We start from the raw sequence: 56,295 nt of genomic DNA on the forward strand, positions 1-56,295 counted from the left end.
CGAGATGCCCCTCGAGCGTGCGCTGCGCCGAGGGGCATCTCGACTTCGCTCGATGCGAACGGCTTATGAGCGCGACTTTTGGTCGCTAGCCGTCCCTAGAGCTCGCCGCCGAGCGCCCCATATTTCGCTTCGAAGCCGGCCTTGTCGCTGCGGGCGAGATAGCCGGCCTGGTCGACGATATTGTCGCGCGCGATGCGGCCCTGGAAGGTGCCGAGCTGCGGATCGATGCGCGCGATGTCGGCGTCGGTCCAGTCGGCGATTTGCTGGAAGCTGGTGACGCCGAGGCCGTTCAGCAGCACGACGAGCTTGGGGCCGACGCCCTTCAGCAATTGCAGATTGTCGGCGCCGGTTTTGGGCGCCGCCGGGGCGGGCTTTGCGGCGGGCGGGGGCGGAACGGTCGGCTCTTCGGGAATGGCGGACGCCGCCTTTGCGGGCGCCGGCTTGGTGGCCTTTTTGGCGGCGGGCTTGGCCGCCGCTTTTGTTGGGGGCTTTGCGGCTGGTTTTGCGACCGGTTCCTTCGCCGCGGTCTTCTTCGCGGCAGGTTTTGCAGCGGCCTTCGGCTTCGCAGCAGGTTTGGGTGCCGGGGGCGCGGCTTCGGCCGCCGACTTGGCGGTGGGCTTGGGCTCTGGAGCGGGTGCGGGCTCAGGGGGCGGCGGAGCGGCCTTGGCCACCGGTTCGGGCGCGGGCGGCGGGGTTGCGGGTGCGACGGGCTGTGGCTTCGGCTCGATCGGCTTGAAGCGTGCCGGTTCGGCGGCGATGATTTCGGGCTTTACCGGTTCGAGCGGCTTCGCGGGTTTCGTCGGTTCGACGGTCGGGCGCGCGATGTCTTCAGGCTTCGAGCGTCCGAACAGCCACCGAAGCAGCACGACGGCAACGACGAGACCGACGACCGCGATAATCCAGTTTTCCTGAAGCCAAATCATGATCTTCTCCGCTTGTGATTTTCGGTCAGCCTATGCGGGCTTGTGTGCCGGGTCTACCTTAACGAACGGGCCACCATGAATTTCCCCGTCATTCCCGCGTTCCCGGGAATGACGGGATAGGGGCGTTACTCGGCTTCGCGTGCGACTTCGCGCCAGCCGATGTCGCGGCGGCAGAAGCCGCTAGGAAAATCGAGCTTGTCGACCGCGGCGTAGGCGCGCGCCTGTGCCTCGGTGACGGTGCGTCCGGTCGCGGTGACGTTGAGGACGCGGCCACCCGCGGCGACGATCTGGCCGCCCCCGCGCACGGTGCCGGCGTGGAAAACGCGCACCCCGCCGGTTTCGGCGTCGGCGATGCCGTGGATCGCGCCGCCCTTTTCGGGGGTGGCGGGATAGCCGTTCGCTGCCATCACCACCGTCAGCGCATAGTCGCTGGCAAAGGCCGGTGGGGTGGCGTCCGCAAGCGCGCCGGTCGACGCGGCGTGGAGCAGCGCGGCGAGGTCGCCGGCATAGCGCATCATCAGCACCTGGCATTCGGGATCGCCGAAGCGGGCGTTATATTCGATCAGCTTCGGCCCGGCATCGGTGAGCATGAGGCCCGCGAACAGCACGCCGACATAGGGGGTGCCCTCGGCCGCGAGCGTCGCAACCGTCGGGCGGATGATGCGGTCCATCACGGCGGCTTCGAGATCGGCGGTGAGGACGGGGGCGGGGCTGTACGCGCCCATGCCGCCGGTGTTCGGCCCGACGTCGCCGTCGCCGACGCGCTTGTGATCCTGTGCGCTGCCGAACGCCATCACGCCGGTGCCGTCGGAGAGCGCGAAGAAGCTCGCCTCTTCGCCGGTCATAAACTCCTCGATCACCACCTCGGCGCCCGCGCCGCCGAACGCGCCGTCGAACATATCGTCGATCGCCGCTTCGGCCTCGGCCTGCGTTTCGGCGATGATCACGCCCTTGCCGGCGGCGAGGCCGTCGGCCTTGATCACGACGGGGATCGAAAAGCCTTCGAGGACGGCGAGCGCTTCGTCGGCGCTGGTGCAGCGAACATAAGCGGCCGTGGGAATGCCGGCGCGCGCGCACAAATCCTTGGTAAAGCCCTTTGACCCTTCGAGCCGCGCCGCAGCAGCGCCGGGGCCGAAGACCGCAACGCCAAGGCCGCGCAGCCGGTCGCCGAGTCCCGCGACGAGCGGGGCTTCGGGGCCGACGACGACAAAATCGATCGCATGCGCCTTCACGAACGCGATCAGGCCGTCGATGTCATCGGCGGCAATCGCGACACATTCGGCATGCGCCTCGATCCCCGGGTTGCCCGGTGCGGCATAGAGCTTGGCGCAGCTTGGCGATTGTGCCAACTGCCAGCTGAGCGCATGTTCGCGGCCCCCCGATCCGACCAGCAGGATATTCATGGCAGTCCCTTTTCCCGATACGGCGTCCGACGATGGCACCGAAGCGCGGCTGTTAGCCGAGGCGGCGCCCGGCGACAATGTGCCGCCGCTGTCGGTCAGCCAATTGTCGGCGGCGATCAAGCGGACGGTCGAGGACGGCTTCGCGCGCGTGCGCGTGCGGGGTGAATTGTCGGGGACGAAACGCGCGGCGTCGGGGCATTTTTATGCGGCGCTGAAGGACGATAATGCGCTGATCGACATGGTGATGTGGAAGGGGCAGGCGGGACGGCTGGCGTTCCGGCCCGAGGACGGGATCGAGGTGATCGCGACCGGCAAGCTCACCACCTATCCGGGGCGGTCGAAGTACCAGCTCGTTGTCGATACGCTCGAGGTGGCGGGCGAAGGCGCGCTGATGCTGCTCTTCGAAAAGCTCAAGGCGCGCCTCGGCGCCGAGGGACTGTTCGACCGCGAGCGGAAATATGAGCGGCTCCCCTATCTGCCGCGCACGATCGGCGTGGTAACCTCGCCGACCGGGGCGGTGATCCGCGATATTCTCCACCGGTTGGCCGACCGCTGCCCGACGCATGTGATCGTCTGGCCGGTGCTGGTGCAGGGCGACGGCGCGGCGGCGCAGGTCGCCAATGCGATCCGCGGCTTCGACGCCATCGAACCCGGCGGACCCGTGCCGCGTCCCGACCTGGTGATTGTCGCGCGCGGTGGCGGGTCGATCGAGGATCTGTGGGCGTTCAACGAGGAGGTGGTCGTGCGGGCGATCGCCGATTGCCGCATCCCGACGATCAGCGCGGTAGGGCACGAGACCGACGTGACATTGGCCGACTATGCCGCCGACGTCCGCGCGCCGACGCCGACCGCGGCGGCCGAGATGGCGGTGCCGGTGCGCGCCGAACTGCAGGCGCAGCTCGCGACCTGGAACGGCCGCATCATCGGCGCCGCGAACCGGCATCAGTCGCTGGCGAGCGAGCGGCTGACCGCACTCGCGCGGCACCTGCCCAAGCGTGATGCGCTCTATGCGCCGCAGCGCCAGCGGCTCGACGATGCGCAAGGGCGGCTCGACCGCAGCCAGCGCCACCGATTGACGGTGATTTCGGAGCGGCTCGCGACGCGCGGTGCGGCGCTGCGTCCCGCGCTGCTCGCGCGGCGCTGGGACCGCGATCGGGCGCTGCTTGAAGGGTTGGGGCGATTGCTCGACAGCCTCGACCCGCGCGCGCTGTTGTCGCGCGGCTATGCGATGGTGCGCGATGCCGGCGGCGCGATCGTCACGACCGCCGCCAAGGCGCAGGATGCCGGCCATCTCCGGCTGCAATTCGCCGACGGCGACGTTCCGGTGCAGGTCGGCGGGAGCGAAACGCCGCCGCCCACAGCAGCTAAGCCCGCGCGCAAGGCGGCACCGGCGGAGCCCAAACGGGGGCAGGGCGAGCTCTTCTGAGACCGGCAGGGGTGGCCGCGCGGCGCGATGCTGGTATAGTTGCGGCCTGACTTGTCGCCGAATGGATAGAGAATCATGTTGATCGCCAGCCGCAACCGTCTTGCCCGCCTCCAGTACGGACCGAACGGATTTCGCGTCCTCGCGCCCGGCGATCATGTGTTGTGCGCGGTGAGCGGCGCGCCGATTGGGCTCGACGAGCTGCGCTATTGGTCGGTCGCGCGGCAGGAACCCTATGCCTCCGCCGCGATTTCGGTGCAGGCCGAACAGGATCACGCGCGCGGCGCATGAGGTTCGGCAAGAACTGGCCGCGGCATGGCGCGGCGCTGACGCTGTTGATCGTCGCTGCCGGTTGTGTGCCCCCGGCCGAGACCGAAGCCAGACCTGCACCGCCGCCTGCCGCGCAGCCGATTCCCGCACCCGCGCCCGCGCCGCCGCGCGCGCCGGCGCGTAGCGATTTCATCCTGACCGGGGTTCCCGAACAGGGTGCGGCGATGATCGGGCAGGCGCCCAGCGACACGCGCATGCTGACCCTCGACGGCAAGGCCATCCCGCTCGCCGCCGACGGACGCTTCCTGATCGCATTCGACCGCGATGCCGGGTCAAGCGCGCGGCTGGTCGCGACGCTCGCCGATGGGCGCTCTGTGGAACGCATCATCGCCGTCGCCGCCGGCAGCTGGCGGCTCGAACATATCAACGCGCCCTATCGCGGCAGCGCGGCGAGCGACGCCGATTTCGAACGCCGCCGCCCCGCCGAACTCGCGCAGATCGCCGCGGCGCGAAATATGCAGGTCGTCTCCGATGGATGGCGGCAGACATTCCGCTGGCCGGTGACGGGGCGCCTGTCGGGCTTCTTCGGGTCGCAGCGCGTCTATCAGGGCAAGCCCGGCACCTATCACAGCGGCACCGATGTCGCGGTCCCGGCCGGAACGCCCTTCGTCGCACCCGCCGACGGCGTCGTCGTGCTTGCGGCAGCCACGCCCTTCACGCTCGAAGGCAATCTGCTGATCGTCGATCATGGCATGGGTCTCAGCAGCGCCTTCCTCCATTGCCAGCGGCTCGACGTGAAGGTCGGCGACCGGGTCGTGCAGGGGCAGGTGCTCGGAACGGTTGGGCGGACCGGCCGCGCGACGGGGCCGCATATGCACTGGGGGATGAAATGGCGCGACGCACGCCTCGACCCCGGCAAGCTCGCGGGCTCGATCGGCGGTTGAGCTTCGGCTCGTCGCATCTGCGAATTCGTAACCATTGAAACAAAATGTCGTAAATGACGCGATGCAGCATATTGTATTTCGCCGATTCCCGCGTTTGTTGCAAATACGTCACAATGCCCTTTGAAACCGCCGATTGCGCCGGGAATTCCCTTTACTCGCCATGAACGAAAGGTCATCCCGCACGCTATCGGGGCATTTGCGTGCCGGCTTTGCGTCGGCGCGTCGGGGGCCCAGGTAATTCAATCCACCAGTAGCAAGGGACTGCACTGTGAAGAAAACCCAATATTCCAAGCTGAGGCTAGGCGCTGCGCCGCTCGTATTGAGCGTCGCCCTGGTTTCGGCTCCCGCCTTTGCGCAGGATTCCGCCGAAGAAGGCGCCGCAGCCAACTCGGAAATCGTCGTGACCGGCACGCTGGTCCGCAACCCCAATCTGGCATCGTCCAGCCCGGTTAACGTGACCTCTGCCGATGAAATCTCGCTTCGCCAGTCGAACGTTGCCGAAGATATTCTGCGCGACGTTCCCGGTGTGGCCGCCAACGTCGGCTCGTCGGTCAACAACGGCAATGGCGGCGCTTCGTTCGTCGATCTTCGCGGCCTTGGCCCGAACCGCAACATCGTGCTGCTCGACAGCCAGCGGATCGTCCCTGCCGACCTTGGCGGTAATGTCGATCTTAACAACATCCCGCTTGCCCTCGTCGAGCGCGTGGACGTGCTGACCGGTGGTGCGAGCACCACATACGGCGCCGACGCTGTTTCGGGCGTCGTCAACTTTATCACCAAGCGTGATTTTGCCGGTGTCGACCTGACGGTCGGTCAGCAGCTCACCGAGCGCGGCGATGGCAATATTTTCCGTGCCGACCTTACAATCGGTGCGAATTTCGATGATGGCCGCGGTAATGCGGTTCTCAGCATCGGCTATCAGCAAGCCGATCCGGTGTACTTCGGCGGCGAGCGCCCGCTTTCGGATCTGACCGTCGATTCGTTCGACGGTACGGGCGCGGGTGCGTCGGGCACCGCGTCGCCATCGCGATTCTCGATCAATGGCGTCGGCAACCGGCAGATCGACCCTGCTACGGGCAATTTGGTGCCGCAATTCGCGCTGTTCAACTTCAACCCTTTCAACATCTTCCAGACGCCGTTCGAACGTTACAACATGTTCACGTCGGCGCGCTACGAGGTCAGCGATTCGGTTGAAGTGTTCGCGCGCGGTCTGTTCTCGCAGAACACCGTCAAGACCATTATCGCACCGTCGGGTGCGTTCAGCAGCCCGGTCTTCATTCCGCTCAGCAACCCGTATATGACGGCCGGCGCGCGCAGCACGTTCTGCGCCAACAACGACTTCGACCGGAACACGGCGGGCGTCCAGACGTTGTCGGTCGCGCAGTGTAACGCGGCGGCAACCGCGACCGACCCCAATGATCCGAACTATCAGGAAGTTTCGACGAACCTGGGCCGTCGCCTGGTCGAAGCCGGTGGTCGTATCAGCAGCTACAAGACGCAGATCTTCGACTTCATGGCTGGTGTGCGCGGTGGGATTACCGATACGCTGCGTTATGAAGTGTCGGGCAACTATGGTCAGAGCGAGAACACGCAAACCATTCTCAACTATGTCTCGATCCCGCGCCTTCAGCAGGCGCTGCGCTCGACCAACACGACGACTTGCCAGGACACGTCGGGCGGCTGCGTTCCGGTGAATGTGTTCGGCCCCAGCGGCAGCATTTCTCCTGACCAGGTGGGCTTCCTGCTCGTTCCCGCCACGTCGGGCAACCGCGCGTCGCTGGCACAGGTTCGCGGCCTGATTTCAGGTGAATTATTCTCCGTGTCGGAAGACGCCGAGCCGGTGTCCTTTGCTGTTGGCACCGAGTATCGGAAATATACCGCAGAGGTCTTTGCCGACCAGCTCGCGCAGGATCCCGGCGCGCTGGGTGGCGCCGGCGGTGCAACCGTTCCAGTCAAGGGCGGCTACGACGTTCGCGAAGTGTTCGGTGAAGTGGTTGCCCCGCTTTTCGCGGGTCTGACGCTTGAGGCTGGCGCACGCTATTCCGACTATAAGGTCGATGCGGCAGACAAGCAGAAGTACAGCACCTGGACCTATAAAGCTGGTCTGACCTGGGAGATCGACAGCCTCAAGCTGCGCGGTAACTATCAGCGCGCGGTGCGAGCCCCGAACATCGGCGAATTGTTCACGCCGAACTCGGTCGGTCTCGTCAATTTGAAGCGTGACCCTTGCCAGAGCAATGGTGCCACGATCCTCGCCACCTCGAATCTCGGTCGGGTTTGCGCGGGGCAGGGCGCTCCGGTCAACGGTGCCGGCTTCATCTCCGCATTCGACCCGCCTTCGGCTGGTCAGATCAACGCATCGTTCGACTATTCGGCCAATCTCAAGCCGGAAAAGGCCGATACATTCACGGTTGGCGCAGTATTCCAGCCTGACTTTGTTCCGAACCTGACGCTGTCGGTCGATTACTACAACATCATCATCAACGACGCGTTGTCGTTCCCCGGGGTCGGCGATGTTCTCGGAGATTGCTTCGCCAATCTGAGCGCAACGAGCGCCACGTCGGCGGCCTGCACGACGATCCGCCGTGATCCGGCAACGGGTGGCCTCGATGGCGACGCCAGCAGCACTCCGGGTGTTCCCTTGGCGCTGACCAATAGCGGTCGCCTGGCGACGGACGGCATCGACGTGTCGGCGAGCTGGAAGACCGACTTGAGCGACGACATCTCGCTGTCGCTGAACTTTGCTGGTAACTACACCCTCAATTCGAAGTTCCGCTCCAAACCGGGCGGTCTGAATCGTGAATGCACGGGCTATTACAGCATCAACTGTACGCCGACCGGTTCTGACCTCTCGGGCGGTTCGATCCTGCCTAAATTCTCGTTCAACCAGCGCACCACGGTGTCGTTCGGCGACGTGGACGTCTCGCTCCTGTGGCGCCACATCTCGGGAACCAAGCAGGAACCCTTCGATGCCGACGAGACGCAGTTCGGCACCAATGGACCTGCTTTCCCGGCGTTCCGCAAGATCAAGGCCTATAACTGGTTCGATCTGACGACCCGCGCCAGCGTCACCGACAATTTCGAATTGACGCTGTCGGTCATCAACCTGCTCGACAAGGATCCGCCGACGGTTGGTTCGAACATTGGTTCGACCACCTTCAACAGCGGTAACACCTATCCGTCGACGTACGACGCGATCGGTCGTCGCTACGCGGTTGGTGCTCGTCTGAAGTTCTAATCGATTTTTTAAGAAAAAGGGAAAGGCGGGCCTTGTGCCCGCCTTTTTTTTTGCCTCATCGTCGGGTGTCGGTTATCGCCGCGACATGAGCAATTCGGACATAGCGAGCCTTCTCAGCGCGGCGGCGCAAGCGCGGCGCGGAGGCGATATTCGGCGGGCCGCCGATCACCTGCAGGCGGCGCTCTCGCGCGCACCGGACAATCCGGCGGTACTCAACAGCATCGGAATGATGAGGTTGGACGAGGGGAAATTCCTGGAAGCCGGCGATTATTTCGAACGAGCAATCAAAGCCGATGCATCGGCCCCGGACCTGTGGATGAACCTTGCCACGGCGCAGCGGTTCGCGAGTGACGAAGGGAAGGAAGCCGCGAGTCTCGATCAGGCGCTGGCGATCGATCAACGCCACTTCATGGCGAATGTTCGTCGTGCCGAGCTTCATGAGAAGCGCGGTGAGGTGGCCGGTGCGATGCACCGCTGGTCGGGGGTCATCGCACTTGCAGAGGCGAGCGGGCAGGCCAATGCGTCGCTTGACCAGATGCTGGCGCACGCACGCCGATATATCGCCAAGGTCGCCGAGGGCTTCGAAGAAAGCTTTTCACCGCGTTTGACGACGTTTCGCAATAGCGAAACCAGCCCCCTTGCTCTGCGGCGCTTCGAGGCATGCGTCGGGGGGGTGCTCGGTCGGCGGCGCGTTTACACCAATGAATGCCATGGCTTGCATTACCCCTTTCTCCCCGCCGATGAATTTTTCGATCGCAGCCATTTTCCATGGATCGAACGGCTGGAGGAGCAGACTGATATCATTCGCGGCGAGTTGCTGGCGCTACTCGGCGCCAGGAGCGAAGGACTGGAGCCCTACGTTCGCCAGGAGCCAGGGACCGCACCCAACAAATGGACCGGACTGGACAATTCGCTCGATTGGAGCGCCTATTTTCTTTGGAAACATGGAGTGCGTCAGAAAGATGCCTGTGCGCGTTGTCCGCAGACCGCTGCATTGCTGCAGACATTGCCCATGTCCGATATTCCAGGGCGTTCGCCGAGCGTTTTCTTTTCGCTGCTTCGCCCGGGCGCCCATATTCCGCCTCACACCGGCGTGACCAATGTACGCAGTGTCGTTCATTTGCCGCTCGTCGTGCCGCAGGGGTGCGGTTTTCGCGTCGGCGGTGAAACGCGTCGGTGGGAAGAGGGGCGTGCTTTTGTTTTCGATGACACGATCGAGCATGAAGCCTGGAATAAAAGCGATGCGCTACGCGCGGTACTCATCTTCGACGTCTGGAATCCGCACCTCTGCAACTCGGAACGTGATATGTTGCGCGGGATGTTTCAGGAAATGATCGATTTTGGTCTTGATGGCGGCGGCGGCATCGATGATTGACGGACGAGATCGCGTCGTTATTATAATTCTGATGGCACCAACAAAGAGTTGACCGATGTCCCACCTCATTATTGCGCTTCTTGTTCTTGGTTCCGGCACGGAAGCTCCGCTGCCCGCGGCTGCGCCGGCCGCCGATCCTGTAATCTGCAAGCGCTTTGACGAAACGGGGTCGCTTGCCCGCAAGCGCAAGGTTTGTAAAACCAAGGCGGAATGGAGCAAGTCGACGTCTGAACTGCAGGACACGATGAATCGCTTTGTCGAGGACCGCCGGGGCCGCCCACCAAGCGGCAACTGAATACACGGGCGGCTGCGCCCGCCCCTCCCTTCTGGCGGGGCGTCGCATCGGCGCCTTCGCTATCCGTGGCCCTCTCTCTGTGCCCTTGCTGTCGCGGCGATATTCTTCCGGAAGTCGGCCGACCGTTACGCGGAGGTCAGTTTCAGCGCCCCGTCGCCTTCGTCGACCTTGATCGTCGATCCGTCCTTCACCTCACCCTTCAGGATCAGGTCGGCGAGCGGGTCCTGCAGATATTTCTGCACCGCGCGCTTCAGCGGCCTTGCGCCATAGACCGGATCATAACCGACCCGGCCCAGCCACGCACGCGCGGCATCGGTGAGGTCGAGGGTGACCTTGCGGTCGGTAAGCAGCTTCTGGACACGGGCGACCTGGATGTCGACGATGCCGCCCATATGCTGCTGCGCGAGGCGATTGAAGAGTATGATCTCGTCGAGCCGGTTGAGGAATTCGGGGCGGAAATGCCCGCGCACAACCTCCATCACCGCGGGTTCGGCCTGCTCGACCGGCGCGTCGTCGGGCAGTGCGGCGATCGCCTGGCTGCCGAGGTTCGAGGTCAGGATGATCAGCGTGTTGGTGAAATCGACCGTGCGGCCCTGTCCATCGGTCAGCCGCCCGTCGTCGAGCACCTGAAGCAGGATGTTGAAGACGTCGGGATGCGCTTTCTCGACCTCGTCGAACAACACGACCTGATACGGCCGGCGCCGCACCGCTTCGGTGAGCGTGCCGCCCTCTTCATAGCCGACATAGCCCGGCGGTGCGCCGACGAGCCGCGCGACGCTGTGCTTTTCCATGAATTCGGACATGTCGATGCGGACCATCGCATTGTCGTCGTCGAACAGGAAACGCGCGAGCGCCTTGGTGAGTTCGGTCTTGCCGACGCCCGTCGGGCCGAGGAAAAGGAACGACCCCAGCGGACGGTTCGGATCCTGCAGCCCGGCGCGCGCGCGGCGGACGGCGGTCGAGACCGCACGGACGGCCTCCTCCTGCCCGATCACGCGCTGCGTCAGCGTGCCTTCCATGCCGAGCAATTTCTCGCGCTCGCCTTCCATCATCCGGTCGACAGGGATGCCGGTCCATTTGCTGACCACCGCGGCGATGTCGTCGGCGGTGACTTCCTCGCGCAACATCGCATTGCCCGCCGCGGCTTCGGCGTCGGCGAGCTGTTTTTCGAGCCCGGGGATTGTGCCGTAGCTGAGTTCACCCGCCTTCGCGAGGTCGCCGGCGCGCTGCGCCTGGTCGAGCGCCGAGCGTGCGGCGTCGAGTTCTTCCTTGATCTTGGCTTCGGCGTGGATCTTGTCCTTTTCGGCCTTCCACTTTTGGGTGAGGCCCGCCGATTGCTGCTCCTGATTGGCGAGTTCGGCCCGCAAGGCCCTGAGCCGGTCCTTCGACGCGGCGTCGGTCTCTTTCGACAGCGCCGATTCCTCGATCTTCATCTGGATGATGCGGCGGTCGAGCGTCTCGATCTCTTCGGGCTTCGATTCGACTTCCATGCGGATGCGGCTCGCGGCCTCGTCCATCAGGTCGATCGCCTTGTCGGGCAGGAAGCGGTCGGAGATATAGCGGTTCGACAGCGTCGCGGCGGCGACGATCGCGCCGTCGGTGATCCGCACGCCGTGGTGCAGCTCGTATTTCTCCTTGAGCCCGCGCAGGATCGAGATCGAATCCTCGACCGTCGGTTCGCCGACGAACACCGGCTGGAAGCGCCGCTGGAGCGCGGGGTCTTTTTCGACATGCTTGCGATATTCGTCGAGCGTCGTCGCGCCGATACAATGGAGTTCGCCGCGCGCGAGCGCGGGCTTGAGCAGGTTCGACGCGTCCATCGCGCCCTCGCCCTTGCCCGCGCCGACGAGCGTATGCATCTCGTCGATGAACAGGATGATCTCGCCCTCGGCCGCCTTCACATCGTCGAGCACGCCCTTGAGGCGCTCTTCGAATTCGCCGCGATATTTGGCGCCCGCGATCAGCGAACCCATGTCGAGCGACAGCAGGCGGCGGTCCTTCAAACTGTCGGGGACGTCGCCATTGACGATGCGCAGCGCGAGACCCTCGGCGATCGCGGTCTTGCCGACGCCGGGCTCGCCGATCAGCACGGGGTTGTTCTTGGTCCGGCGCGCGAGAATCTGGATCGTGCGGCGGATTTCCTCGTCGCGGCCGATCACGGGATCGAGCTTGCCTTCGCGCGCGACTTCGGTGAGGTCGCGGGCGAATTTCTTCAGCGCTTCATAGCGGTCTTCGCTGCTCGCGGTGTCGGCGCTGCGGCCGCCACGCAGGTCGTTGATCGCGGCGTTGAGCGCATCGGCCTTCACGCCGGCGTCGGCGAACGCCTTGCCCACCGGCGTAGCGGCCGAAAGCACCATCGCAAGCAGCAAGCGTTCGACGGTGACATAGCCGTCGCCCGCCTTGGTCGCGACCTGTTCGGCCTGGTCGAGCAGGCGCACCGCGTCATTGTCGAGGCCGGGGGTTGCCTGCGCGCCCGAACCCGACACGGCGGGAACCTTGGCGAGCAGCGCGTCTATGCCCGCGACCGCGCGCGCGGCGTCGCCGCCGCTCTTCGCGATCAGGCCAGCGGCCATGCCTCCATTATCTTCGAGCAGCGCCTTGGCGATATGCTCGGGCGAAATCCGCTGGTGGTTCATGCGGATTGCGATCGTCTGCGCCGCCTGCAGGAAGCCCTTGGCGCGGTCGGTAAATTTCTCGAGGTTCATTCTGGATAAGCCCCTTTCTTGCCGAGCAAGATAGTGTTGCCATTGTGCAACACAAGGGGCGTTCCAGGGTTCCGCAAAACTCTATTCGCTCCGCGCGAGCTGGTCGAGCAGCCGCACGCCGAAGCCCGTCATCCCCTTGGGGACGAGCGAGGTGGCCTTCTCGGAGCGGTTGACCCCGGCGATGTCGAGATGCGCCCACGGCGTAGCCTCGTCGACAAAGAAGCCGATGAAATGCGCGCCGAGGCTCGCGCCTGGTCCCTGCCCCGTCGCGGAGTTGCGGATGTCGGCGATGTCCGACTTCATCCGCTCGGCATAATCCTTGTGGAGCGGCAGGCGCCACAATTCCTCGCCGCTCGTAGTGCCGGCGGCGATCAGGCGCGCGGCCAGCGCCTCGTCGCGCGCGAAGAGGCCCGCATAGCTGTTGTCGAGCGCGCCGACGACCGCGCCGGTCAGCGTCGCGATGTTGACGATCGCCTTGGGCCGATAGGCTTTGGCGACATATTCATTGGCATCGGCGAGGACGAGGCGGCCTTCGGCATCGGCGTTGACCATCTCGATCGTCTTGCCCGACATGGTGCGGGTGACGTCGCCGGGACGCTGGGCGTTGCCGTCGGGCATATTCTCGGCAAGCGCGGCGACGCCGACGACATGCACCGGCGCACGCGATTTGGCGAGCGAGACGACCGCGCCCATCACCGATGCGGCGCCCGACATATCGCCCTTCATATTGCCCATTCCGGCGCCGGGTTTCAGCGACAGGCCGCCCGAATCGAAGGTGATGCCCTTGCCGACGAACGCCGTCGGCGCGTCGGGCGAGCCGACGCCGCGATAGCGGATGAGCAGCAGCCGCGACCCGCGCGGGCTGCCCTGGCCAACGCCGACGAGCGTCCCCATGCCGAGCTTGCGCATCGCCGCTTCGTCGAGCACCTCGATGCTCACGCCCGGCGTGCCGACCAGCGTTTCGCGCACGCGCGCGACGAAGCTTTCGGGATAGATGACGTTCGCGGGCTCGTTGGCGAGATCGCGCGACAGGCGCACACCTTCGACGAGTGGCTTCCAGCGGCCCGTAAAGGCGGCTTCGGCGCCTGACGGATTGGCGCCGACAAAAGTCACCGCGCCCGTTGGCGCCGCCCTTTTTGTCGACGGTCTTGTAGCGGTCGAAGCGATACTGGCCGAGCGCGAAGCCATAGGCGACATCGGCGGCCGAGACGTCGCCGAACGCACCCGCGATCGCCACCGGCTGCGCTTCGCTCTTGAGTTCCTGTGCGGCCTTGCCGCCCGCTTCGGCGAGCGCGAGCGAAGAGGGCGTCGCGCCGGCGCCGACGAGCAGGATGCGCGGGTACGCGCCGATTCCGCGCAGCGACAATGTCGAGCCGGTCTTGCCATCGAAGCTCGCCGCAGCGATGGCGGCGGTGACCGCAGTGCGCTCGGCAGCGCCCAGCGCGACGCCGTCGAGTGGCGGCAAGCTTGCGTCGGTCATCACGACGACGAGCGCGGCGCCTGCGGGCGCATTTGCCGAAAAGCCGATGGCCCGCTCGGCGCTGTTTGCAGCGGTCGCGGGCACGACGCCCGAACCCGTGACAGACTGCGCCATCGCGGCGGGCGCGAGGGTGAGCGACAGGCAAGCGGAAAGGAGCAGGCTTTTCATGCGCATGGTTCGATATTCCCCGTTGTTCAATGACCTGCACCTTGCATAGCCGCGTGCCGCGTGCCCGCAAATCCGCCTCGACGAACGACAGTCGCTTGCCATCGGACGACATGGCCGCCACAGATGCGCCGGACCAAGTGCGAAATGAGGACCAACGATGCTGCGACGGATTTTGCTGGGGTTCCTGCTGCTGCTGGTGCTCACCGCCGCATCGCTCGCGCTCTGGGAGCCGCTGACCGCCGAAGCGCCGAATGCCCCGGCTTTCAAGCCCACCGACGTCCGCATCGCGCGCGACAAGTTCGGCGTCCCGCATATCTTCGGCAAGACCGACGCCGACGTTGCTTATGGTGTTGCCTATGCCCACGCCGAAGATGATTTTTCGACACTGCAGGAAGTGCTGGCAATGACGCGCGGCCGGGCGGGGGCGATGCTGGGCGAGGATGGCGCGAAGATCGACTATGCCGAGGCGTTACTCGGCGTCCGCGCGACCACCGCGCGCGACTGGCCGCGGCTGCCCGCCGATGTCAGGGCGCTGTTCACCGCCTATGCCGCGGGGCTCAACCATTATGCCGAAAAGCATCCGGGCGAAGTACGCCTGTCGGGGCTGTTCCCCGCGACCGGCGAGGATGTCGTCGCGGGTTTCGTGCTGCGTTCGCCCTTTTTCTTCGGGCTCGATTCGGTGCTCGGCTCTCTGGTCGAGGACAAGCCGATCGGCCGCGAAGGTGGCCCGGCGCTCGACCGGGCGGGCAAGCTGGTCCCGCGCGAGCTGACCCCGGTCGGGACCGATCCCGCCGACAATGGATCGAACGGCATCGCGGTCGCGCCGGCGCGCTCGACCGACGGCGCGACGCGGCTCGTGTCGAACTCGCATCAGCCGTGGACCGGCGGCGTCGCCTGGTACGAACTGGTCGTCCATTCGGAAGAGGGCTGGGATTTCGCCGGTGCGAACTTCCCCGGCTCGCCCTATCCCTTCCTCGGGCACAATAAATATCTCGGCTGGACCAACACGGTGAACCGGCCCGATCTGATCGACGTCTACCAGCTGGTGCTCGACGACAGCGGCGAGAACTACCGCTTCGACGGCCAGTGGCGGCCGCTCGAAAAGAAGCGCATCTGGCTGAAGGTCAAGGTCGGGCCGTTCGTGCTGCCCGTTCCGCGCACCATCTATCGCTCGGTCCACGGGCCGGTGGTGAAGAATGGAAAGGGCGCGTTCGCGATCCGCTACGCGGGCATCGACCAGGCGAATATGGTCACCCAATATTATAGGCTGAACAAGGCGAAGAGCTTCGCCGAATGGCGCGCCGCGATGGCGGGGCAGGGCGTGCCCGCGACCAATTTCATCTATGCCGATGGCAAGGGTAATATCGGGCTCTTCTATAACGCGATGTTCCCCGACCGGCAGCCGGGGTTCAACTGGCGCGGGGTGCTACCCGGCGACACGTCGGCGGATTTGTGGACGCAGACGCTGCCGTTCGACCGCGTGCCGGCGCTCGTCAACCCGCGCTCGGGTTATGTGATGAACGCGAACAACACGCCGTGGATCGCGGCGGGGCCGGGCGACGAGCTCGATGCCGCGGCCTTTTCGCCGCTGCTCGGCATCGAGGACGATATGACCAATCGCGGGGTGCGGCTGATCGAATTGTTCGAGGCGTCGGGGCAGATCGACGCGGCGCGGCTGAAGGCGATCAAATATGACACCGCCTATGCGAAGACGGGCTATGCGAAGGCGTGGATGAACCGTTTGCTCGCGCTCGACACGAAGGGCGATCCGGCACTGGCGCAGGCGCAAAAGCTGCTGCGCGAATGGGACTGGAACCTCGACGGTAAGGGGAAGGGCGATGCGCTGGCGCTGATGCTACTCCGCCCCGCGAACGGAAGCCATTACCAGCGTCGCGCCGCGCCCGATCCGCGCACTGTGCTGAAAGAGACGGTCGCGCATCTTCAGGAGCATTTCAACGGGCTCGATCCCAAGCTCGGGACCGTATTGCGATTGCGGCATGGTGAGGGAGCGAACCGCGTCGACCTGCCGCTCGATGGTGGCAACGACACGGTACGCGCCTCGACTTTGTGGGACGCCGAACCCGACGGGCGGCTGAAAGTGCGCCACGGCGACAGCTTCATCATGTTCGTGACGTGGGATGCGCAGGGACGGGTCCGGTCCGAATCGATCCAGCCCTTCGGATCGGCGACGACGCGGCCGGGCAGCCCGCATTATAATGATCAGGCGCCGCTGTTCGTGGCGCACAAGCTCAAACCCGTGCTGTTCGATCCCGCGGCGCTGAAGGCGAGCGGGGCGCGCTTCTATCGGCCTTGAAAGCCGGGAAGCGCTGTCATAAACCATTGATACAGTGCCGTCCGGCACCCGGTCGCAAGCAGGCGGATCAAGCCTGCCTCCGTACAAGAGGATTTTCATGCCCCGTTTTCATCGTTTCGCCCTTGCTCTGGCGGTCACCACGTCGCTTGTCGCCGTGGGTCCCGTGCTCGCCAAGGCGAAGTCCGCCAACCCCGCGCCGATCGCGGACCTCGTGAAGGCGGTCGATATTCCCTACGAGGCATTCATGCTCGACAATGGCCTGCGCGTGATCGTGCACGAGGACCGCAAGGCGCCCGTCGTCGCGGTATCGGTGTGGTATCGTGTCGGGTCGAAGCATGAGCCCAAGGGCAAGACCGGTTTTGCGCATCTCTTCGAACATCTGATGTTCAACGGGTCCGAAAATTCGCCGGGCGATTTCTTCGAGCCGCTGCAACAGGTCGGCGCGACCGACAGCAACGGCACGACCAACGTCGACCGCACCAATTATTTCGAAACGGTGCCGACCGGCGCGCTCGACCGTGCGCTGTTCCTCGAAAGCGACCGCATGGGGCATCTGCTCGGCGCGGTGACGCAGGAAAAGCTCGATAACCAGCGCGACGTCGTCCAGAACGAAAAGCGCCAGGGCGACAACAATCCCTATGGCCTGCTGCGCTACGAGATTTTCGAGAATCTCTTTCCGACGGGGCACCCCTATCACCACAGCACCATCGGTTCGATGGGCGATCTCGATGCGGCAAGCCTCGGCGACGTGAAGAAGTGGTTCAGCGACAATTACGGCCCGAACAATGCGGTGCTGGTGCTCGCGGGCGACGTGAATGTCGCCACTGCGAAAGCCAAGGTGCAGGATTGGTTCGGCGACATCCCCCGCGGCCCCGAAGTGAAGGCCCCGGCGACGTCGATCCCGTCGCTGCCCGCGACGCTGGCGAAAGAGGTCAAGGACCTGGTCCCGACGACGCGCATCTATCGCATGTGGGCGATCCCCGGCCTCAACGATCCCGAGGCGGTGCCGTTGCAGATGGCGATGGGCGTGCTCGGCGGCCTGTCGTCGTCGCGCCTCGACAATGCGCTGGTGCGCAAGGATCCGGTCGCGGTGGGCGTTTCGGCGGTCGCGCAGCCGTTCGAGGATGCCGGTATCCTGCTGGTGCAGGCCGATGTAAAGCCGGGTGTCGACGCGAAGCTCGTCGCATCGCGGCTCGACGCGGAAATCGCGAGCTTCCTCGCCAGCGGACCGACCGCGGACGAGTTGCAGCGCACCGCCGCCAGCTATCTGGCGGGCACGATCTCCGGGCTCGAATCGGTCGGCGGTTTCGGCGGCAAGGCGGTGACGCTGGCCGAGGGCGCGCTCTATTCGAACAATCCGGCCTATTATAAGGTCGAGCTCGACCGCATGGCGAAGGCGACCCCCGCGCAGGTCAAGGCGGTCGCGCAAAAGTGGCTGTCGCGCCCGGCCTTCTCGCTGACCTATACCCCCGGCGAGCGCACCGAAGGCGGCGAAAATCGCGGCGGCGCGGTGACCGACGGCAAGGTGACCGCACCGGTCCAGCCCGACCGCTACTGGAATGAAGCACTCGGCGATGTCGGTCCCGATATGGGCGGCGCATCGTCGTTCGCCGACCGTTCGCAGCTGCCGGCGGTTGCCGACCTCAAGGCGCTCGACTTTCCGGCGATCGAACGCACCAAGCTCAAAAACGGTGTCGAGGTCGTTTTCGCGCGGCGCACGACGGTGCCAACGGTCAATGTCGCGGTCAGCTTCGATGCGGGCTATGCCGCCGATCCGCACAGCGCGCTGGGCACCCAGTCGCTGATGCTCAGCCTGATGGATGAAGGCACGACGAGCCTCGATTCAATCGCCTTTGCCGAAGCGAAGGAGCGGCTCGGCGCGCAGATCGACGCGACCGCCAATGCCGACGAAACGGTGTTCAGCCTGTTCGCGCTGAAACCGAACCTCGGCGCTTCGCTGAGCTTGCTTGCCGACTATATCCGCAACCCGGCGTTCGATGCCAAGGAGCTCGATCGCGTTCGCGCGCAGCAGCTGAACCGGCTCAAGGCCGAACTCAACAACCCGAACGCGATCGCTTCGCGTATATTGACGCCGGTGCTGTACGGCGCCGATCATCCCTATGGCATCCCGCCGTCGGGCCTGGGCAATGCGAAATCGGTGGCGGCGGTGACGCGTGACCAGCTTGCGGCTTTCCATTCGGCGTGGATCCGTCCCGACAATGCGCGCGTCTTCGTCGTCGGCGATACGACGCTGGCCGAGGTGAAGAGCCAGCTCGATGCGACGCTGGGGCAGTGGAAGGCGCCGGCGAGCGCGAAGCCGGTCAAGCATTTCGACATCGCGATCCCGGCGCCGAAGCCGCGCATCCTGTTGTTCGACCGCCCCAAATCGCCGCAGTCGGTGATCCTCGCGGGCAAGGTCCTCGATGCCAAGGGCGGCGACGAACTCGAAGTGCTGCGGTCGGCGAACGATATTTTCGGCGGCAATTTCCTGTCGCGCTTCAACACCAATCTGCGCGAGACCAAGGGCTGGTCCTATGGCGTGCGCAGCCGTATCTCGGGCGACCAGGACCGGCTGACCTGGGTTGCCGCGGCGCCGGTGCAGGCCGACCGCACGGGCGATTCGATCAAGGAACTGCAGAGCGACCTCAAGAGCTTCCTCGGCGACAAGGGCGTGACGAAGGAAGAACTGGAGCGCACGATCAACGGTAGCGTCCGCGAACTGCCCGGCAGCTTCGAAACCTCGGGCGACGTGCTCGAGGGAATCCGGCAGATCGTCAAGTTCGCCCGTCCCGACAATTATTACGAGACGCTGCCCGCGACCTATGAAGCGATGACCGCGGCCGCAATCGATGCGGCGGCGCGAAAGGCGCTCAGCGCCGACGGTCTGGTCTATGTTGTCGTCGGCGATGCCGCGATGGTTAAACCGCAGCTTGACGGATTGGGTTTGCCGGTGGAAACGGTGTCCCTCGATAACTAACATCAGTTTCAGTAAGGAGAGCCCATATGTCCCAAGTCGATGGCAGCTATGATTGCGTAACCAAGTCGCCGATGGGCGACCAGAAGTCGGTTTTCACCGTCAGCAGCGACGGCGGCAGCTTCACCGGCCAGAATGCCGGCGCGATGGGTTCGCTCGATGTCGAAAATGGCAAGGTCGACGGCAACAAGCTGACGTGGACCATGAACATGAAGGTGCCGATGCCGATGACGCTCGAATGCGAAGCGACGATCGACGGCGACGCGCTGACCGGCACGATCAAGGCCGGTGCGTTCGGATCGATGGCGATGACCGGCACCCGCCAGGGCTGAGCCACGCCTCACCACAAGCGAAGGGCCGTCTCGCCGAGGCGGCCTTTTTGCTTTGCATAGCAATGCCCTTTGGGTTTGCGGCCATTCGGGGACTATCCAAAGCGTCGGCATGGGCGCATAGGCTGCCGCCATGCACAAGCTGGCCCAATCCCCCCAGCGGAGCCTGCCGGGCGACCGCGAAATGGTGGTCATGATGGCGATGGTCATGGCGCTCAACGCGCTCGCCATCGATTCGATGCTGCCCGCGCTGCCGACGATCGGCGAGGCGCTGGGCGTCACGGTCGCCAATGACCGCCAGCATATCATCTCGATCTATCTGCTAGGCATCGGCTTTGGTTCGCTGCTCTATGGACCGCTGTCGGACCGCTTCGGGCGCAAGGGTGTGCTCGTCCCCGCGCTGTTTGCCTATCTCGCGCTCGCGATCGGATGCGGGCTGGCGACGAGTTTCGCCATGCTGCTCGTGCTGCGTTTCATCCACGGGCTGGTCAGCGCCGCGTTGGGGGTGATCGTCGTCGCGGTGATCCGCGATCTTTTTTCCGGAGATGCGATGGCGAAGCGGCTGTCGCTGATCTTCCTTGTCTTCATGATCGTGCCGATCATCGCACCGACGATCGGTGCAGGGATCGCTGCGGTCGCGGGCTGGCGCGCGATCTTCGTCGTGCTGGCGGTGATGTCGATCGTCATGCTCTTCTGGCTTCGCCGGCTTCCCGAGACGCTCGACCCCGCCGATGTTCGCCCGCTCGACCTGCGCACAATGATCGCGGGCTGGGCGACGGTGACGCGGCATCGCCGCGCCGCGGGCTATATGATCGCCTCGGGGATGATGCAGGGCGCGCTCTACGGCTATCTCAACAGTAGCGAGCAGATCATTGGAGAAGTGTTCGGCGCCCGGCCCCTGTTCCCGCTGATTTTCGCCTGTGTCGCTGTCGGCATCGCGATCGCCAACTTCTCGAACGCCGCGATCGTCGAGCGGTTCGGCGCGCGCCGCGTGTCGCAGTCGGCGGTCTTTGCCTTTATGGCGACGTCGATCCTGCAGATCGTCGCGGCGCTGAGCGGGGTCGAGACGCTTTGGATGTTCACCGCGCTGATGATGGTCAACGTCGGCCTCGTGGGCTTTATCGGCAGCAATTTCGGGTCGATCGCGATGGAGGATTTCGGCCATATGGCCGGCGTCGCGTCGTCGTATCAGAGCTTTGCCAAGACGCTGCTTGCGGCGACCGTCGGCGCGACGATCGGACAGCAATATGACGGCACCACGCTGCCGCTGGCCTATGCCTTTCTGATCAGTGCGGTGGTCGGCCTTGCGCTTGTCTTCTGGGCCGAGCGCGGCAAGCTGTTCACCCGGCCGGGAACTGCGCCGAAAAGCCCCTATTAATTGCGCTGTCGGCTCGCGGCCTGAAAGGCTGTTTCGGGGTGGGAAGCGGACGTTCCTTTCCGTCATCCCGGGCTTGACCCGGGACCCGCCTTTTTGTTCAAGACAGGCAGGCCCCGGGTCAAGCCCGGGGTGACGTCGTTTGGGTTGGCAACGTCCGCAATCGGTCGATTGCTGCGGCGAGCCCATTTGATGCGCCGGCCAAGAGAAAGGGGGCCGAAGCCCCCTTTCTCTTGATAGCTCGAACCGTCAGTTGAAGGACGGTGCCGGCGGGACCGGCGGCGGCGGTGCGTCCGCGTCGTCCTCGTGCACCTCGATATGTCCCTGACCCACATGGCTGCGCGAGCGGCTGTAGGCGAAGTAGACGACGAGGCCGATACCCGCCCAGATCAGGAAGAGGTTGATGCTCTTCTGATCGAGGTTGAAGAAGAGGTAGAGGCAGCCAAGGATCGCGATCGGCGCCGTGATATAGATCAGCGGCGTCTTGAACGGACGGTGGCGGCTAGGGTCGGTCTTGCGGATCACCATCACCGCGATCGACACCGCGGCAAAGGCAAAGAGCGTGCCCGAGTTCGAGATGTTCGCCAGCTGCCCGACGGGGAAGAAGGCGGCGAACAGCGCGACCGCGATGCCCGTGATGATCGTAATCACGTGCGGCGTGTTGAACTTCGGGTGGATCTTCGAGAAGGCTTTCGGAAGCAGGCCGTCGCGGCTCATGACAAAGAAGATGCGGGTCTGACCGAACATCATCATCAGGATGACCGAAGGCAGTGCGAGGCCAGCGGCGAGGCCGATCAGATTGCCGACCTGCGGCCAGCCGATTTCACGCATCGTCCAGGCTAGGGCTTCCTTCGAGCAGACCACAGCCTGATCGCCGATCGCGCCGCACGCGGCGGCGAGTTCGCGGCTGCCGGGTTCGAGCGCATGCTTGGCAGCGGCATCGATGCCGACCGGCTGCGCGCCAACCGAGCCGATGACGCCAGCGGCGACGAGAAGGTAGAAGATGGTGCAGATGGCAAGGCTGCCGATGAGGCCGATCGGCATGTTGCGCTGTGGATTTTTGGTTTCCTCAGCCGCGGTCGAGACCGCGTCGAAGCCGACATAGGCGAAGAAGATCGACGCCGCGGCCGCACCGATTCCTGCAAAGCCGAGCGGCGCAAACGGCTCGAAATTCTCCATGTTCATCACTGGAACGGCGAGGACGATGAAGAGCGTGAGCGCGGCGACCTTGATGACGACGAGAAAGGCATTGATCGTCGCGGATTCGCGTGTGCCGATCACGAGGAGCATGGTGACCAGTCCGGCGATGAACATCGCGGGCAGGTTGATCAAGCCGCCGTCGAACGGCCCGAGTACGAATTTGGCAGGTATGTCTATGCCGAAACTATGCTCAATTAAACCAACGACATAGCCCGACCAGCCGACCGAGACGGCGCCCGCCGCAACGGCATATTCGAGGATCAGCGCCCAACCGACCATCCAGGCGATCAGCTCGCCCATCACGGCATAGCTATAGGTGTAAGCCGAGCCCGATACGGGGACCATTGAGGCCATTTCGGCGTAGCAAAGCGCGGCAAAGGCGCAGACGAAGCCGGCGATGATGAAGCTGATCATCATGCCGGGGCCGGCCTTTTGTGCGGCTTCGGCGGTCAGCACGAAAATTCCGGTCCCGATCACGGCGCCGATCCCCAGCATGGTGAGCTGGAAAGCGCCGAGCGTGCGCGTAAGCGACTTTTTTTCCGCTGTCGCCAAAATGGCATCCAACGACTTTACGCGGTCAAATAGCATAATCTTCCCCTTGGGAGCGGCTGAACTGCCGCCCGTCTCATGGCGGCGCAGACTAGCCGCTCCGCGCGTCAGCGCAACTTAATTTCATGGGGCCGAGGGCAGGTTTGGGTGGAGACCAACGTCGCTTACCGTACGGTAAAGCGCACGCGATCAATCATTCGGTCGCCTGGATCAACAAGCGTGAGCATGTGGACGCCAGGTCGGGGCAATATCTGTTGCCCCGCATCGGCGTCGCCAAGCGGCTTTTTGTCGAGGATCAGGCGGTATCCCGCCACGGAACCACTGACGATGACCGCCAGCCGTTGGCGATCGATCGGGATGTCGGGATCGAGCGCATAGACGCTGCCGCTGACCGGGCTGGTGATGCGCGGGCGGCGCGCGGCTTGCGGCGCGGCCGCCATTTCACTTTGCGCGGTGCCGCGCAGGAAATATTCGCGGCGGGGCGGTTCACGGGTGCCCGGCAGCGCGATCTGACGTGCCTCGACGCCGACGGGCATCGCGGGCGGCTTGCCGGGGCTGCCGGCGTGGAGCGCGAGCATCACGTCGCGCCAGACGGGCGCGGCGCCCGAGGTGCCCGAGACGGCGCGCATCGAATCTCCCTCGAGATTGCCGACCCACACGGCGACGGTGAAGCGGTCGGACCAGCCGATGCACCAATTGTCGCGCATGCCTTTCGAGGTGCCCGTCTTGGCGGCCGCCCAGAAGGGCAGGCGGAGCGCGCTATCGGCGCCGAAGGCGTCGGTGCGCGCCGAGGCGTCGGCGAGGATGTCGCCGACGATGAAGGCGGCGGCGGGGTTGACAATCTGGCGCGCGCCTTCGGGTTTTGCGCCGCGCATGAAATGGACGGGGGCGTAGCGCCCCTGATTGGCGAAGGTGCGGAAGGCGTTCGCCTGTTCGACGAGCGACACTTCAGCCGAGCCGAGCGCGAGGCTGAAGCCGTAATATTCGCCGTCTTCGACAAGGCCGTGGTAGCCGAGCGCCCAGAGGCGGTCGCGGAATTGCTGGACGTCGTCGATAACGAGCGCGCGGACGGCGGGGACGTTGAGCGAGCTGGCGAGCGCGTGGCGGACGCTGACCGGGCCTTTGAAGCTGTGGTCGTAATTCTTGGGGACATAGAGGCCCGAGGCGGTGTCGAGCTGGACGGGGCTGTCGTCGAGGATCGACGCGGCGGTGAGCCAGCCATGTTCGATCACCTGCGCATAGAGATGCGGTTTCAGCGTCGAACCCGCCTGCCGCCGCGCGTTGGCGCCGTCAACCGCGGCGGCAGTCGATTTGAGGCCGACGCCGCCGACATATGCGAGCACCTCACCGCTCGCATTGTCGAGCACGACGACCGCGCCGTCGCGGACGCGGTCCGAACCGAGGCCGGCGAGCTGGCGGCGCAGCGCGACGATCGCGGCGGTCTGGATGCGGCGGTCGATGGTGGTGGTGACGCGCTTGCCGGGCTTGTCGAGCAGGCGCACCGCGAGGTGGGGGGCGAGCGCGGGGTCGAAGCGCGCGGCGTGCTCGCCAGAGACGAGCGTCGCGGCGGCGGCACGGATCGCGGTGCAATCCTTTGCCTGTGCAACACGGCACGCGCGCGTGCCGAGGGCTTTGGCGCCCGCGGCAGGGTTGGGGAGGAGACCGGCGAAGAGCGCGGCATCGGTGCGGTTCAGTTCGGCGGGTTTTTTGCCGAACAGGCTTTGCGCGCCCGCGCCGATGCCCTGCGCCTCGCCGCGCAGCGGCACGAGGTTGAAATAGGCATCGAGCATTTGCTCGTGCGACCAGTCTGCCGCGAGCGCCTGTCCGGCGCGCATCTGGCGAAGCTTGGTGCGCCAGTCGCGTTTGCCCGGCTGGGCGAGGCTGGGGTCGAGAAAGGCGGCAAGCTGCATCGGCAGCGTCGAGGCGCCGCGCGAGCGATCGCCGGTCCGCCCCATCGTCAGGCGCGCGCGGACCGCGCTGGCGATGGCGAGCCAGTCGACCCCGCCGTGCGACCAGAAACGCCGGTCCTCGCTTTGCACCACAGCATCGCGGACCGCCGGGCTGATCTCTTTGAGCGGCACCCACGCGAGGCGGCGGCGTTCGAAATTGACGCGCTCGCTGTCGAGCAATTGCCCGTCGCGATCATAGAGCCACGCTTCGCTCGGCTGCCATTTGGCGCGGACGCTTTCATAGTCCGGCATTGCGGGCGGACGCGTCAGGAGATGAGCGGCTGTGACGAGGATGAGCAGGGCGAGGGCGGCCCATGCGAGACTGTCGCGCCAGCGGGATTTGCGAGGGATTTCCATCTTTTGGTCGGGCTTCGGATTAATGCTCGTCACTCACATAAACCCCTCCCCTTCAGGGGAGGGGTTGGGGTGGGGGCTATCGGCGTGGCGCAAGGGCGATGGCCCCCACCCCGCTCGACTAAAGGCCCGGCTTCGCCGGACCAAGTCTCGCTGCCCCTCCCCTGAAGGGGAGGGGTTAGACGTCTATCACTGTCCGACGCTCGCCACCGTCAACGGAGCGTTCGGCCACTGGCCGCGGATCGCGGGCGAATACATCGCCTCGACGCGCGTCGGTGGCAGGGTGAAGCGGCCCGAGCCGTTGAGGCGCACGACATATTCGACTGCGTGGGTGCCCGCGGGCATCCAGCCGAAATAGCCGCGCCAGCTGTCCTTGCCGCGCTCGACATCGCTCGGCTGCGCGCCCGACCCGCCCGCCTGATCGGCGAGCATTTCGGACTGGCCGCCGAGGTTGCCGACGATCGTCGCGCCGGGCGCGATCGGATCGTTGATCACGACCCAGGTCCGGCCCGCGGCCGCGACGACCTCGATCCGCACCTTGATCACGTCGCCGCGTGTCAGCCGGTCCTTGTTCGCCGCCTTGACGATGCTGACCGAGCGCTTGATCCGATAGCCCGCGTTGAGCGGCTCCTTGAGCGGGACCGCGGCTTTGACGCTGACCGTGGCCCACGGCGCGCCGGTGCCCTCATGCTTCAGGCTCATCGTGGCCGCGGCCAGCGCGACGCGGAGCGGCGATACGGGTTCGGCGGGGAGCGGCCAGCTTTGCGAGGCGGTGCCGCCCGCAAGGCCGATGTTGGTGACGCCGGTGATCGCGCTCGCCGGATACAGCTCGGCGAAGCGGCGGACGGTGACCGCGCCCCAGGCGTTGGCGGGGGTGGTGTCCCAATGGCCTTTGCGCTGGCGCTGCGCGACGCCGACCATCAGCTTGCCCGCGTCATCCTCCCAGCCCTTGCGGCCGAGCACGGCTTCAAGCGCCTTGATCGCCATCTCGTCGCCGCTGGTCATCATCCACCATGGCGCTTTCGCGTCGTCGACGAGGTCGAGGCGCGTGCCTTCATAGACGAGACGCTTGCGGAGCTCCGCCTCGGCTGCGGTGCGCAGCCCTGCGGCATTGCGCACACTCGGCGTGCGCTCGATCGCGACGAGCCAGTCGGCGAGCGTGCCGGTTGCCATGTCGGTCGGCGCGACATCGATCGCGGCGACGAGTTGCGGGCTCGACGCATTGTTGCGTGCGAGCGCCGCAAGCGCCGCGATGCGGACGGGGCGGATGTCGTAGGGGCCATAACCCTTGCGCGTGAGGCGCCCGTCGACGACCGCCTGCAGCGCCTTGACCATCTTGGCCTTCGGCGCCTCGGGGATCGCGAAGCCGTTCGCGGCGGTCACGCTCAGCACATAGGCGGTGAGCTCGATCGAGCCTTCCATGCGCTCGTTGGGCCAGTAACGCAGCAGGCCGTCGTTATCGAGATAGGTCGGCATCGCCCCGGCGAGCGCCTGCCAGCGCCCGAGATCGCCGAGCGCGATTGCGCGCGACGTCGATTGTTCGAAGCAATTGTACGGATAGGCGCTCATATAGTCGCGCACCCCCGACAGCGGCGGCGCGAGCGTGCCCGCGAGCGCGACGTCGACATAGCCGCCGGGCAGCGCGCCCGCCGGAATGGCGATCGGCAGCGTCGTATTCGGACCGACGCGGAACAGGCTGGCGGCCCAGGTTTCGACCGGGATCGCGGGTTCGACCTGCTGCTGGAAGACCAGCCGGTCGCGCTGCTTGCCGCCCTTGGCGACCGCCTCGACCGTCCATTCGATCGGGCCGGTGGCCTCGGGGGCGGTCATCGACCAGCTAATCGGCACCGCGCCGCCCGCCGGAATGGTGACGGTCAGCGGCGGCGCGGTCGCGACGGCGGGCGACAGCGTCGGGGTCGCGGTGACCTCCATTGGCTTGTCGGTGCCGTTGCGCAGCGTGAAGCGCGCATCATAGGTGTCACCGGTGCGCACCAGTTCGGGCATGCCGGCGAAGACGCCGAGATCCTGCACGGTGCGGACGGTGGTTTCGCCGGTGCCGAAATATTGCGATCCGTCGGTCGCGATCGCGACGAGGCGGAAGCCCGACAGATTGTCGGACAGCGGCACGTCGATCGTCGCGCGGCCTTTACTGTCGAGCGGGACATTGCCCTTCCACAGCAGCACCGGGCGGAAGTCCTCGCGGGTCAGGCCCGAGAGGTCGCCGCCGCCGCCGCCGCCGGGTTCGAGCGCTTTCCGGCCGTAATGTCGCTTGCCGACGACCTGCATCTGCGCGGTCGAGGTGAGCACGTCGAGCGTGCGTTCGCCCATCATCGCGTTCAGCACTTCCCAGCTTTCGTTGGGGGCGAGCTGGAGCAACGCTTCGTCGACCGCGGCGAAAGCGACGTCGGCGTTTTTCGGCGCCTTGCCGCCCGGGGTCTTGACCTCGATCGCAACCTTGGCGGTTTCGCGGACCGAATATGTCTCCTTGTCGGCCTTGACCTTGACGCCGAGCTGATGGCCTTCCCAGCCGACCTTGATGCGCGCGATGCCCATGCGATAGCTCGGCTTGGCGAGGTCGACCAAGGCGGTGGGCGGGGCGCCCTCGCTATTCTCGATCTTGAAGCCGACCGCGCGCTTCATCTTGCGGAACCAGCTCTCGCCGCCGGTGACGCGCCCGCGCACTGCCATCACCGAGACATAGACGTCGGGGGCATAAGTGGCGGGGAGCTTGACCTTCACGACGGGGTTGGTGCCCTTCAAGGGCACAACGAAGCTCGACAGCACACCTTCGCGTTCGACGGTGACGAGCGCGGTCGCTTCACGGAACGGCATGCGGACCTGGAAGCTCGCGGTGTCGCCCGCGGCATAGCGCGGCTTTTCGGCGATCACGTCCATGCGGTCGCCATTGTCGCCGCCGAACCACCAGTCGTTGTCGCCTGCGAGCCACACCGAGCGGACGGCGCGCGCTTCGTTGCCGTCGGCGTCTTGCGTTGTCGCGACCGCAGTCACCTCGCCCGAGACGCCGGGGGCCATGGCGCAGCTCGCGCGGCCGAGCTTGTCGGTCGTCGCGGTGCAATTGGCGCCGAGTTTGGTCGTGCGCATCTGGTTGTCATAGGCGTAGAAGCCGCCGATCAGGCGGCGGCGCGCGGTGATGATCTCGCGGTTGTAGAGCGCGACCGCGATGCGCTGGCCCGCAATCGGCTTGCCGTCCAAGTCGAGCGCGATGAAATTGAGCTTGAGGTCGTTGTCGCGCATCAGCCAGCCGTCGGTCTTGAGCCCGAGGCGGACGGCGGACGGGTAAAGCGTGATGCGGCGGCTCGACGTCAATGTCTCGCCATTGGCATCCTCATAATCCATTTCGACCGCCATCAGCGTTGGTTCGGTGATCGGCTGGTCGACCGCGACGCTGGTCGTGGCGCTGCCATTGGCGTCGAGCTTGAGCGGGACCGAGCGCGCGAGCGGCAGTTCGGCGGTGGGTTCGTCGCCGCTGTCGTCGAGCTGGACGGTGCCTTCCTTGACCGGCTGGCCGTCGAAATCCCAATCTCTGTAATCCTCGGGCGGCGACCAGCTCGACTGGAAATTTGTGCGCAGCTCGACGGGGATATTGGGGGCGGGGCCGCCCGACAGATAGCCGACGAAGAGCGACAGCGGCACCGCGGCCGGACGCACGAGCGCGGTCTTCGGCCCGGTGACCGTCGCCTTCATCGTCGGCAGGCGATATTCGTCGACCTTGACCGACTGGCCCGACCAGATCGTCTTGTCCTCGCCATCCTTGTCCTTGGTGACAAACACGAGCTCATAATCGCCCATCGGCGCCGAGGCGGGGACGTTCCAGATTGTCTCGCCGCTGCCGGTCGCGGGAATTGCGAAGGGCATTTCGAATTCGGTGTCCGAACCGCGGTGGACGAGGCGCAATTTGCCCGCGAGCGGCTGCGGCGTCATGAAGCCGGTGCCGACGGGGCGGCGGAGCAGATGCTTCATATGGACGGTCTCGCCCGCTTTCACGAGCGCGCGGTCGAAGACGGTGTGGAGGATGTCGTTGCGTTCCGACCAACCGTAAGGGAGGTCGAAATCATAGGGGCGGATGCCGTCGCCCCAGTCGGTGAGCGTGAAGCTGAAATCGTCGGCCGCGCGCGCAGAGACCATCAAGGCATGGCCTTCGCTGGTCGCGGGGTCGGGGGTTTCTTCGCAGCTCGAATAGGTTTCGGGCTGGGGCAAGCCGCCAGCGAAGGCGAGGCGGCCGGCCTTGTCGGCGGTGCCGCGCGCGAGCAGGCGCCCGGTGCAACTGTCCGAAACACGGATTTCGGCGCCCGCGACCGGCAGGCCGGTGTCGAGTGCGGTCACCCAGGCGAGCGAGCCTTCGCGGCCCCATTTGAAATGCACCGCCATGTTGGTGACGAGCGCGGCGGTCGCGACGTAGCGCGTCGATTTGCGGCCGAGCAACGCGGCGCCGAGTTCGGGGCTAGCGATCTCGACGACGTGGAAGCCCTTTTCGGTGAGCGGGATGCCGACGACCTCGAATTCCTTGCCGCCGCCGGGGGGCGAGAGCTGCATGTCGCGGCGTTCGCCGCCCGACGGCGCGTCCGCGAACACCGATTTGGTGCCGGTGTAGTTGACCGTGACCTCTTTGCCGGTGCGGTCCTTTTCCTCGCGATAATCGGTGTCGTCGGCGTCGTCGACGCGCTTCAGCCAGCGCGCGATCGCGGCATCATCATCGCCGACCTTGAGCGCAGTCGCGGGCATTTTGAGGTTTGCCTGGACGAGCGAGCTTTCGACCCCGCGCACGGTGACGGGAAGGATACCGCCCTCACCAGCTTCGAGGATGCCGAATTCGGCGGCGAATTTGACCAAAGGCGGGGCGCGGTCGATGTGGAATTTCAGCGGGAAGTTCGACTGGTTCTGGAGCTTGCGGCCGCTCTGGTCGGTGACGTCGGCGGGCAGGACGAGCGTCGCGTCGACATTCTGCGGCAGCGGGCCGGTGAAGCGGACGGTCGTCAGCCAGGCGTCATTCTTGTCGTCGTCGTCGATTTTCGGCGTCAGTTTCTTGCCGTCGGCGGTGTTGAGCGTCGCGGCGAGAACGCTCTCTCGCGCCACGGGCGAGGCGAAGCTGAGGACGACATCCTTGATCGGGTTGCAGCCCGCCTGCGGATTGATCCGGCTGCACGACATTTTGGCGGTGAAGGCGGGGCGGACGTCATGGTCGAAACGCTGGTCGCGCCCGGCGGTGCGGCCGGGGACGCCCGCTTGTGAAATGCGCGCGTCCCAGACGAGCGCCATCTCGCGGCCCGGCGGCAGCGGGCGGCGGCATTTGACGGGGACGATGCGGTCGAGCGCGGCCTCGCGGTCGGCGCCCGCGGCTGGGAAGCGCTGCGGCAGGCCGGCGTCGGAGGTGAAGGACTGGCGCGACCAATTATTCTCGCCGAGACCGGTGAGGATTTCGGTCGCGGTTTCGCGCGGCAGGACGTCGAGCGGGATCTTCTCGCCGATGCCGTCGACGGCGCAATAGCCGAAACGGCCGACCGAAGCGCGGTCGGCGGCGACATTGGTCGCGACGAGGAAGATCTGGTCCTCCTCGATCCCGTCGGAAATGCCGCCCGCGAGCACGGCGCGCGCCGAGGGGCCGCCGGTGTCGAGCGCGAAGCGGCTGTTGCCGACCACCGAGACGCCGCGCGCGGTCTTGAGCCCATCGCGCAGTTCGACATGACAGGCGAGCCCGCCGGGGAGCGGACGCTCGAATTCGAGCACCCAGGTGCGGGTATCGACCCAGCGGCCCGACGAAGGGAGTCTGCAGTCGTTGGTCGCGGGCGCTGCGGCACGGGGATCGCCGAGCGGGACCATGTCTTCGGAAAAGCGCAGCGTGAAGCGCGTGATCGTGCCGTCGCCGGTGCCCGAACTGCCCGGCGTCGCGAGCGTCACCTGCGGCACCGTGTCGGCGGCGGTCGCGGCCATCGCGAGGCCGAGAGGGATGATCAGCGCCAGTTTTGCCTTGCCGACCAATGCCGTAGCCAGCGCGCGCCATCCCTTGCCCATCGTCAACTCCCCGTTCGGTCCGAACATCTATCCTGCTGGAAACAGGGAACAGAGTCCACCCGTCGCCGCGTATTGCGCACGGTTAATCGTGGCTGGCGAAATTGCTGTGACGGCCGTCATAGGCGGCGCCCGAATATCAGCGCGCGAGCATCGGGCCGAGCGGCTGGCCCGCGAAGATATGGACGTGGAGGTGCGCGATCTCCTGGTGGCTGTCGAGGCCGACGTTGGCGAGCAGGCGGTAGCCGGGGGCGACGAGGCCGGCATCGCGCGCGACCTTGCCGACCGCGCGGACAAAGCCCGCGATCTCGGCGTCGCTCGCGCGTTCGGAAAAATCGTCCCAGCTGACGTACGAACCCTTGGGGATCACGAGGATGTGGAGCGGCGCTTGCGGGTTGATGTCGTGGAAGGCGAGCGCGAACTCGTCCTCATAGACGGTCTTCGACGGCAGTTCGCCGCGGAGGATGCGCGCGAAGATGTTGGTCTCGTCATAGGGAAGGGTCGCGTCGATCGGCATGGGAGCGTTCCTTATTGTCGGCTGGCTTTTTCGTCGTGGCCCGAGGTGCCGTGGCGGCGACCCAGTTCGGCGGCGATCATGTCCCACGTCAGCCCGCGCTCGGCGATCAGGATCGAGAGGTGGAAGACGAGGTCGCTGGCCTCGCCGACCAGCGCGGAATCGTCCTCGCTGACCGCCGCGATCACCGCCTCGACGGCTTCCTCGCCGAGCTTTTGTGCGATTTTGCCTCGGCCTTTTGCCGCGAGGCTCGCCACATAGGAGGCTTCTGCCTCGCCCGCCGCGAGCCGGTCGTGGATGACCGCTTCCAGCCGTCCCAACGTTTCGCCCATTGCCTTGCTCATCGCGCGATCCTTTTACCCCGACCTGTCGACAGCGTGCCTAGCCGCGCCGCGCCGTCCCGACAAGCGGGGCAGCGGGACTGCAAAAACTTACCGCCGCGTAAACCATATTGAAACGCCTTTTGGCCTAATTTCCGACGCGCCGGGGGGCGAGATCAACTTTCTAAATCGGACGAAGATTATGAAAATGGGCACCCAAGTGTTTCTGGCAACAACGGCCTCGGCGATTGCGCTCGTGGCGACTCCCGCGGCGGCGCAAAGCGGCGAGGAGATCGTCGTCACCGGCTCGCGCATTGCCAAGAGTGAGTTCACCAGCGCCGATCCGATTCAGGTCATCGACCCCGAGAATGCGAAGCTGCAGGGGCAGGTCCAGCTTGCTGATGTGCTGCAGTCGACGCCGGCGGCGCAGGGATCGATCCAGATCACCTCGGCGATTTCGAACCGCTTCGTCGCCAATGGCGGCAACGATGTTCAGACGGTTTCGCTCCGCGGGCTCGGCGCCGAGCGAACGCTCGTGCTGATCAACGGCCGGCGCGCGGGGCCGGCGGGCATCCGCGGTTCGGTCGCGCCGTTCGACCTCAACGTCCTGCCGCTGTCGGTAGTGCGCCAGGTCGAGGTGCTGAAGACCGGCGCCTCTTCGATCTATGGCTCGGACGCGGTCGCGGGGGTGGTCAACATCCTGACCCGTAACGACCTCAACGGCTTCGAGGGCGGCGGTTTCTCGTCGATTACCGAGCATGGCGGCGGCGAAAGCTATGGCGTCGATGCGAGCTTCGGCAAGACGTTCGACCGCGGCCATGTCTTTGCGACGGTCGACTATTTCCGCCAGCAGAACCTCACCCGCCGCGACCGCGGCTTCCTTTTCTGCTCCGAGGAATATCTGAAGCGCGAGGCTGACGGCAGCCGCGCCGACATCGTCGATTTCCGTACCGGACGCCCCGCGTGCAGCAGCACGCAAGGCAACCAGATCGTCTTCAGCGACTTTTCGGGGGTCGACCAAAACGGCTTCCCGACCTTTGGTCCCGGGCTGATCGCACCGAACGGGCAAGCGATCCTATCGGGTCAATATGGCAGCGAGTTTGCGGCGGTCGGCATCCCGATCAATGCGTATAACCCGATCGGGGTGTTCGGCCCCGCCAATTTCTTCGGGGTCAATTTCGACGGCCCGTCGACCGGCGCGCTCAACCAGTTCGAACCGGTCGAGCAGGATTCGGACGTGTTTTCGGGCCTGAGCCGGGTCAGCGCCTTTGTCGAGGGCGCCTATGACGTGACGGGCGGCATCACCGCCTATGGCGAGTTCCTGTTCAGCAACCGCAAGTCGCACAATGATGGCTTTCAGCGGATCGAGCTCCAGCAATTCACCGGCGCCTCGATGCTGCCTTTCTTCCTCTGCGATCCGACGGCGTATAATTGCAACCCCAACGACATGGGCGATCCGCTCAACAGCGAGTTCGGCGGCAACATCATCCTGCGTCCGCGCGTGCTGGTTAAGTCCGAAAGCGAAGCCGACGTCGATTATTACCGCGGCGTGTTGGGGCTGCGCGGCGAGATTGGCGGCGGTTGGAAGTGGGACGTCCACGGCCAGCATAGCCGTTCCGACGCGAGCTATACGCAGGACGTCATTTATCAGGACGCGCTGGCGTCGCAGACTTTGCGCACGCGCTCGTGCGTCGGCACCTCGACGGCGATCCGCGGCGTGCCGTGCATCGACATCGACTTCACCGACCCGCGCGTGCTGCGCGGCGACTTTACGCCTGCCGAGCGCGCCTTCCTGATGGGCCGCGAGACGGGCCGCACCCTGTTCAAGCAAACGTCGGCCGAGGCGTTGGTGACGGGCAAGCTGTTCAACCTGCCTGCAGGGTCGGTGGGCGCGGCGATCGGCGCGAATATCCGCCGCGACGAAATCAACGACACGCCGGGCGAGGCAACGCTTGCCAGCAATGTCGCCAATTTCACGACGTCGGGCATCACCGCGGGGCGCACCGTGTCGAAGGAGTTGTTCGGCGAGATCGAGGTGCCGCTGCTCGAAGGCGTGCCGATGATCGAGCGGCTGACGCTGTCGGGCGCGGCGCGCTATACGCATGTCGAGGCGACGCGCCTCGACGGGGTGCAGGACAAGTTCAGCGACACGACATGGAAGGTCGGCGCCGACTGGGCGGTGACCGACTGGCTGCGCTTCCGCGGCACCTGGGGCACCTCGTTCCGCGCGCCCGCGCTGTTCGAGCTCTTCCTCGAAAACCAGACGGGCTTTTTGGGCCAGCAGGCGATCGATCCGTGCATCCAGACCGCGGCACGGCTTGCGGCGGGCGCGATCAGCCAGCGCATCTTCGACAATTGCGCCGCCGACGGCGTCGGCCCCGCCTTTGCCGGCGGCATTGGTCCCGCGACAATCGTATCGGGGGGCGGCATCGGTCAGCTCAAACCCGAAACCTCGACCGCGAAGACGGTGTCGGTGATCCTGACCCCCGATGTGTCGGGCGCGCTGTGGGGCGGTCTCAAGACACGCCTTGCGGTCGATTATTTCGACATCGAGGTGAAGGACGAGATCACCCTGCTCGGCGCGGGCAATATCCTGCGCGGCTGCTATGACTCCGAGATCGCCGATGAGCCGCTGTGCGGCCTCTTTACGCGCACCGCCGCGGGCCCCGATGCACAGAGCGTCGCGATCGTCACCGACCGCTATGTCAACATAAGCCGCCAGCGGAACCGCGGTGTCGACCTGTCGCTCGCGATCGATCAGGATCTCGGCAACCTCGGCTCGCTCGCGTTTCGCGCGCAGATGACGTGGCAGGTGAAGGACAAGGTTTCGCTCTTCCCCGGCACCGAGGTCGACGACAATGGCAAGATCGGCAATCCGAAATGGGTGGGCGATTTCAACCTCGGCTGGATGAAGGACGGCTGGACGCTGTTTTACGGCCTCGATGTCACCGGGGCGGCGTCGAACGAAGAAGACCTGCTCCGCGCGCAGGGCGGCGACGCTTGCCGTACGTCGAGCTTCCGCCCGGGCGGGCGTTTCTGCCCCGACGTCAGCGTGCCCGCGACCTTTTATCATTCGCTGTCGCTGAGCCGCGACGTCGCCGAGCGGTTCCGCATCACGCTGGGGGTCGCGAACCTGTTCGACACGCCGCCGCCGCGTGTCTCGACCGTCGTCACCGCGACGCCGCCGGTCATCGGGCAGGCGCCGGCATTCGGCACGCAGTACGACTATCTCGGCCGCCGTTTCTTCCTGAGCGTGCGCGGCAGCCTGTAAGCCTCTGGACAAGCCTGCGCTGCTCTGGTGAAGCGCGGGCATGGCCGAGGTCAAACTGCATCCCGACTGGCTCGCGCGCATCGGCGGCGAGTTCGAGCAGCCCTATATGGCGGCGCTCAAGGCGTTTCTCGGTGCCGAGCGCGAGAAGGGCAAGGCGATCTATCCGCGCCCGCGCGACTGGTTCGCGGCGCTCGACGCGACGCCGCCGCAGGATGTGCGCGTCGTCATCCTCGGGCAGGATCCCTATCACGGACCGGGACAGGCGCACGGGTTGTGCTTCTCGGTCCAGCCGGGGGTGCGCACTCCGCCGAGCCTCGTCAACATCTACAAGGAAATGCAGAGCGACCTCGGCATTCCGCGCGCGTCGCACGGATACCTCAAGCATTGGGCCGAACAGGGCGTGCTGCTGCTCAACAATTGCCTGACGGTCGAGGCGGGACAGGCGGCGTCGCATCAGGGCAAGGGATGGGAAAAGTTCACCGATGCGGTCGTTGCGGCGGTTGCCGCCGATCCGGCACCGAAGGTGTTTATCCTGTGGGGCAGCCATGCGCAGAAGAAGGCGGCGAATGTCGCGGGGCTGGGGGCGGGCAGTCCGCACCTGATCCTGCGCGCGCCGCATCCCTCGCCCTTGTCGGCGCACAACGGCTTTTTCGGGTCGCGGCCGTTCAGTCAGGCGAACGCGTTTCTCGAGGCGCAGGGCCGCGGGGCGATCGACTGGCGGCTGCCCGATCAGCCGCCAGAAGTATCGGGCATCGCCGCCGAATGAGCCTGCTCGCCGATCCTCTGACGCTGCTGGTGCTCGCCATCGCGGTGATCCTGCTCGGGCTTGCCAAGGGCGGCTTGTCGGGGGTCGGGGCGCTGGCGACGCCGCTCGTGGCACTGATATTGCCGCCGACGATCGCCGCGGCGCTGCTGCTCCCCATCCTGATCGTGCAGGACGTCGTTAGCGTCTGGTCGTTCCGCAAGACGTGGGACGGCTGGGTGATTGCATGGATGCTCCCCGGCGCCGCCATCGGCATCGCCGCGGGCTATTTTTATGCCGAGCGCGTCGACGAGGCGAAGCTGATGGCGGCGCTGGGCGCGATCACGCTGGCGTTCGGTCTTTATCGCCTGTGGGTCGAGCGCGGCGGGCGCGTCGTCGCGGCGTCGACCTCGCCGGGTTGGGTCGGCAGCCTGTTCGGCGTCGCGACGGGCTTTACCAGCCAGATCGCGCATGCCGGCGGCCCGCCGTTCCAGATGTGGGTGACGCCGCGCCGGCTGCCGCACCTCGTCTTTGTCGGCACCAGTTCGATCCTGTTCGCGGCGATCAACTGGATGAAGGTGCCCGCCTATATCGCGCTCGGCGCCTTCCCGCGCGAGGTGCTTGTCGCTGCGGTGTTGCTGATGCCGCTTGCGATCGTCTCGACTTTGCTCACGGTGCGCTGGTTGAAACGGATCGACGGCGCGCGCTTCTATGTTCTTATCTATCTGCTGATGGTGCTGCTCGGCGCGAAGCTGATGTGGGACGGGCTGGCGGGATAACAGGCGACGTAGCAGGGCAAAGGGCGTAGGCTGCTTCCGGCGGGCACAGGCGTCCGCCGCGTTTCAAGGTATTGACCATGGCCAAGAGCCAGAAGAAATCGAGCCGCGAAGTTCGCAAGCCCAAGGCCGAAAAGCCCAAGAAGCAAAATGCGAGCAATCCTTCAACCAAGGTCGGCGTGGTCGCCGGGCTCGACAATATGAAGAAATAAGCCCGCCGCGCGCGGCAAGCGAGGATGACATGGTGCAGGCACGATGGAACGGCGCGGTGATCGCCGACAGCGACGACACCGTCGTCGTCGAGGGCAATCATTATTTCCCGCGCGAGGCGGTCGATGCGGCATTGTTGACGGACAGCGCAACGACGAGTGTCTGTCCGTGGAAGGGCTTGGCGCACTATCATCATGTCACTGTGGGCGGACAGGTGAATGCCGACGCTGCCTGGTATTATCCCGATCCCAAGGACGCGGCGGCGGCGATCAAGGATCGCATCGCCTTCTGGAAGGGCGTCGAGGTCGGCTGACCGCTTTCGCCCATGCCCACGACTGTCCAGATCCTTGTCGATGCCGACGCTTGTCCGGTGAAGGACGAAATCTATCGCGTCGCGTGGCGGCACGAGGTGCCGGTCAAGGTCGTGAGCAACAGTCGGCTGCGCGTGCCCGAACATCCGCTGGTCGAAAGGATCGTCGTTTCGGACGGCTTCGACGCTGCCGACGACTGGATCGCCGAGGCGGCGAATGTGCAGAGCGTCGTGATCACCGCCGACATCTTGCTCGCCGACCGTGCATTGAAGGCGGGGGCGACGGTGCTTGGCCCCAACGGCAAGCCCTTCACCATGGCGTCGATCGGCCCCGCGATCGCGACGCGCGCGATCATGGCCGACCTGCGGTCGGGGATGAGCGACGGGATGGGCGGTCCGCCGCCCTTCTCGAAGGCCGATCGCTCGCAATTCCTGCAGGCGCTCGATAGCGCGCTGGTGCGGCTGAAGCGCGGATAGAGTTTTTCTTTCGTTTCTTTTCAATATTTTGGGAAATTTTTTCGGGCGAGTGATGGCGATCACGGTCGGCTCCGCGGCTGCGCGGCATAAGCGGGGCATCGGGAGCGCCCCGAACCAAATTCGAAACACACCGAACCGCTTTGAAAAGGAAATGACCATGACCAAGAAGACGATCCTTGCCCCCGTGCTCGCGCTCACCATTGCCCTTTCGGCCACCCCGGCGATGGCGCAGTCGGCGCAGCCTGCACAGGGCGGCATGACGGTGACGTCGAACCCGGTGCAGATCCTGATCGGCTTGCTGCTCCCTGCGGTGCAGAAGGTCCGCGAAGCCGCGGCGCGCTGAACCGGCATCCCGATTTTCGTCTCCGGGCCCGCCCACCACGCCGGTCCGGAACACAGCCCTCCCGCCCCTGCGACCCAGGCGGGAGGGCTGTCTTGAATCCGGCGTCTTGAACGGCCGCCATATCGCGCGTAGATTTCGGCGCGAAGGGGAAGGGGTCATGCTTTCCATATTGCCTTTGCTTCTGGCCGCTGCTGCACCCGAAGCCGCGCTGCCCGCGGAAAAAGCTGCGCCTGCCGCGCCGGTGATGACGCCGGTGACGATCGAATATTATTACCGCATCCGCTGGGGCGGGATGGACGAGTTCCGCGCGCTCTATGCCAAGAACCACCAGCCGATCCTCGACGATATGAAGCGGCGCGGTTTCGTCACGCGGATCGAAACGGCGATGCCCTTCATCCACATGGTCGGCGCGGCGCGCTGGGATTTGCGCGTCACCATCACCTATCGCGGCGCCGAGGACGCCGTCGGCGACGGCACGGGCTATAGCGCGGCTGCCGAAGAGGTCGGCGCGCGGCTGTTTCCCGACCTTGCAAAATTCAAGGCCGAGGAAGCGAAGCGTTTCGCCCTCGTCGAGGAGCATTGGGATGTGATCGTCGATCGCAGCGAATAGCCGCGGACCGGTCAATTCCCGGCGCGGCGGTGCATGACGAAGGCGAGCAGCAGGACGACCGAGATCACCCCGACCATCATGCCCGCGGTGGTCGTGACCATCGTGATCGAACCTGCGGGATCGTTCGAATTCCACGCCCCGCTTTGCGTCCGCTCGATCATCCACCAGGCGCCGGCGACGACGATGAGGTCGAGCAGGACCAGCCCAAGCAGCGCGCGCGTCGATTTTTTCATGAAAATTCCTCCCCCGAAATCCCGCCAACGTTCTTCGCTGTCGGCTATTGGTTGGGCATGTTAGCTTTGGGTCTCACGAAATTCTACAGGAGTCGGGACCATGGCAGCGCTACCTACGATCATTCTCGTTCACGGTTTCTGGGGCGGCGCGGCGCATTGGGCGAAGGCGATCGTCGAGCTCGACAAGCTGGGGCACAAGGGCATGCGCGCGGTCGAGCTGCCGCTGACCTCGCTCGCGGGCGATGCCGCGCGGACGCGGCAGATCGCGGCGCAGGTCGACGGGCCGGTGTTGCTGGTCGGGCATAGCTATGGCGGCGCAGTGATCACCGAGGCGGGGACCGCGCCGAATGTCGCGGGGCTGGTCTATATCGCGGCCTTCGCGCCCGATGCGGGCGAGAGCCCGGGCGCGCTGACGCAGCAGCATCCGCCGTCGGGCGCGGCGAACCTGGCGCCCGACGCCGACGGCTATCTGTGGGTCAAGCCCGACAAGTTCCACGAAAGCTTTTGCCAGGATGTGAGCGCCGACGAGGCGCTGGTGATGGCGGTGACGCAAAAGGCGCCGCTCGCGTCGACTTTTGGCGAGGCGATCGGCGATCCGGCGTGGCGGTTGAAGCCGAGCTGGTATCAGATTTCGAGCGAAGACCGGATGATCGACCCCGCGAACCAGAAGGCGATGTCGGACCGGCTCGGTGCGCGCAAGATCATCACGCTCGACGCGGGGCATGCCTCGCTCGCCTCGCGGCCGGCCGAAGTCGCGGCGCTGATCGACGAGGCGGCGCGCAGCCTGTAGTTGACCCGCGCCGCGGCGAAGGGCAGCATCGGGCGATGGCGCGCCACTATACGACCTTTGCCGAATTCTGGCCCTTTTACCTGCGTGAGCACAGCAAGGCGCCGACGCGGGCGCTGCATTATGTCGGGACCAGCCTCGTCGTGCTGATCGCGATCGCGGCGTTGGTGGCAGGCCGCTGGGGCTGGCTGGTCGCCTTGCCGGTCGCGGGTTATTTCTTCGCGTGGGTCGCGCATTTCGGGGTCGAAAAGAACCGGCCGGCGACCTTCACCTATCCGCTGTGGAGCCTCGCGGCCGATTTCAAAATGTGGGCGATGTGGCTGAGCGGGCGGCTGGGACCTGAGCTCGACAAGGCCGGCGTCAGGCGTTGATCCTGTTTTTCGTCATCCCCGCTTTCGCGGGGATGGCGAAGTAAGGGATAGGCGTATCGCGGGAAAATCGATCAGACTGACCGAAGGCACCCTCTGGCGTTTGTTGCGAATCATTCTTAACTTGGTCGGGTTCGCATTTGCTGGAGACGGGCCATGCCCACCGACCTGATCAAGACCTTCACCTATCTCACGATCCACCTGACGATCGGATTCAGCGTCGCTTATGTGATGACCGGATCGGTCGCGCTGGCGGGCGGGATCGCGGTCATCGAGCCCTGTATCAATGCTGTCGCATTCTTCTTCCACGAAAAGGCGTGGAAGCGCGTGGGCGCGCGGCGTAAGCTGCTGCCCGCCTGAGACGCGAGTCTCCGGGCCGCTTTTCCGCTGACTCCTCTAACCAACCAAGGAGATATGATCATGACCGTCAATCGCGCATCGGCCCGGTACGAAGGCTTCGGCAAGGAAGGCAAGGGATCGATCACGACCAAGTCGGGGGTGCTCGACAAACAGCCCTATGGTTTCGGGACGCGCTTCGAAGGGCAGCCGGGGACGAACCCCGAGGAGCTGATCGCGGCGGCGCATGCGGCGTGCTTCACGATGGCGCTGTCGTTCGGGCTCGCGCGCGCGGGCTATTCGGGCGACACACTCGAAACGAGCGCGGCGGTGACGCTGGAGCAGCAGGACGGCGGCTTTACGATCACCAAATCGGCGCTGACGCTGACCGGCAAGGTGCCGGGGATCGGCGCCGACGAGTTCGCGAAGATCGCCGAGGAGGCGGAGAAGAATTGCCCGGTGTCGAAGCTGCTCGATTGCGAGATCACGCTCGAGCATAGTCTCGAAAGCTAAGCGGCGCGGCGCAGCGGTGCGGGCAGTTCGTCGGCGATGAAGCCGAAACTGCCTTGCGCCGGGGGCTCCAATGTCCAGCTTTGCAGCACGCGGTGGCGGCGATGGCCGATATGGCTTTCGATGAGCACGAGGCCCTGCGGCGCCCAGCCCCATGCGATCGGGACGGGGTCAAATTCGCATGTCCCATAGCCAAGCGTGATGTGCGGGCGGAGGCCGGATTTGCGATGCATCGGTTCGATGCCCTGCATCGCAAGGCGTGCGACGATTGCGTCATAGATCTGGCGGATCGCGACCACGCTGCCGGCGGTGACGAGTTCGGCGCCAGCGCCGCGCGAGACGATGCGGCCGAAGGGGATCGGGGCTGCGGCCGGAAGGCCGGCGTCGAACGCCTTGGCGACCTGGCCGCGCAAGAAGGGTTGCGGTTCGATCGTCTCGGCAATCGTGCAGAGCGTCAGATGGTAAAGCTGGGGTTTGACGCCCGCAAACAGGTCGCCCGAAATGGGCGGCAATTGGCGCGCGAGCCAACCGGCGCGGTCGGCGGTTACCTGAAAACCCAGGAAATAGCGGAACATCGGATCCATCATCCATTCCTCCGAATCGGATCAATGTTCCTGTTATGTTCTCATCGGTGGTGAGAGTCGAATCCTTCTCGCTATTCGCTCTCGATCGCCATCCGCGTCACATGGATATAGACTGCCTGCCAGCTGTCGCCTTGGCGCTTGAAAATATCGGTAAAGCGGATCCGGACGCGAAAGGGTTTGCCTGCCGAGCGGCCCGACAGGACCGTCTCGGCGCTCGCGAGACCCGTACCCTCGCCGAGCGGCAGGATCACGCGATCGCGAAGCGTGACGGGGTCATAATCGTCGTCGGCGCCGGTCCAGCCGTCGATGAAAAACGCCTTTCCATACCGCTTCCCGCTGCCGTCGATAAAGACGAGATCGTCGGCGACCATGCGTTCGAGCGCGGCGCGATCCTGCGCGATCTGTGCCGCGTCGAAGGCATCGGCAAAGGCGCTGAGCTCGGCAATCTCGCTCGCGGGCGCGTCGGCGGCCGCGGCGGGCGCGCCCATGCCGAAAGCCAGTACCGCCGCTATCATTCCGCGCATGGCGCCCCCTCTCATTGCCATGCCGTCCGGTTACTGCGCCGGACGGCAGTCCTTCAACCAGATGACATGCTTATATTCGTCGAAGTCTTCGACGGTGCCGGTCAGTTTGATGCTCTTGTTCGGCTTGAGCTGGAGCGAATAGGCGGCCTGACCCGGCGCCATGTAACAAACGATGTCGGTCTTGAACGGCGCCTGGTTCGGGAGGCGGATCGCCTGTTCATAGGGCTGGGGGATCTTGTAGCCGACGCGGAAATCCTTGCCGTCCTTGGTCACATAGTCGACGAGCCCGTCGATCGTGAATTGCTTGCCCTTGTAGCGGGTGAGGATGCCCGCGGAATTGCGCTCGGTGTCTTTCGACACCTGCTGCGAGAAGCTCAGCGAATTCATCTTCACCGGCGCGGCGGCGACGGTCGTCGCGGTCGCGCCCTTCTTGGCCGCCACGGCGCCCGCCTTGCCGCCCTTGACCTGATTCAGCATGCCGCACATTTCGGCCATCGCCGCATCGGCCTTGGTCGCCTGTCCGGCGCGCAGCTTGGCTTCCATGACCACCGTACCGATCCCGCCGGTCTGGGTCGCGGTGATCTGGATCGGAAAGGCGCGCACGGTTCCGGTCATCGGCTGTTCGATCAGCATCGATCCATATTCGGCCTCGTCGGCCATGATGTCATAGCCCTTGGCAGCGACGAGCCCGCGCATCTGGCCGATCGCGACCGCGGGTGGCAGGTCGGCGACGGTCACCGCCGCGGTGAAGCGCAGCCCGGTAATCGGGTTGCCCTTTTTGACGAAGGCTTCCTCGCAGGTCGCGGCGTTGGCGGCGCCCATGGTGAGGAGGATAGCGGCCGGCGCGAACGCGGCGGCGAGACGCGAATAAGTCGTGGTGCGCATGAGGGGCTCCCTGAGATGTTTATGTTATGCGACTTATGTTGTGTGATGCGTCTGCCGCAGCTCGCGGCCGCCCGCAATGACTAAGTTACCAAGATGGTGGTGTTTTGCGGGACAGCGAACCCCTTGTCGATCCGCGCTTGACCTCAACCGGGCTTGAGCTTTCATAAGGGCGGGACAGATGATTCGCGAACGGAGCCTTGTCCATGTTGCACTATCCCGCTGCCACGCCTTCCGACCCCGACGATTCCGATAGTGATGCGCCCGCCGCGGCGTTCCTGCCGCGCTACCTCGCGCGGATCGGCTACCGCGGACCGGTGGCGCCGACGATGGAGGTGCTTGCGGCGTTGCAAGCGGCGCATATCGCCGCGATCCCGTTCGAGGCGATCGACGCGTTGACCGGCGCTGGGGTCGATATTGGCGCCGACGCCGTCGACGCAAAGCTGATCGGCCAGCGGCGCGGCGGATATTGTTTCGAACAAAATGGCCTGTTCCTGCGCGTGTTGCAGACGATCGGGTTCGCGGCCGAGGGGCTGATCGGCCGCGTGCGCTGGATGCTGCCCGACGATGCGCCGCCGACCCCGCGCACGCATATGGTGGTGCGAGTGCGGCTCGATGGCCGGCCGTGGCTGACCGACGTCGGTTTCGGCGCGACGGTGCCGCCCGCACCGCTCGCGATGGACAGCGAGGAGCCCCAGCCGACGCGGCATGAGACGTATCGCATCGTGCGGCACGGCGATGTGTGGCAGGTTGCGGCGCTGATCGAGCGCGAATGGCGGACGTTGTACCGGATCGACGACACGCCCCCGCCCGCGATCGATTACGAGATCGGCAATTGGTACACGTCGACGCATCCGGACTCGCATTTCCGGCACCAGCTGAGCGTGGCGCGCACGACCGCCGAGGCGCGCTATGGCTTGCGCGACAACCGGCTGACGACGCGGCTGACCGACGGGCGCATCGACCGGCGCTATCTGACCGCCGACGAGATCGAACGGACGCTGTCGGAGATTTTCCTGTTGCCGGTGCAGCGTCACTGGCGCGCGGCGATCGAGCGCGCCGCGACGGCGGAGATCGCAGGCTAGCTTGACTCGCCGCGGCTATCGCGTTCTTTTGGCAGCGAAAGAAGGGAGCGCGAGTCCATGGCCGAAAAAGTACCCGTGCTGTTGTCCGGCGGCAATCCACAGATCGCGAAAGGCTATGGCGACGCGCCGGTGCAAGCCTATATCGCCGCGATGCCGGGGTGGAAGTCGGGCGCCTGGGCGCGGATCGACAAGCTGATCGAGAAGACCGTTCCGGGGGTTGCGAAGGCGGTCAAATGGAACTCGCCGCTCTATGGTCCGCCGGGGCAGGGCGCCGAGCCGACGCACTGGTTCCTGAGCATCCATTGCTTCGACAAATATATCAAGGTCGCCTTTTTTCGCGGCCAGTCGCTCGATCCGGTGCCGCCGGTCGCGTCGAAGAGCGGCGACACGCGTTATTTCCATATCCATGAAGACGAGCCGGTCGACGAGGCGGCGTTCGCGGACTGGGCGAAACAGGCCGCGGCGCTGCCGGGCGAGAAGATGTGAGGAGAACAGGATGGCGGCGGACTTGATCGATGCGAAGATCGCGGGGCTCGGCGACTGGCGCGGCGCCACGCTGGCAAAACTGCGCACGCTGATCCATGCCGCCGATCCCGACGTCGAGGAGACGGTGAAGTGGCAGAAGCCGTCGAACCCGTCGGGCGTTCCGGTGTGGGAACATGCCGGCATCCTGTGCACGGGCGAGACGTATAAGGATAAGGTCAAGCTGACCTTTGCCAAAGGCGCGGCGCTTGCCGATCCGAGGGGGCTGTTCAATTCGAGCCTCGACGGCAACACGCGGCGTGCGATCGACCTGTTCAAGGGTGACGGCGTCGACGAGGCGGCGTTCAAGGCGCTGGTGCGCGCCGCGGTCGAGGCGAACCTCGAAAAGCCGGCGCGGGCCAAGAAAGCCTAGCCGCAGCCCGTCCCTTCCTGGCGCGCGGCTCAGCCGATCGCGCCGCCCAGCATTTTCAGATGCGCGGGATCGGCCCAAGCTTCGGCCTTGTGGCCGAGCGCCGAATAGAAGATGCGCGCGCGGCCTTCGCAGCGCCACCAGATGAGGGCGTGGTCGCCCATCCGGAGCTTGGGCGTGAGACGCATTTTCGTCTCGTCGAGGCGGGCGAGGATGCGCGCGTCGGGCCCGGGGGCCGCGTCCCAGCTGTAATATTCGTCGGTCCAGCGCCAGCGTTCGGGGAGCGCCCGCGTCGCTGGGTGGCCGCGGTCTGTAAGGATAAGGTCGGTCGTCTGGAACTGGTCGCCGCCGCCCGGATGGCCAGTGAAATTGCCGTTGCCGCGCATCTTTACGAACCAGCCCGGATGGCTGCCGTCGCCCGCACTGTGGAGGCCGACGAAGCCGCCGCCCTTGGCAATCCACGCCTGAAACGCCGCGCGCTGATCCGGGATGTAGATGTCGCCGCTGGCATTGGCGAAGACGATGACGTCGAATTGGGCGAGCTGTTCGGGGTTGAACACCGCGGCATTCTGGGTCGCGAAGCTGCTCCAGCCGCGCGTTTTGACGAGTGCTTCGATCGCGGGCACCGCCTCTGCGATGCTGTCGTGGCGATAGCCGTTGGTCTTGCTGATGATGAGCACCGCGGGGCGGGTGAGCGTGGGCAGGTCGGGCGGGACGCTGTCGAAGGTCGGGGCGGCGCGGCGCGGGTCGGGGGCGGCGGGTCCAGTTTGCGCGGTCAGCAGCAGCGCGGCGGCGAACGCGAGCTTCATTGCGCCGCCGCCCGCGGCTTCATGTGCCAGAGCGCATTGACGATGATCCAGTGCTCGCCGAACTTGCCCATGTGGAAATAGTCGACGAACCACGGCGTTTCGACGCGCACCGCCGCGGCGTTGCCCGCGACGTCGAGGATCCTGCACGTGCGGTTCCACTCGGCGCGCGGGGTCTTGAGCGCGCCGCGTTTGGTGAGATCGACGAGTTCCTCGCGGCTCATCCGTTGCAGCCCCAGCCGCTCGTCGGGGGTGTCGCCCAGCACGCGGCGCTTGGCGAGGTCGGGGTGGAGCGCGCGTTTGACGCGCTCGGCATCGCCCTCGAGCTGCCCGTCGACATAATCGAAGCAGGTCGCCTCGATCGCGGCGAGGTCGGCGGGGGATGCCGCGGGTAAGGGCGTTGCGGTCGCGGCGGCGAGGGTGAGCAGGGTTGTCAGCATGGCGGCTCCCAAGGTTGGTTTGTCGTGGCCAACCTAGCGCGCCTGCTGCGCCTGTCACCCTCCTTCGCGTCAGCCGGCGCGGCTAGCGGCAGCGCACATTATCGCGGTCGATCGCGGTGCCGACCGCCGCGCCGCCGATCGCGCCGAGCACGGTGCCGAGCGTTTCGGAACGGCCCGACGCAATGACGTTGCCGAGCACGCCGCCGGCGATGCCGCCGACGATCAGACCGGTCGAACCGTCGTTGCGGCGGCAATAATATTTGTCGTCGCGGCCGCGATAGACGCGGTCGTTGTTCGACAAGCGGCGCTCGCGGTAGCGGCGGTCGTTGCGGTAGTAGTTGTCGGCATAATAGCCGTCATGCCGCGGGTCGGGCCGGTCGTAATCATAGCGGCCATACTGGTCGTAATAGGCGCGGTCGTAATAGCCGTAACCGCCGTCGTCATAATTCGAGGCGTAACCGTCACCGGTGGTGGCGCAGCCCGCCAGCGCGGTCGCGGCGGCGAGGGGCAGGATCATCAACTTGTTCATCGACATCACTCCATCAAGGTTGCGTGCCGGGCCAAGCGGGCGGGGCAAGCGTTGCCCCTCTGATGCATAGACCCCCCAAAGCCGGTCCGGGTTCCCTGCCGCGCTAGGACCAATCGACATTCAGCCCATGGCGGTCTGCAAATGGCAATTCCCCGTGCTTCCGGTGCTCACGTACCAGATGTACGCTGCGCTCCGGGTCACGGAAAACCACCATTTTCGACTCACCCTGAGCTGAATGTCGATTGGTCCTAGTCGGCCGCGCCCGCGCGGTCGGGCGACCAGGCGACGGGTTCGAGCGCGCGCTCCGAAACCGCATCGACGAAGCGGCCGTGGCGCGCGCCCGTCTCCTTCTTGATCGCGATCCATTCGGGGTCGGCGAGGAAGGCGTCCCACGCGGCCTTCATCGTCGCGGCGTCGGGCCAGTCGAGCAGATAGACGAATTCGACCTTGCCCTGATGCTCGCTGCGCCAGATCGAGCGGACCGCGAAGCCGTGGCGCGCCATGATGCGCAGCGCATGACCCTGGAAGCGGTCGTGAAACACGCCTTCGTTGGCGCGCGGGATTTCGTAGATGCGGAGTTGCTGCAGCGGGGCGCGTGCGGGTGCGGCGGTGGCGGCCGATGTTGCCGTCGGTGCGAAAGCGAAGAGCGCCGCGATGGCGAGGATGCGAACGGGGGATGGCATGATCGGCTTCCTTGATGGGGCATTGGCCTTGTCGGGGTGGGTTGGCCTTGTCGGGGTGGGGGAGGATCGGGTCAGTCGATGATCGGCGCGCCTTCGGCCTGCAGCCGCGCGAGATTGTCCTTCATCGCGGCGAGCACCTCGGGCGCGTGCGGGGTCCAGCTTTCGACCTCGCCGACGATGCGCAGCGGCGCGCGGCTGCGATAGCTGCGCGTCGGGTTGCCGGGGAATTTCTTGTCGGTGAGGTTGGGGTCATCGAACCAGTCGCCGGTCGGCTCGACGATATAAATGCGCTCGCGGCCTTCTCCGGCTGCCAGCTCGCAGCCCCAGATCGCGGACTCCAGCGCGGCGGAGAAATAGATCCACGACATCGGTGCGGCCTGATAATTGCTGCCCCAGCCGGCGGCGAGCAGGTCGCCGGGTTTCAGGTCGGCGCGGGTGCCGTGGTAAAAGGTCGCGCCCATATCAGGACCGGTGGGGCCGGAGTCAGTGGGGGCTGTGCCCGACATCGGCGTCAATATTCGTTCCGTGTGGTGCGCAGCATCGCCTTGCCATCCTTCCAGTCGACCTCGGCGGCGGGCTCGTCGGCCTTGCCGGGGGCGAAGAGTTCGAAGACGATCGTGCCGTCATCCTGCGTGCTTTCGATGACACGCGCCGGGGTGAAAGCGTCGGCCGCGGCGCCGGCGGCGGTCCGCACCGGGGCGGGCGCGTCGGCCCAGGCGATATCGCGCTGCATCTCGACGACGCGGTATTTGCCCGCTTCCTCGATCAGGTCGAGCTCGACCGGGCTGCCGTCGGGGCGCGTCCCCTCGACGTCATAGAAGAGCTTGCCGCCCCGTTCCTTGCGCTCGGCCGCGGCGATTTTCATGCCGGGCATCTTGGCGAGCACGGCGTCGCGCACGCCCTGCGGCAGGTCGGCTTCGGCGATTTCGCGGATGTCGGCCGCGGGCCCGTCGGCGAGCACCGATTTTTCGGGCGCCGTGGCTTCGGGTTTCGCCGGGGCCTCCGCCTTGCCGCAACCCGCGATCGCCAACACCACGCCCGCGATCAGCCAAGTCTGTGCACGCATCGCCACTCTCCCATATCGGTAAATGCTGTCAGCCTATCGGGGCCGGGCGAGCGAGTCGAGCCGCGTGCGGTTCGCGCCGGCGCGTTTGCGGCGGGATGCCCGGTCGGGGCCGGAGGGTGCGAAACTTGTCAAACTTGTCACCTGTTCGCCCTTCGGATCAGGCGCTTGGCGGCGCGCCAGCGGCGTCGCCGGGCGCCGCGTCCGGCACGCTTTCGTCCGGCGCCGGCCCGGTCAGGCGTGGGGGTTCGGCGGGCGCGCCGGCTTTCGCCTGTTCGTCCAGATCGTCGAGCGCCTGCGCAAGCTGTGCGCCGGGGGCGTCATATAGCGGTGCGGCGGCCGGATGCTGCGCGCCGAGGCGGGCCGCGCCAAAGCGATGCGGGTCGTGCGCGCGCATCAGGAACATCGCGAGCCGTTCGGGATATTCGCGCCGCTCGCCGACCTGTTCGCCCTTCCAGAAGATCGGCACCGCGACGCCGTGCACCGCGCGCGACAGCGCGGCATCGACCAGCCGCCGCATCCCGAACTCGATCGCGGCATCCCATGCGAGGCGGAAGGCGTGCGCATCGGGGCGCTTGCGAAGGTTGTACGCGGCGGTCGCCGACAGCCCGACGCTTGCCGCCGCCTCGGTCACGCAGGCCGACGCCGCCAGCGCCTCGATGAACTTGCGCTGGCGATCGGGCGTCCAGCCGCTGCCGCGCGGGCGCTGCATTTGCGCGGGGGTGAAGGCGGGGAGCGCGGCGGCCAGGCTTTCGGGAGCAGGGCTCTGCGAAACCTGGGAGCGCGGCCGGGCGGGGCGGGCTTGGGGTTTGTCGTGTCTCATCCGGCAGGATGAACCATGGCGTGGGAATGTAGGAAAGGGGGTTCGGGAGCGGGCCTGTGCGAAATAGGATCGGGGCGTGTCCGCTTCATTCCCTGGGCGCGGCGAGGGCGTTCGCGTTGACCATCGGCGGGGCATAGCGGCGGACGGTGCCGGTGAAGATGCCCGCGACGATCGCCGGGTCGGCGGCGAGGATCGCGTCGGCCGCGGCCTGATCGGCGGCGCGCAGCAGGACGAGCCCGCCGTCGGCCCCGACCGGTCCCGCACTCGCGACGCGTCCCTGGCGAAACAGCGCCATCCAGTAATCGAAATGCGGCCGCAGCCCCTGTTCGGCAAAGGGCTTGCCGGGCTTCCACGCGGGGCCGGGGGCGAGGATGAGCGCGAAGAGCGGCTGCGCGGCGGGCGCGGTCGCCGATTGCGGCGCGGTGTCGGGATGGGTGGCAGCGGTCTGCGCGGCACCGGTCTGCGCGGCGGCCGGCAGCGCCGGCGCGGCCAGCGACAGGAGCAGGGCGAAGCGGATCGGCGCGCGGGTCATTCGACGTCGTCGGAGGGATCGAGCCGCACCACCCAGACCGGGTGTCCGCCCGGCGACAGCGCGATGTCGTGCGAGGGCACCATGTCGGCCCCGGTCTCGATCCAGCCGCGCCCGTCGCACTTGGGGCAGGGCACGCGGATCGAGCGGTGGCTGACAAGGTCGATCTGGCTGTTCCACTGGCCATGCCCCGCGCAGACCGGGCAGCGGAAATCAAGTTCACCGGTGCGATGGCGGACCGAAATGCCGTCGAGCGCGTGCGGGTCGGTCGGGCCGGTGCAGTGGACGATGTTCGAGGCGTGCGACATGGGAGGAAAGGTAAGCCCCGGGGCGGATATCGGCAAGCGGGCGGTTGCGGGCATCCATATCCTCCCTGTGGCGAAGCCATGGGGAGGTGGCAGCGCGAAGCGCTGACGGAGGGCAATCGAGCCGGCGTCGCGGCCCCTCCACCACTTGCTTCGCAAGCGGTCCCCCTCCCCATCGCTGCGCGACAGGGAGGATTTTCCTGTTCCGTCACCCCGGGCTTGACCCGGGGCCTGCCTTGTCCTCGGGCATGGCTAGGAAGGCGGGTCCCGGGTCAGGCCCGGAATGACGATGATAAAGAAGGTCCGCTCTGCGCCCCCAATCCGCCCCCAATCCGCCCCCAATCCGCCCCAAAGTCGTCGCATCCATCAGCTCGCGCCTCCGCGGAGCGGCCAGCGGCCATGTTCGACATGGGTGGTCTTTCCCACGATGCTTTCCATCAGGATGATTTCGTCGACCGTCCAGCCGATCGGCGGCATTTTCTTGCCCAGAGTCTGCGTGCCCAACCGGTCGCCGCGATAGTTGATCGTGATATGCGGTTCGGGGGTGGTGCCATCCATGATCGGCGCCTTGGCTTTCAGCAGATGGCTCACCAGCGCCTTCTGGAACGCCCGCGCCTCGGCCAGCGGCTCGCGCGTGCGCAGCGTCACCGCCTTGCGGTTCTCGATCCGGTCGAAGGCGAGCGCGAAAGGCGGCGCGGCGAAGCCGTCCAGCGCGGCGATGGTCGCGGGCAGCCACTCGGGCGGCGCATAGTGCAGGTCGTAGAGCGAGATCAACGTGACATGGAGGAGGTCGACCCCGCGCGAAGGATCGTTGCGCGGCAGCGCGGCGATCTGCGCCTGCACCTCCGGCGGCGGCTTCGCCATGACGTAGAGGGGGTTCCGGGCGCGCATGGTGTGCGGGTGTAGCATGGTGTGGGGATGGGGCCGACTGATGGCTGGTCGCCTCGGGCAAGGGGCATCTTTTGGCCAAACGCCGGCCGCGCGCGTCGAGGCAAAAAGCTCGGGGCCGCGGCGGGACATTTGCAGAACAAATTTGCCTTGACTCCTCATTTGCCATATGCCTTGGTTATCGAAGAGATTCTAGTCCAACTTATCGGAGGCGCGGCCATGTCAAAAATCTCACCTAATTCTGCCAATGCGATGGCAATAAAGGGACCTGTTCGTCCGTTTCCTGCACATTCTTTGGAAAAGGCTCTCGTCATAGTCCAAGCCATCGGCGACAAAGGTGCGGGCAAGCCAATGGATCGGCTCTTGGTGGCTGATGCCGTGGGCAGAACCCCTAGTAGTAGTGAATTCAAAGCCTTACTGAGCTCTTCACTTCGCTACGGGCTGACTTCGGGAACCGAAAAGGCGGATACGATTGCTCCTACGGAATTGGGGCTGCAAATTGTAAAACCGGAAAGCGCGGAGCAGCGGTCTTCGGGTATTAACCGTGCAGTTCTCGTTCCCGATTTGATGAAGAAAATTTTCGAGCATTATAATCGAAATAAATATCCAGATACAGCCTTCCTAAAAAACACTCTTGAGAAGTCTTTTGGTGTTCACCCTGCGCATTCGGCAGAACTCGCAGAACGACTTTCCGAAAATGGCAAATTTGCTGGCATAATCCAGACTATTTCTGGATCTCCCTATGTTCGATTGGATGGCGCTACCGCTGCTGTCAGCGGGATTACAGATATTGAAACGCCGGCAGATGACAGTCGTTTGAACGACGAGAGTGAAAGCCTTTTAGGTACGGGGCCTGAAGGGATTGCATCGCCGCCGCCGCCCATGTCGCCGGCCGCACCCGAACTGCCCAAGCAGCTCTTCATCGCTCACGGGAAAAATCACAAGCCACTTGAAGATTTGAAGAAGGTTTTGGGGAAATTCGGCATCGCGTTCAAAGTCGCTGTCGACGAACCGCATGCGGGGCGTCCGATTTCTGCAAAAGTCGCTGCACTAATGAAAGAATGCAGCGCGGGAATTTTTATTTTCACCAAGGATGAACTGTTTCACCTAAAGGCAGATGACGGATCATTTGCGGAGGTTTGGCGACCGAGCGAAAATGTAGTTTATGAACTAGGTGCAGCCAGCATTCTTTGGCAAAAGAATATCATATTGCGGGAAGAAGGAGTTACCTTCCCTTCCGATTTTAGTGATCTCGGTTACATCACTTTTCAAAATGGCGAAATCAGTAACCGTGGTATGGAGCTGCTTTCGGAGTTTGTTGCACTTGGATTGGTAAAAATTCAGGCTGTCTAAGTTGGAATTACGTTGACAGGTGCAACAACCCCCAAAACCCTCAATCAATGCAGCTTTTTGTCCCGCGGCATTCCGGCCTCTGGATTGTTAGCATCATCGTAAGCTGACAGAAGCTGCGTCGCGAGGCAGGCGTCGAGTAGCTTTTCAAGAGCCGCCAAATCCAGCTGATCTGTCAGCCAATGTTCGTCGGCCTTTTCCAGCGCCTCGTAGTATGGCGCCTTATCCGCCGCAATCTGCTCGGGGAGCGTCTGGTGGCCGGGCAGGCGATAGCCGACTTTGGCGCAGAGAACGAAATAGGCCAGCGCGCGGGACGTCCGGCCATTGCCGTCGGTGAACGGGTGAATCCAGTTGAGCCGCCACATGACATAGGCGCAGAGATGGAGCGCCTTCGCCTCGGCGAAATTGTCCATCACGAAATCGCACATCTCCTCGATCAGCAAGGGGACAAGATGGGCGGGCGGCGGCGTGTGTTTGCTTTGCCCGATCGATACGTTGGCCGGGCGGAAATTGCCCGCATGGCTGGACAGCCCATCGAGCGCGATGCGATGCAAGTCGAGGATCATCGACGTCCGCAGCCGGAACGGGCGGGTGTCGCGCACGACTTCGTCAATCAGGTCGAGCACCCGGTCGAACTGTGCGACGGCGTTCTCCGATTCGCGTTTCGCTTCCTCGATCGGGTCGTCGATGAGCGACGGTTGTTCAGCGATGCTGTGGCGGTCCCCGTCGCTCATCGATCAGTGCGATTTGCCGATTTTCTCGGCGGCTTCATCGACCATTTCGCGGGTTACGCGATCATTTTCGATATGGGCGTTGCCATAGGCAAAGCTCCGCCGCTGCGCCTCTTTTTCAGCGTCCGACATCGGGCGCCCGCGCGAGGCATCGATCAGCTTTTGCAAGTCTTCGCTCATGATGGCCTCCTTCTTATTTCAACATCTGCCGATCGGCCCGGCAGGTCAACCGGGTAGCGGTAAATGATGGCAGCATTGGGCCGATTTAACCCCGCCGGGGAAATTTATTGTGACCAGCCTGCTGGCGCTGCTCAATCATGCTCGCGGTCGCCTTGGCCCATATACAACTCGCTGCTCGTCTCCTTAAACAGCTCGCTCATCTGCTTCATGCCTTCTTCGGCGGTTTGGGCGTCGACAGGCCCTCCCCCGGCCCCTCCCGCTTGCGGGAGGGGGGAAGTGGCTTCGGCGGCGAGGAAGTTTTCGGCGGGTTGGTTCTGCTTGGCCGCGAATTCGCGGACTTCCTGGCTGATCTTCATCGAGCAGAATTTCGGGCCGCACATGCTGCAGAAATGCGCGGTCTTGGCGCCCTCCGCCGGGAGCGTCTGGTCGTGGTACTGCTCCGCCGTGTCGGGGTCGAGCGACAGGTTGAACTGGTCGCGCCAGCGGAATTCGAAGCGCGCTTTCGATAGCGCGTCGTCGCGGACTTGGGCGGCGGGGTGGCCCTTGGCGAGGTCGGCGGCGTGGGCGGCGAGTTTGTAGGTGACGACGCCGACCTTCACATCGTCGCGGTCGGGCAGGCCGAGATGTTCCTTCGGCGTGACGTAGCAAAGCATCGCGGTGCCGTACCAGCCGATCTGCGCCGCGCCGATGCCGCTGGTGATATGGTCATAGCCGGGCGCGATGTCGGTGGTGAGCGGCCCCAATGTGTAAAAGGGTGCCTCGCCGCAGGCTTCGAGCTGCTTCTCCATATTCTCCTTGATCTTGTGCATCGGGACATGGCCCGGCCCCTCGATCATCACCTGGACATCCTGCGCCCAGGCGCGCTTGGTGAGCTCGCCCAGCGTGTAGAGCTCGGCGAACTGCGCCTCGTCGTTCGCGTCATAGATGCTGCCGGGGCGCAGACCATCGCCGAGGCTGTAGGCGACGTCATACGCCTTCATGATCTCGGTAATCTCGTCGAAGCGTTCGTAGAGGAAGCTTTCCTTGTGATGCGCGAGGCACCATTTCGCCATGATGCTGCCGCCGCGCGACACGATGCCGGTCATGCGCTTTGCCGCGAGGGGCACGTAGGGCAGGCGGACGCCGGCGTGGATGGTGAAATAGTCGACGCCCTGCTCGGCCTGCTCGATCAGCGTGTCGGCGAAGATTTCCCAGGTCAGATCCTCGGCGACGCCGCCGACCTTTTCGAGCGCCTGATAGATGGGGACGGTGCCGATCGGGACGGGCGAGTTGCGGATGATCCATTCGCGGGTGTCGTGGATGTTGCGGCCGGTGCTGAGGTCCATGACGGTGTCGGCGCCCCAGCGGATCGACCAGACCATCTTGTCGACTTCGGAGGCGACGTCGGACGCGACCGCGCTGTTGCCGATATTGGCGTTGATCTTGACGAGGAAGTTGCGGCCGATCGCCATCGGCTCGCTTTCGGGGTGGTTGATGTTGTTGGGGATGATCGCGCGGCCGCGGGCGACCTCGTCGCGGACAAACTCAGGAGTGACATAATCGGGGATGCTGGCGCCGAAGCTTTCGCCGTCGCGTTTGTATTCGGACAGGCGGGCGCGGCCGAGGTTTTCGCGTTCGGCGACGTATTCCATCTCGGGGGTGATGATGCCCTGGCGGGCGTAATACATCTGGCTGACGTTGGCGCCGGGTTTGGCGCGGAGGACCGTGCGGCGGACGTTGGGGAAGGGGGCGACGCCGCCCGAACGGTCGGGGCCGAGCTGGCCGTTATCCTCGGGCTTGACCTCGCGCTGGGTGACGGTGGTGACGTCGCCGCGGCCGGTGATCCACTCGCGGCGGATTTCGGGGAGGCCGGCGTTGATGTCGATGGTGGCGTTGACGTCGGTGTAGGGGCCGCTGGTGTCGTAGACGCGCACCGGGGGCTCGCCCGAATGCGGGTCGAGGTCGATCTCGCGCATCGCGACACGGATGCCGCTGCCGGTTTGCGTTGCGACATGGATCTTGCGGCTGCCGCGGATCGGGCCGGTGGTGACACCGATGGGGGTGGATTCGAATTTCGCGTCGATGTCGGCCATGTGCAGTCGCTCCGTTGTTGTTCGGAGCGAAGACGGATTTCCTGTGTGGAATACCGACCCTCCCTCCGCCGGTATTAGCCGGATCAGGTTCAACGGGTCGCGGTCACTTCCGCTCTCAACCGGCCATCACAGACGCGGCTCCCCGGGGATGGGGAGGGTTATAGGCGGTGGGACGCCCGAGGGGAAGGGCTATCCGTCGAGGAACGGGCCGCGGGCGCGGCGGCGGGCGGCGGTGGCGGGGACGCCGGCGAGGGTGCGGAATTCGCGCGCCATATGCGCCTGATCGGCATAGCCCTGCGCCGCGGCGTGGCCAGCGAGGCTGTCTTCGCCGGGGAGGGTTTCAAAGGCGCTCTGGAAACGGCGCAGGCGGAGCCAGACGCGCGGAGGCAGGCCGACGTGGCGCGCGAACCAGCGCTGGAGCGCGCGCGGCGGCATGGCGGTGGCCGCGCTCATGGCGGCGACCGAGGGGGTGGCGACGAGCGCGGCGCCGATGGCATTGAGATCGGGGTCGGCGGCGAGCCGGGCCTCGATGGCGTCGAAGGCGGGGGCATCCCATGCGGCCCAGCGGCCTTGCAGCGCGGCGAGGGGGATGGCGCCGATCGCGGTCCACGCCCACGGCCAGAGACGTAGCGCCTCGAACGCCGCGTCGCCGCTGATCGCGAAAGGTTGCGGGCGGGCGACGAGGCCGACGACGAAGCTGGCGGGCTGGTCGCCGTCCCAGCGCGAGGCGCCGTGCGTGCGGCGGATGATCTCGACGCAGCCGTCGGGGGTCGCTTGCTGTTCGGTCCACGCGTCGGCGGCGCCGTCGCCGACGAGCGTCCAGCGGG

General features: G+C 65.5%; 53 protein-coding genes, 1 pseudogene and 1 riboswitch (1 of these 55 only partly in view). Of the genes and pseudogenes, 26 read left to right on the top strand and 28 right to left on the bottom strand.

The genetic code is table 11. The features are described from left to right. Positions 1-95 precede the first annotated feature (95 nt). A complete protein-coding gene (locus ACREBX_RS12080) occupies positions 96-923 on the bottom strand; it encodes a hypothetical protein (RefSeq protein ID WP_431561994.1) in 828 nt (275 codons plus the stop codon). Between the two features lie 125 nt (positions 924-1,048). Continuing rightward, positions 1,049-2,326 carry a phosphoribosylamine--glycine ligase gene (gene purD, locus ACREBX_RS12085; RefSeq protein ID WP_431561995.1) on the bottom strand — a complete coding sequence of 426 codons (1,278 nt, stop codon included), beginning with the start codon at positions 2,324-2,326 and terminating at the stop codon, positions 1,049-1,051. Here purD and xseA point away from each other — a divergent pair. The 6 genes from xseA to ACREBX_RS12115 all read left to right on the top strand — a co-directional run bounded on the left by xseA (position 2,325) and on the right by ACREBX_RS12115 (position 9,871). After that, on the top strand, positions 2,325-3,752 hold the full coding sequence (gene xseA / locus ACREBX_RS12090) for an exodeoxyribonuclease VII large subunit (RefSeq protein WP_431561996.1): 1,428 nt from the start codon (positions 2,325-2,327) through the stop codon (positions 3,750-3,752). The two genes, purD and xseA, sit on opposite strands and share 2 nt — an antisense overlap. A 75-nt stretch (positions 3,753-3,827) precedes the next feature. After that, complete coding sequence (locus ACREBX_RS12095) at positions 3,828-4,040, top strand: DUF2093 domain-containing protein (RefSeq protein ID WP_431561997.1); 213 nt, start codon at positions 3,828-3,830, stop codon at positions 4,038-4,040. Beyond that, the gene (locus ACREBX_RS12100) at positions 4,037-4,963 is read left to right on the top strand and encodes a M23 family metallopeptidase (RefSeq protein ID WP_431561998.1); all 927 of its coding nucleotides are present in this window, start codon (positions 4,037-4,039) and stop codon (positions 4,961-4,963) included. Before ACREBX_RS12095 ends, ACREBX_RS12100 begins: the two co-directional genes overlap by 4 nt. 268 nt (positions 4,964-5,231) lie before the next feature. Next, entirely contained in the window at positions 5,232-8,201 is a 2,970-nt protein-coding gene (locus ACREBX_RS12105) for a TonB-dependent receptor domain-containing protein (RefSeq protein ID WP_431561999.1), read from the top strand. 34 nt (positions 8,202-8,235) lie between these two features. Beyond that, on the top strand, positions 8,236-9,576 hold the full coding sequence (locus tag ACREBX_RS12110) for an aspartyl/asparaginyl beta-hydroxylase domain-containing protein (protein WP_431562000.1): 1,341 nt from the start codon (positions 8,236-8,238) through the stop codon (positions 9,574-9,576). A gap of 55 nt (positions 9,577-9,631) precedes the next feature. After that, entirely contained in the window at positions 9,632-9,871 is a 240-nt protein-coding gene (locus tag ACREBX_RS12115; RefSeq protein WP_431562001.1) for a hypothetical protein, read from the top strand. A gap of 125 nt (positions 9,872-9,996) precedes the next feature. On the opposite strand, the gene clpB is transcribed toward ACREBX_RS12115, so the two are convergent. The 3 genes and pseudogenes from clpB to ACREBX_RS12130 form a co-directional block, all read right to left on the bottom strand. Beyond that, positions 9,997-12,576 carry an ATP-dependent chaperone ClpB gene (clpB, locus tag ACREBX_RS12120; RefSeq protein ID WP_431562002.1) on the bottom strand — a complete coding sequence of 860 codons (2,580 nt, stop codon included), beginning with the start codon at positions 12,574-12,576 and terminating at the stop codon, positions 9,997-9,999. 81 nt (positions 12,577-12,657) lie between these two features. Further along, positions 12,658-13,689, bottom strand: coding sequence for a leucyl aminopeptidase family protein (locus ACREBX_RS12125; RefSeq protein WP_431562003.1), 1,032 nt, complete (start codon positions 13,687-13,689; stop codon positions 12,658-12,660). 91 nt (positions 13,690-13,780) lie between these two features. After that, positions 13,781-14,326, bottom strand: a pseudogene (locus ACREBX_RS12130) (M17 family peptidase N-terminal domain-containing protein); the annotation flags it as partial. Between the two features lie 55 nt (positions 14,327-14,381). On the opposite strand from ACREBX_RS12130, the gene ACREBX_RS12135 reads away from it, so the two are divergent. The 4 genes from ACREBX_RS12135 (at position 14,382) to ACREBX_RS12150 (ending at position 21,219) form a co-directional block, all read left to right on the top strand. After that, a complete protein-coding gene (locus ACREBX_RS12135; protein ID WP_431562004.1) occupies positions 14,382-16,538 on the top strand; it encodes an acylase in 2,157 nt (718 codons plus the stop codon). A 97-nt stretch (positions 16,539-16,635) separates the two neighbouring features. Further along, entirely contained in the window at positions 16,636-19,515 is a 2,880-nt protein-coding gene (locus ACREBX_RS12140; protein WP_431562005.1) for a M16 family metallopeptidase, read from the top strand. A gap of 26 nt (positions 19,516-19,541) precedes the next feature. Beyond that, positions 19,542-19,844, top strand: a complete 303-nt coding sequence (locus ACREBX_RS12145) for a hypothetical protein (protein WP_331135907.1) — start codon at positions 19,542-19,544, stop codon at positions 19,842-19,844. 130 nt (positions 19,845-19,974) lie between these two features. Further along, complete coding sequence (locus ACREBX_RS12150; RefSeq protein WP_431562006.1) at positions 19,975-21,219, top strand: multidrug effflux MFS transporter; 1,245 nt, start codon at positions 19,975-19,977, stop codon at positions 21,217-21,219. Positions 21,220-21,465: 246 nt separating this feature from the next. Here ACREBX_RS12150 and ACREBX_RS12155 read toward each other — a convergent pair whose 3' ends face one another. From ACREBX_RS12155 to ACREBX_RS12175, 5 genes are all read right to left on the bottom strand, one after another. After that, the gene (locus tag ACREBX_RS12155; protein ID WP_431562007.1) at positions 21,466-23,004 is read right to left on the bottom strand and encodes an amino acid permease; all 1,539 of its coding nucleotides are present in this window, start codon (positions 23,002-23,004) and stop codon (positions 21,466-21,468) included. Between the two features lie 125 nt (positions 23,005-23,129). Then, complete coding sequence (gene pbpC, locus ACREBX_RS12160) at positions 23,130-25,271, bottom strand: penicillin-binding protein 1C (protein ID WP_431562058.1); 2,142 nt, start codon at positions 25,269-25,271, stop codon at positions 23,130-23,132. A gap of 186 nt (positions 25,272-25,457) precedes the next feature. Further along, entirely contained in the window at positions 25,458-31,298 is a 5,841-nt protein-coding gene (locus ACREBX_RS12165; RefSeq protein WP_431562008.1) for an alpha-2-macroglobulin family protein, read from the bottom strand. A gap of 136 nt (positions 31,299-31,434) precedes the next feature. Further along, on the bottom strand, positions 31,435-31,812 hold the full coding sequence (locus ACREBX_RS12170; protein ID WP_431562009.1) for a histidine triad nucleotide-binding protein: 378 nt from the start codon (positions 31,810-31,812) through the stop codon (positions 31,435-31,437). A gap of 11 nt (positions 31,813-31,823) precedes the next feature. Then, on the bottom strand, positions 31,824-32,153 hold the full coding sequence (locus ACREBX_RS12175) for a phosphoribosyl-ATP diphosphatase (RefSeq protein WP_431562010.1): 330 nt from the start codon (positions 32,151-32,153) through the stop codon (positions 31,824-31,826). Positions 32,154-32,337: 184 nt separating this feature from the next. Between ACREBX_RS12175 and ACREBX_RS12180 the strand changes: the two genes are divergently transcribed. The 8 genes from ACREBX_RS12180 to ACREBX_RS12215 all read left to right on the top strand — a co-directional run bounded on the left by ACREBX_RS12180 (position 32,338) and on the right by ACREBX_RS12215 (position 38,868). Beyond that, positions 32,338-35,400, top strand: a complete 3,063-nt coding sequence (locus ACREBX_RS12180; protein ID WP_431562011.1) for a TonB-dependent receptor domain-containing protein — start codon at positions 32,338-32,340, stop codon at positions 35,398-35,400. Between the two features lie 40 nt (positions 35,401-35,440). Beyond that, positions 35,441-36,166, top strand: coding sequence for a uracil-DNA glycosylase (ung, locus tag ACREBX_RS12185; protein ID WP_431562012.1), 726 nt, complete (start codon positions 35,441-35,443; stop codon positions 36,164-36,166). After that, complete coding sequence (locus tag ACREBX_RS12190) at positions 36,163-36,921, top strand: sulfite exporter TauE/SafE family protein (protein WP_431562013.1); 759 nt, start codon at positions 36,163-36,165, stop codon at positions 36,919-36,921. Before ung ends, ACREBX_RS12190 begins: the two co-directional genes overlap by 4 nt. Before the next feature lie 77 nt (positions 36,922-36,998). Beyond that, complete coding sequence (locus ACREBX_RS12195; RefSeq protein WP_431562014.1) at positions 36,999-37,130, top strand: hypothetical protein; 132 nt, start codon at positions 36,999-37,001, stop codon at positions 37,128-37,130. Between the two features lie 29 nt (positions 37,131-37,159). Continuing rightward, entirely contained in the window at positions 37,160-37,441 is a 282-nt protein-coding gene (locus ACREBX_RS12200) for a DUF427 domain-containing protein (protein ID WP_431562015.1), read from the top strand. Between the two features lie 12 nt (positions 37,442-37,453). Further along, positions 37,454-37,915 (top strand): YaiI/YqxD family protein, encoded by a 462-nt coding sequence (locus ACREBX_RS12205; protein WP_431562016.1) that lies wholly within the window; start codon positions 37,454-37,456, stop codon positions 37,913-37,915. Positions 37,916-38,072: 157 nt separating this feature from the next. Further along, on the top strand, positions 38,073-38,258 hold the full coding sequence (locus tag ACREBX_RS12210) for a hypothetical protein (protein ID WP_248459404.1): 186 nt from the start codon (positions 38,073-38,075) through the stop codon (positions 38,256-38,258). A 157-nt stretch (positions 38,259-38,415) separates the two neighbouring features. Next, positions 38,416-38,868 carry a hypothetical protein gene (locus tag ACREBX_RS12215; protein WP_431562017.1) on the top strand — a complete coding sequence of 151 codons (453 nt, stop codon included), beginning with the start codon at positions 38,416-38,418 and terminating at the stop codon, positions 38,866-38,868. A gap of 11 nt (positions 38,869-38,879) precedes the next feature. Here the strand turns inward: ACREBX_RS12215 and ACREBX_RS12220 are convergent, their stop codons facing one another. Next, positions 38,880-39,101, bottom strand: coding sequence for a hypothetical protein (locus tag ACREBX_RS12220; RefSeq protein WP_431562018.1), 222 nt, complete (start codon positions 39,099-39,101; stop codon positions 38,880-38,882). A gap of 100 nt (positions 39,102-39,201) precedes the next feature. On the opposite strand from ACREBX_RS12220, the gene ACREBX_RS12225 reads away from it, so the two are divergent. The 4 genes from ACREBX_RS12225 to ACREBX_RS12240 all read left to right on the top strand — a co-directional run bounded on the left by ACREBX_RS12225 (position 39,202) and on the right by ACREBX_RS12240 (position 41,105). After that, positions 39,202-39,891 carry an alpha/beta hydrolase gene (locus ACREBX_RS12225; RefSeq protein WP_431562019.1) on the top strand — a complete coding sequence of 230 codons (690 nt, stop codon included), beginning with the start codon at positions 39,202-39,204 and terminating at the stop codon, positions 39,889-39,891. A gap of 35 nt (positions 39,892-39,926) precedes the next feature. After that, entirely contained in the window at positions 39,927-40,259 is a 333-nt protein-coding gene (locus ACREBX_RS12230; protein ID WP_431562020.1) for an Mpo1-like protein, read from the top strand. A gap of 153 nt (positions 40,260-40,412) precedes the next feature. After that, positions 40,413-40,616, top strand: coding sequence for a DUF2061 domain-containing protein (locus tag ACREBX_RS12235; protein ID WP_431562021.1), 204 nt, complete (start codon positions 40,413-40,415; stop codon positions 40,614-40,616). A 60-nt stretch (positions 40,617-40,676) separates the two neighbouring features. Next, entirely contained in the window at positions 40,677-41,105 is a 429-nt protein-coding gene (locus ACREBX_RS12240) for an OsmC family protein (protein WP_136176018.1), read from the top strand. Here the strand turns inward: ACREBX_RS12240 and ACREBX_RS12245 are convergent. The 3 genes from ACREBX_RS12245 to ACREBX_RS12255 form a co-directional block, all read right to left on the bottom strand. Continuing rightward, complete coding sequence (locus ACREBX_RS12245) at positions 41,102-41,689, bottom strand: hypothetical protein (RefSeq protein WP_431562022.1); 588 nt, start codon at positions 41,687-41,689, stop codon at positions 41,102-41,104. The two genes, ACREBX_RS12240 and ACREBX_RS12245, sit on opposite strands and share 4 nt — an antisense overlap. Before the next feature lie 68 nt (positions 41,690-41,757). Continuing rightward, a complete protein-coding gene (locus ACREBX_RS12250; protein WP_431562023.1) occupies positions 41,758-42,210 on the bottom strand; it encodes a nuclear transport factor 2 family protein in 453 nt (150 codons plus the stop codon). Positions 42,211-42,240: 30 nt separating this feature from the next. Next, on the bottom strand, positions 42,241-43,095 hold the full coding sequence (locus ACREBX_RS12255) for a hypothetical protein (protein ID WP_431562024.1): 855 nt from the start codon (positions 43,093-43,095) through the stop codon (positions 42,241-42,243). Between the two features lie 203 nt (positions 43,096-43,298). On the opposite strand from ACREBX_RS12255, the gene ACREBX_RS12260 reads away from it, so the two are divergent. The 3 genes from ACREBX_RS12260 to ACREBX_RS12270 are packed head-to-tail and all read left to right on the top strand — an operon-like array spanning position 43,299 to position 45,072. After that, positions 43,299-44,177, top strand: a complete 879-nt coding sequence (locus tag ACREBX_RS12260) for an arylamine N-acetyltransferase family protein (RefSeq protein ID WP_431562025.1) — start codon at positions 43,299-43,301, stop codon at positions 44,175-44,177. A gap of 57 nt (positions 44,178-44,234) precedes the next feature. Then, positions 44,235-44,663, top strand: coding sequence for a DUF1801 domain-containing protein (locus ACREBX_RS12265; RefSeq protein WP_431562026.1), 429 nt, complete (start codon positions 44,235-44,237; stop codon positions 44,661-44,663). A gap of 10 nt (positions 44,664-44,673) precedes the next feature. Then, positions 44,674-45,072 (top strand): DUF1801 domain-containing protein, encoded by a 399-nt coding sequence (locus tag ACREBX_RS12270; protein WP_431562027.1) that lies wholly within the window; start codon positions 44,674-44,676, stop codon positions 45,070-45,072. A 29-nt stretch (positions 45,073-45,101) separates the two neighbouring features. Here the strand turns inward: ACREBX_RS12270 and ACREBX_RS12275 are convergent, their stop codons facing one another. The 10 genes from ACREBX_RS12275 to ACREBX_RS12320 all read right to left on the bottom strand — a co-directional run bounded on the left by ACREBX_RS12275 (position 45,102) and on the right by ACREBX_RS12320 (position 51,111). Then, positions 45,102-45,878, bottom strand: a complete 777-nt coding sequence (locus ACREBX_RS12275; RefSeq protein ID WP_431562028.1) for a ThuA domain-containing protein — start codon at positions 45,876-45,878, stop codon at positions 45,102-45,104. After that, entirely contained in the window at positions 45,875-46,315 is a 441-nt protein-coding gene (locus ACREBX_RS12280; protein ID WP_431562029.1) for a nuclear transport factor 2 family protein, read from the bottom strand. The genes ACREBX_RS12275 and ACREBX_RS12280 overlap by 4 nt, the downstream gene beginning before the upstream one ends. 82 nt (positions 46,316-46,397) lie before the next feature. Continuing rightward, positions 46,398-46,844, bottom strand: coding sequence for a glycine zipper 2TM domain-containing protein (locus tag ACREBX_RS12285; RefSeq protein WP_431562030.1), 447 nt, complete (start codon positions 46,842-46,844; stop codon positions 46,398-46,400). 248 nt (positions 46,845-47,092) lie between these two features. Beyond that, positions 47,093-47,527, bottom strand: a complete 435-nt coding sequence (locus tag ACREBX_RS12290; RefSeq protein ID WP_431562031.1) for an NIPSNAP family protein — start codon at positions 47,525-47,527, stop codon at positions 47,093-47,095. A gap of 71 nt (positions 47,528-47,598) precedes the next feature. Next, positions 47,599-48,033, bottom strand: coding sequence for an NAD(+)--rifampin ADP-ribosyltransferase (gene arr / locus ACREBX_RS12295; RefSeq protein ID WP_431562032.1), 435 nt, complete (start codon positions 48,031-48,033; stop codon positions 47,599-47,601). 5 nt (positions 48,034-48,038) lie between these two features. Next, entirely contained in the window at positions 48,039-48,593 is a 555-nt protein-coding gene (locus ACREBX_RS12300) for a hypothetical protein (RefSeq protein ID WP_431562033.1), read from the bottom strand. Positions 48,594-48,750: 157 nt separating this feature from the next. Continuing rightward, positions 48,751-49,302 carry a hypothetical protein gene (locus ACREBX_RS12305; RefSeq protein WP_431562034.1) on the bottom strand — a complete coding sequence of 184 codons (552 nt, stop codon included), beginning with the start codon at positions 49,300-49,302 and terminating at the stop codon, positions 48,751-48,753. Between the two features lie 196 nt (positions 49,303-49,498). Beyond that, positions 49,499-49,945: a YciI family protein gene (locus ACREBX_RS12310; RefSeq protein ID WP_431562035.1), complete on the bottom strand. Its 447-nt coding sequence runs from the start codon at positions 49,943-49,945 to the stop codon at positions 49,499-49,501. Then, positions 49,942-50,304 carry a hypothetical protein gene (locus ACREBX_RS12315; RefSeq protein WP_431562036.1) on the bottom strand — a complete coding sequence of 121 codons (363 nt, stop codon included), beginning with the start codon at positions 50,302-50,304 and terminating at the stop codon, positions 49,942-49,944. The genes ACREBX_RS12310 and ACREBX_RS12315 overlap by 4 nt, the downstream gene beginning before the upstream one ends. Before the next feature lie 309 nt (positions 50,305-50,613). Next, positions 50,614-51,111 carry a 2'-5' RNA ligase family protein gene (locus tag ACREBX_RS12320; RefSeq protein ID WP_431562037.1) on the bottom strand — a complete coding sequence of 166 codons (498 nt, stop codon included), beginning with the start codon at positions 51,109-51,111 and terminating at the stop codon, positions 50,614-50,616. 156 nt (positions 51,112-51,267) lie between these two features. Here ACREBX_RS12320 and ACREBX_RS12325 point away from each other — a divergent pair, with 156 nt between their 5' ends. Continuing rightward, a complete protein-coding gene (locus tag ACREBX_RS12325; RefSeq protein WP_431562038.1) occupies positions 51,268-52,488 on the top strand; it encodes a TIR domain-containing protein in 1,221 nt (406 codons plus the stop codon). A 44-nt stretch (positions 52,489-52,532) separates the two neighbouring features. On the opposite strand, the gene ACREBX_RS12330 is transcribed toward ACREBX_RS12325, so the two are convergent. The 4 genes from ACREBX_RS12330 to ACREBX_RS12345 all read right to left on the bottom strand — a co-directional run. Next, positions 52,533-53,219, bottom strand: coding sequence for a Fic family protein (locus tag ACREBX_RS12330; RefSeq protein WP_431562039.1), 687 nt, complete (start codon positions 53,217-53,219; stop codon positions 52,533-52,535). A gap of 3 nt (positions 53,220-53,222) precedes the next feature. Beyond that, positions 53,223-53,396, bottom strand: a complete 174-nt coding sequence (locus tag ACREBX_RS12335) for a hypothetical protein (protein ID WP_171003857.1) — start codon at positions 53,394-53,396, stop codon at positions 53,223-53,225. Positions 53,397-53,527: 131 nt separating this feature from the next. Further along, positions 53,528-55,468 (bottom strand): phosphomethylpyrimidine synthase ThiC, encoded by a 1,941-nt coding sequence (gene thiC, locus ACREBX_RS12340; protein WP_431562040.1) that lies wholly within the window; start codon positions 55,466-55,468, stop codon positions 53,528-53,530. Between the two features lie 43 nt (positions 55,469-55,511). After that, positions 55,512-55,623, bottom strand: a riboswitch (TPP riboswitch). Between the two features lie 34 nt (positions 55,624-55,657). Next, positions 55,658-56,295 carry the 3' portion of a helix-turn-helix domain-containing protein gene (locus tag ACREBX_RS12345; RefSeq protein ID WP_431562041.1) on the bottom strand. The gene runs 88 nt beyond the window's last position, so 638 of the gene's 726 nt are visible here — the last part of the coding sequence; its start codon lies beyond the right edge, outside the window — the gene reads right to left on this strand; its stop codon occupies positions 55,658-55,660.

Origin of the sequence: Sphingopyxis sp. (assembly GCF_050725655.1) — a bacterium.
Lineage (GTDB): Bacteria > Pseudomonadota > Alphaproteobacteria > Sphingomonadales > Sphingomonadaceae > Sphingopyxis.

Coding starts and splice junctions, on each gene's coding strand:
- ACREBX_RS12080 (WP_431561994.1), bottom strand. CDS start 923: ATGATTTGGCTTCAGGAAAACTGGATTATCGCGGTCGTCGGTCTCGTC.
- xseA (WP_431561996.1), top strand. CDS start 2,325: ATGGCAGTCCCTTTTCCCGATACGGCGTCCGACGATGGCACCGAAGCG.
- purD (WP_431561995.1), bottom strand. CDS start 2,326: ATGAATATCCTGCTGGTCGGATCGGGGGGCCGCGAACATGCGCTCAGC.
- ACREBX_RS12095 (WP_431561997.1), top strand. CDS start 3,828: ATGTTGATCGCCAGCCGCAACCGTCTTGCCCGCCTCCAGTACGGACCG.
- ACREBX_RS12100 (WP_431561998.1), top strand. CDS start 4,037: ATGAGGTTCGGCAAGAACTGGCCGCGGCATGGCGCGGCGCTGACGCTG.
- ACREBX_RS12115 (WP_431562001.1), top strand. CDS start 9,632: ATGTCCCACCTCATTATTGCGCTTCTTGTTCTTGGTTCCGGCACGGAA.
- clpB (WP_431562002.1), bottom strand. CDS start 12,576: ATGAACCTCGAGAAATTTACCGACCGCGCCAAGGGCTTCCTGCAGGCG.
- ACREBX_RS12135 (WP_431562004.1), top strand. CDS start 14,382: ATGCTGCGACGGATTTTGCTGGGGTTCCTGCTGCTGCTGGTGCTCACC.
- ACREBX_RS12140 (WP_431562005.1), top strand. CDS start 16,636: ATGCCCCGTTTTCATCGTTTCGCCCTTGCTCTGGCGGTCACCACGTCG.
- ACREBX_RS12145 (WP_331135907.1), top strand. CDS start 19,542: ATGTCCCAAGTCGATGGCAGCTATGATTGCGTAACCAAGTCGCCGATG.
- ACREBX_RS12150 (WP_431562006.1), top strand. CDS start 19,975: ATGCACAAGCTGGCCCAATCCCCCCAGCGGAGCCTGCCGGGCGACCGC.
- ACREBX_RS12155 (WP_431562007.1), bottom strand. CDS start 23,004: ATGCTATTTGACCGCGTAAAGTCGTTGGATGCCATTTTGGCGACAGCG.
- pbpC (WP_431562058.1), bottom strand. CDS start 25,271: ATGGAAATCCCTCGCAAATCCCGCTGGCGCGACAGTCTCGCATGGGCC.
- ACREBX_RS12165 (WP_431562008.1), bottom strand. CDS start 31,298: ATGGGCAAGGGATGGCGCGCGCTGGCTACGGCATTGGTCGGCAAGGCA.
- ACREBX_RS12170 (WP_431562009.1), bottom strand. CDS start 31,812: ATGCCGATCGACGCGACCCTTCCCTATGACGAGACCAACATCTTCGCG.
- ACREBX_RS12175 (WP_431562010.1), bottom strand. CDS start 32,153: ATGAGCAAGGCAATGGGCGAAACGTTGGGACGGCTGGAAGCGGTCATC.
- ACREBX_RS12180 (WP_431562011.1), top strand. CDS start 32,338: ATGGGCACCCAAGTGTTTCTGGCAACAACGGCCTCGGCGATTGCGCTC.
- ung (WP_431562012.1), top strand. CDS start 35,441: ATGGCCGAGGTCAAACTGCATCCCGACTGGCTCGCGCGCATCGGCGGC.
- ACREBX_RS12190 (WP_431562013.1), top strand. CDS start 36,163: ATGAGCCTGCTCGCCGATCCTCTGACGCTGCTGGTGCTCGCCATCGCG.
- ACREBX_RS12195 (WP_431562014.1), top strand. CDS start 36,999: ATGGCCAAGAGCCAGAAGAAATCGAGCCGCGAAGTTCGCAAGCCCAAG.
- ACREBX_RS12200 (WP_431562015.1), top strand. CDS start 37,160: ATGGTGCAGGCACGATGGAACGGCGCGGTGATCGCCGACAGCGACGAC.
- ACREBX_RS12205 (WP_431562016.1), top strand. CDS start 37,454: ATGCCCACGACTGTCCAGATCCTTGTCGATGCCGACGCTTGTCCGGTG.
- ACREBX_RS12210 (WP_248459404.1), top strand. CDS start 38,073: ATGACCAAGAAGACGATCCTTGCCCCCGTGCTCGCGCTCACCATTGCC.
- ACREBX_RS12215 (WP_431562017.1), top strand. CDS start 38,416: ATGCTTTCCATATTGCCTTTGCTTCTGGCCGCTGCTGCACCCGAAGCC.
- ACREBX_RS12220 (WP_431562018.1), bottom strand. CDS start 39,101: ATGAAAAAATCGACGCGCGCGCTGCTTGGGCTGGTCCTGCTCGACCTC.
- ACREBX_RS12225 (WP_431562019.1), top strand. CDS start 39,202: ATGGCAGCGCTACCTACGATCATTCTCGTTCACGGTTTCTGGGGCGGC.
- ACREBX_RS12230 (WP_431562020.1), top strand. CDS start 39,927: ATGGCGCGCCACTATACGACCTTTGCCGAATTCTGGCCCTTTTACCTG.
- ACREBX_RS12235 (WP_431562021.1), top strand. CDS start 40,413: ATGCCCACCGACCTGATCAAGACCTTCACCTATCTCACGATCCACCTG.
- ACREBX_RS12240 (WP_136176018.1), top strand. CDS start 40,677: ATGACCGTCAATCGCGCATCGGCCCGGTACGAAGGCTTCGGCAAGGAA.
- ACREBX_RS12245 (WP_431562022.1), bottom strand. CDS start 41,689: ATGATGGATCCGATGTTCCGCTATTTCCTGGGTTTTCAGGTAACCGCC.
- ACREBX_RS12250 (WP_431562023.1), bottom strand. CDS start 42,210: ATGCGCGGAATGATAGCGGCGGTACTGGCTTTCGGCATGGGCGCGCCC.
- ACREBX_RS12255 (WP_431562024.1), bottom strand. CDS start 43,095: ATGCGCACCACGACTTATTCGCGTCTCGCCGCCGCGTTCGCGCCGGCC.
- ACREBX_RS12260 (WP_431562025.1), top strand. CDS start 43,299: ATGTTGCACTATCCCGCTGCCACGCCTTCCGACCCCGACGATTCCGAT.
- ACREBX_RS12265 (WP_431562026.1), top strand. CDS start 44,235: ATGGCCGAAAAAGTACCCGTGCTGTTGTCCGGCGGCAATCCACAGATC.
- ACREBX_RS12270 (WP_431562027.1), top strand. CDS start 44,674: ATGGCGGCGGACTTGATCGATGCGAAGATCGCGGGGCTCGGCGACTGG.
- ACREBX_RS12275 (WP_431562028.1), bottom strand. CDS start 45,878: ATGAAGCTCGCGTTCGCCGCCGCGCTGCTGCTGACCGCGCAAACTGGA.
- ACREBX_RS12280 (WP_431562029.1), bottom strand. CDS start 46,315: ATGCTGACAACCCTGCTCACCCTCGCCGCCGCGACCGCAACGCCCTTA.
- ACREBX_RS12285 (WP_431562030.1), bottom strand. CDS start 46,844: ATGAACAAGTTGATGATCCTGCCCCTCGCCGCCGCGACCGCGCTGGCG.
- ACREBX_RS12290 (WP_431562031.1), bottom strand. CDS start 47,527: ATGCCATCCCCCGTTCGCATCCTCGCCATCGCGGCGCTCTTCGCTTTC.
- arr (WP_431562032.1), bottom strand. CDS start 48,033: ATGTCGGGCACAGCCCCCACTGACTCCGGCCCCACCGGTCCTGATATG.
- ACREBX_RS12300 (WP_431562033.1), bottom strand. CDS start 48,593: ATGCGTGCACAGACTTGGCTGATCGCGGGCGTGGTGTTGGCGATCGCG.
- ACREBX_RS12305 (WP_431562034.1), bottom strand. CDS start 49,302: ATGCAGCGCCCGCGCGGCAGCGGCTGGACGCCCGATCGCCAGCGCAAG.
- ACREBX_RS12310 (WP_431562035.1), bottom strand. CDS start 49,945: ATGACCCGCGCGCCGATCCGCTTCGCCCTGCTCCTGTCGCTGGCCGCG.
- ACREBX_RS12315 (WP_431562036.1), bottom strand. CDS start 50,304: ATGCCCGCAACCGCCCGCTTGCCGATATCCGCCCCGGGGCTTACCTTT.
- ACREBX_RS12320 (WP_431562037.1), bottom strand. CDS start 51,111: ATGGCGAAGCCGCCGCCGGAGGTGCAGGCGCAGATCGCCGCGCTGCCG.
- ACREBX_RS12330 (WP_431562039.1), bottom strand. CDS start 53,219: ATGAGCGACGGGGACCGCCACAGCATCGCTGAACAACCGTCGCTCATC.
- ACREBX_RS12335 (WP_171003857.1), bottom strand. CDS start 53,396: ATGAGCGAAGACTTGCAAAAGCTGATCGATGCCTCGCGCGGGCGCCCG.
- thiC (WP_431562040.1), bottom strand. CDS start 55,468: ATGGCCGACATCGACGCGAAATTCGAATCCACCCCCATCGGTGTCACC.